This window comes from Clostridium sp. Cult3 (assembly GCF_021655115.1).
Lineage (GTDB): Bacteria > Bacillota > Clostridia > Tissierellales > Tepidimicrobiaceae > PPXY01.
This window is the reverse complement of the sequence record NZ_PPXY01000003.1, coordinates 1-57,671: the sequence shown is the minus strand read 5'-3', so window position 1 is coordinate 57,671 and position 57,671 is coordinate 1. Positions and strand designations below refer to the sequence as shown.

Annotated in this window: 53 protein-coding genes (1 of these 53 running past the window's edge); 40 read left to right on the top strand and 13 right to left on the bottom strand. The window is 34.6% G+C overall.

The genetic code is table 11. The features are described 5' to 3' along the window. The 5 genes from C3E88_RS00910 to C3E88_RS00890 all read left to right on the top strand — a co-directional run. Window positions 1-500: the 3' end of a M18 family aminopeptidase gene (locus C3E88_RS00910; protein WP_236908172.1), read on the top strand. The gene continues 802 nt to the left of window position 1, outside the view; 500 of the gene's 1,302 nt are visible here — the last part of the coding sequence; its start codon lies beyond the left edge, outside the window; its stop codon occupies window positions 498-500. 51 nt (window positions 501-551) lie between these two features. Beyond that, entirely contained in the window at window positions 552-1,385 is an 834-nt protein-coding gene (locus C3E88_RS00905; protein ID WP_236908171.1) for a Cof-type HAD-IIB family hydrolase, read from the top strand. 123 nt (window positions 1,386-1,508) lie between these two features. Continuing rightward, complete coding sequence (locus C3E88_RS00900; RefSeq protein WP_236908170.1) at window positions 1,509-3,608, top strand: M1 family metallopeptidase; 2,100 nt, start codon at window positions 1,509-1,511, stop codon at window positions 3,606-3,608. A gap of 14 nt (window positions 3,609-3,622) precedes the next feature. Further along, window positions 3,623-4,579: a TIGR01212 family radical SAM protein gene (locus C3E88_RS00895; protein WP_236908169.1), complete on the top strand. Its 957-nt coding sequence runs from the start codon at window positions 3,623-3,625 to the stop codon at window positions 4,577-4,579. 88 nt (window positions 4,580-4,667) lie between these two features. Next, window positions 4,668-5,093: a hypothetical protein gene (locus C3E88_RS00890; RefSeq protein ID WP_236908168.1), complete on the top strand. Its 426-nt coding sequence runs from the start codon at window positions 4,668-4,670 to the stop codon at window positions 5,091-5,093. A 37-nt stretch (window positions 5,094-5,130) separates the two neighbouring features. Here C3E88_RS00890 and C3E88_RS00885 read toward each other — a convergent pair whose 3' ends face one another. The 3 genes from C3E88_RS00885 to C3E88_RS00875 all read right to left on the bottom strand — a co-directional run bounded on the left by C3E88_RS00885 (window position 5,131) and on the right by C3E88_RS00875 (window position 6,965). Beyond that, window positions 5,131-5,394, bottom strand: a complete 264-nt coding sequence (locus tag C3E88_RS00885; protein WP_236908167.1) for a hypothetical protein — start codon at window positions 5,392-5,394, stop codon at window positions 5,131-5,133. 10 nt (window positions 5,395-5,404) lie between these two features. Then, entirely contained in the window at window positions 5,405-6,649 is a 1,245-nt protein-coding gene (locus C3E88_RS00880; protein ID WP_236908166.1) for a DNA polymerase Y family protein, read from the bottom strand. Window positions 6,650-6,779: 130 nt separating this feature from the next. Beyond that, entirely contained in the window at window positions 6,780-6,965 is a 186-nt protein-coding gene (locus C3E88_RS00875) for a DUF1540 domain-containing protein (RefSeq protein WP_236908165.1), read from the bottom strand. Window positions 6,966-7,107: 142 nt separating this feature from the next. Here C3E88_RS00875 and C3E88_RS00870 point away from each other — a divergent pair, with 142 nt between their 5' ends. Next, window positions 7,108-7,833 carry a pseudouridine synthase gene (locus C3E88_RS00870; protein ID WP_236908164.1) on the top strand — a complete coding sequence of 242 codons (726 nt, stop codon included), beginning with the start codon at window positions 7,108-7,110 and terminating at the stop codon, window positions 7,831-7,833. 55 nt (window positions 7,834-7,888) lie between these two features. Further along, window positions 7,889-8,440, top strand: a complete 552-nt coding sequence (locus tag C3E88_RS00865) for a DUF6648 family protein (protein WP_236908163.1) — start codon at window positions 7,889-7,891, stop codon at window positions 8,438-8,440. Window positions 8,441-8,493: 53 nt separating this feature from the next. Here the strand turns inward: C3E88_RS00865 and C3E88_RS00860 are convergent, their stop codons facing one another. Beyond that, window positions 8,494-8,973 carry a hypothetical protein gene (locus tag C3E88_RS00860; protein ID WP_236908162.1) on the bottom strand — a complete coding sequence of 160 codons (480 nt, stop codon included), beginning with the start codon at window positions 8,971-8,973 and terminating at the stop codon, window positions 8,494-8,496. 104 nt (window positions 8,974-9,077) lie between these two features. On the opposite strand from C3E88_RS00860, the gene C3E88_RS00855 reads away from it, so the two are divergent. The 19 genes from C3E88_RS00855 (at window position 9,078) to C3E88_RS00765 (ending at window position 32,602) form a co-directional block, all read left to right on the top strand. Continuing rightward, entirely contained in the window at window positions 9,078-10,058 is a 981-nt protein-coding gene (locus tag C3E88_RS00855) for an RluA family pseudouridine synthase (protein WP_236908161.1), read from the top strand. A gap of 12 nt (window positions 10,059-10,070) precedes the next feature. Next, window positions 10,071-11,735: a nucleoside kinase gene (locus tag C3E88_RS00850; protein WP_236908160.1), complete on the top strand. Its 1,665-nt coding sequence runs from the start codon at window positions 10,071-10,073 to the stop codon at window positions 11,733-11,735. Between the two features lie 14 nt (window positions 11,736-11,749). After that, window positions 11,750-11,932, top strand: a complete 183-nt coding sequence (locus tag C3E88_RS00845; RefSeq protein WP_236908159.1) for a DUF6199 family natural product biosynthesis protein — start codon at window positions 11,750-11,752, stop codon at window positions 11,930-11,932. A gap of 22 nt (window positions 11,933-11,954) precedes the next feature. Beyond that, entirely contained in the window at window positions 11,955-12,872 is a 918-nt protein-coding gene (gene glsA, locus C3E88_RS00840; RefSeq protein WP_236908158.1) for a glutaminase A, read from the top strand. 41 nt (window positions 12,873-12,913) lie between these two features. Beyond that, window positions 12,914-14,269, top strand: a complete 1,356-nt coding sequence (locus C3E88_RS00835; protein ID WP_236908157.1) for an SH3 domain-containing protein — start codon at window positions 12,914-12,916, stop codon at window positions 14,267-14,269. A 92-nt stretch (window positions 14,270-14,361) separates the two neighbouring features. Beyond that, window positions 14,362-15,450 carry a dipeptide epimerase gene (locus C3E88_RS00830; RefSeq protein WP_236908156.1) on the top strand — a complete coding sequence of 363 codons (1,089 nt, stop codon included), beginning with the start codon at window positions 14,362-14,364 and terminating at the stop codon, window positions 15,448-15,450. An 11-nt stretch (window positions 15,451-15,461) separates the two neighbouring features. After that, a complete protein-coding gene (locus C3E88_RS00825; protein WP_236908155.1) occupies window positions 15,462-17,315 on the top strand; it encodes a sigma-54 interaction domain-containing protein in 1,854 nt (617 codons plus the stop codon). After that, entirely contained in the window at window positions 17,305-17,463 is a 159-nt protein-coding gene (locus C3E88_RS00820) for a hypothetical protein (RefSeq protein WP_236908154.1), read from the top strand. Before C3E88_RS00825 ends, C3E88_RS00820 begins: the two co-directional genes overlap by 11 nt. 124 nt (window positions 17,464-17,587) lie before the next feature. Further along, window positions 17,588-18,088: an ABC transporter permease gene (locus C3E88_RS00815; RefSeq protein ID WP_336513045.1), complete on the top strand. Its 501-nt coding sequence runs from the start codon at window positions 17,588-17,590 to the stop codon at window positions 18,086-18,088. Window positions 18,089-18,099: 11 nt separating this feature from the next. Then, window positions 18,100-19,155 carry an ABC transporter ATP-binding protein gene (locus C3E88_RS00810; protein ID WP_236908153.1) on the top strand — a complete coding sequence of 352 codons (1,056 nt, stop codon included), beginning with the start codon at window positions 18,100-18,102 and terminating at the stop codon, window positions 19,153-19,155. Further along, window positions 19,142-20,128, top strand: coding sequence for an ATP-binding cassette domain-containing protein (locus C3E88_RS00805; protein ID WP_236908152.1), 987 nt, complete (start codon window positions 19,142-19,144; stop codon window positions 20,126-20,128). The genes C3E88_RS00810 and C3E88_RS00805 overlap by 14 nt, the downstream gene beginning before the upstream one ends. 144 nt (window positions 20,129-20,272) lie before the next feature. Next, the gene (nagZ, locus tag C3E88_RS00800; RefSeq protein WP_236908151.1) at window positions 20,273-21,514 is read left to right on the top strand and encodes a beta-N-acetylhexosaminidase; all 1,242 of its coding nucleotides are present in this window, start codon (window positions 20,273-20,275) and stop codon (window positions 21,512-21,514) included. A gap of 42 nt (window positions 21,515-21,556) precedes the next feature. Further along, window positions 21,557-22,456 carry an ROK family protein gene (locus tag C3E88_RS00795; protein ID WP_236908150.1) on the top strand — a complete coding sequence of 300 codons (900 nt, stop codon included), beginning with the start codon at window positions 21,557-21,559 and terminating at the stop codon, window positions 22,454-22,456. 11 nt (window positions 22,457-22,467) lie between these two features. Further along, window positions 22,468-25,545 carry a PD-(D/E)XK nuclease family protein gene (locus C3E88_RS00790; RefSeq protein WP_236908149.1) on the top strand — a complete coding sequence of 1,026 codons (3,078 nt, stop codon included), beginning with the start codon at window positions 22,468-22,470 and terminating at the stop codon, window positions 25,543-25,545. 2 nt (window positions 25,546-25,547) lie between these two features. Continuing rightward, window positions 25,548-28,835, top strand: coding sequence for a UvrD-helicase domain-containing protein (locus tag C3E88_RS12390; RefSeq protein ID WP_236908148.1), 3,288 nt, complete (start codon window positions 25,548-25,550; stop codon window positions 28,833-28,835). A 10-nt stretch (window positions 28,836-28,845) separates the two neighbouring features. Then, window positions 28,846-29,694: an alpha/beta hydrolase gene (locus tag C3E88_RS00780; RefSeq protein WP_236908147.1), complete on the top strand. Its 849-nt coding sequence runs from the start codon at window positions 28,846-28,848 to the stop codon at window positions 29,692-29,694. Between the two features lie 35 nt (window positions 29,695-29,729). Continuing rightward, the gene (locus C3E88_RS00775) at window positions 29,730-30,467 is read left to right on the top strand and encodes a helix-turn-helix domain-containing protein (RefSeq protein ID WP_236908146.1); all 738 of its coding nucleotides are present in this window, start codon (window positions 29,730-29,732) and stop codon (window positions 30,465-30,467) included. Window positions 30,468-30,520: 53 nt separating this feature from the next. Beyond that, a complete protein-coding gene (locus tag C3E88_RS00770; protein WP_236908145.1) occupies window positions 30,521-30,688 on the top strand; it encodes a hypothetical protein in 168 nt (55 codons plus the stop codon). A 12-nt stretch (window positions 30,689-30,700) separates the two neighbouring features. Continuing rightward, the gene (locus C3E88_RS00765) at window positions 30,701-32,602 is read left to right on the top strand and encodes a hypothetical protein (protein WP_236908144.1); all 1,902 of its coding nucleotides are present in this window, start codon (window positions 30,701-30,703) and stop codon (window positions 32,600-32,602) included. Here the strand turns inward: C3E88_RS00765 and C3E88_RS00760 are convergent. Further along, complete coding sequence (locus C3E88_RS00760) at window positions 32,599-33,768, bottom strand: MFS transporter (RefSeq protein WP_236908143.1); 1,170 nt, start codon at window positions 33,766-33,768, stop codon at window positions 32,599-32,601. The genes C3E88_RS00765 and C3E88_RS00760 overlap by 4 nt on opposite strands. 125 nt (window positions 33,769-33,893) lie before the next feature. On the opposite strand from C3E88_RS00760, the gene C3E88_RS00755 reads away from it, so the two are divergent. The 12 genes from C3E88_RS00755 to glpK all read left to right on the top strand — a co-directional run bounded on the left by C3E88_RS00755 (window position 33,894) and on the right by glpK (window position 47,619). Beyond that, window positions 33,894-34,346, top strand: a complete 453-nt coding sequence (locus tag C3E88_RS00755) for a MarR family winged helix-turn-helix transcriptional regulator (protein WP_236908142.1) — start codon at window positions 33,894-33,896, stop codon at window positions 34,344-34,346. Then, window positions 34,340-36,067 carry an ABC transporter ATP-binding protein gene (locus tag C3E88_RS00750; protein ID WP_236908141.1) on the top strand — a complete coding sequence of 576 codons (1,728 nt, stop codon included), beginning with the start codon at window positions 34,340-34,342 and terminating at the stop codon, window positions 36,065-36,067. Before C3E88_RS00755 ends, C3E88_RS00750 begins: the two co-directional genes overlap by 7 nt. A 67-nt stretch (window positions 36,068-36,134) precedes the next feature. Further along, window positions 36,135-36,479: a hypothetical protein gene (locus C3E88_RS00745; protein ID WP_236908140.1), complete on the top strand. Its 345-nt coding sequence runs from the start codon at window positions 36,135-36,137 to the stop codon at window positions 36,477-36,479. 151 nt (window positions 36,480-36,630) lie between these two features. Then, complete coding sequence (locus C3E88_RS00740; RefSeq protein WP_236908139.1) at window positions 36,631-37,521, top strand: polysaccharide deacetylase family protein; 891 nt, start codon at window positions 36,631-36,633, stop codon at window positions 37,519-37,521. A gap of 55 nt (window positions 37,522-37,576) precedes the next feature. After that, the gene (locus C3E88_RS00735; protein ID WP_236908138.1) at window positions 37,577-38,275 is read left to right on the top strand and encodes a response regulator transcription factor; all 699 of its coding nucleotides are present in this window, start codon (window positions 37,577-37,579) and stop codon (window positions 38,273-38,275) included. Between the two features lie 16 nt (window positions 38,276-38,291). After that, entirely contained in the window at window positions 38,292-39,692 is a 1,401-nt protein-coding gene (locus C3E88_RS00730) for a sensor histidine kinase (RefSeq protein WP_236908137.1), read from the top strand. Window position 39,693: 1 nt separating this feature from the next. Next, window positions 39,694-41,220 carry a hypothetical protein gene (locus tag C3E88_RS00725; protein WP_236908136.1) on the top strand — a complete coding sequence of 509 codons (1,527 nt, stop codon included), beginning with the start codon at window positions 39,694-39,696 and terminating at the stop codon, window positions 41,218-41,220. 133 nt (window positions 41,221-41,353) lie between these two features. Continuing rightward, the gene (locus tag C3E88_RS00720; RefSeq protein WP_236908135.1) at window positions 41,354-42,982 is read left to right on the top strand and encodes a sensor histidine kinase; all 1,629 of its coding nucleotides are present in this window, start codon (window positions 41,354-41,356) and stop codon (window positions 42,980-42,982) included. 1 nt (window position 42,983) lies between these two features. Beyond that, window positions 42,984-43,751 carry a LytR/AlgR family response regulator transcription factor gene (locus tag C3E88_RS00715; protein ID WP_236908134.1) on the top strand — a complete coding sequence of 256 codons (768 nt, stop codon included), beginning with the start codon at window positions 42,984-42,986 and terminating at the stop codon, window positions 43,749-43,751. A gap of 121 nt (window positions 43,752-43,872) precedes the next feature. Next, window positions 43,873-44,367, top strand: a complete 495-nt coding sequence (locus tag C3E88_RS00710) for a hypothetical protein (protein ID WP_236908133.1) — start codon at window positions 43,873-43,875, stop codon at window positions 44,365-44,367. A gap of 35 nt (window positions 44,368-44,402) precedes the next feature. Beyond that, complete coding sequence (locus C3E88_RS00705; RefSeq protein WP_236908132.1) at window positions 44,403-46,019, top strand: carbon starvation CstA family protein; 1,617 nt, start codon at window positions 44,403-44,405, stop codon at window positions 46,017-46,019. Between the two features lie 118 nt (window positions 46,020-46,137). Next, a complete protein-coding gene (gene glpK / locus C3E88_RS00700; RefSeq protein ID WP_442870622.1) occupies window positions 46,138-47,619 on the top strand; it encodes a glycerol kinase GlpK in 1,482 nt (493 codons plus the stop codon). A gap of 13 nt (window positions 47,620-47,632) precedes the next feature. Here the strand turns inward: glpK and C3E88_RS00695 are convergent, their stop codons facing one another. After that, entirely contained in the window at window positions 47,633-48,199 is a 567-nt protein-coding gene (locus C3E88_RS00695) for a glycerol-3-phosphate responsive antiterminator (protein WP_236908130.1), read from the bottom strand. A gap of 128 nt (window positions 48,200-48,327) precedes the next feature. On the opposite strand from C3E88_RS00695, the gene C3E88_RS00690 reads away from it, so the two are divergent. Further along, a complete protein-coding gene (locus C3E88_RS00690; protein WP_236908129.1) occupies window positions 48,328-49,257 on the top strand; it encodes a VanW family protein in 930 nt (309 codons plus the stop codon). 51 nt (window positions 49,258-49,308) lie between these two features. On the opposite strand, the gene C3E88_RS00685 is transcribed toward C3E88_RS00690, so the two are convergent. The 7 genes from C3E88_RS00685 to C3E88_RS00655 form a co-directional block, all read right to left on the bottom strand. After that, the gene (locus tag C3E88_RS00685; RefSeq protein ID WP_236908128.1) at window positions 49,309-50,328 is read right to left on the bottom strand and encodes a D-alanine--D-alanine ligase family protein; all 1,020 of its coding nucleotides are present in this window, start codon (window positions 50,326-50,328) and stop codon (window positions 49,309-49,311) included. 68 nt (window positions 50,329-50,396) lie between these two features. Next, the gene (locus C3E88_RS00680) at window positions 50,397-50,648 is read right to left on the bottom strand and encodes a GIY-YIG nuclease family protein (protein ID WP_236908127.1); all 252 of its coding nucleotides are present in this window, start codon (window positions 50,646-50,648) and stop codon (window positions 50,397-50,399) included. Beyond that, the gene (locus tag C3E88_RS00675) at window positions 50,649-51,263 is read right to left on the bottom strand and encodes a RecX family transcriptional regulator (RefSeq protein ID WP_236908126.1); all 615 of its coding nucleotides are present in this window, start codon (window positions 51,261-51,263) and stop codon (window positions 50,649-50,651) included. Window positions 51,264-51,275: 12 nt separating this feature from the next. Beyond that, window positions 51,276-52,259: an alpha/beta hydrolase family protein gene (locus C3E88_RS00670; protein ID WP_236908125.1), complete on the bottom strand. Its 984-nt coding sequence runs from the start codon at window positions 52,257-52,259 to the stop codon at window positions 51,276-51,278. Between the two features lie 19 nt (window positions 52,260-52,278). After that, a complete protein-coding gene (locus C3E88_RS00665) occupies window positions 52,279-53,286 on the bottom strand; it encodes an alpha/beta hydrolase (RefSeq protein ID WP_236908124.1) in 1,008 nt (335 codons plus the stop codon). Window positions 53,287-53,535: 249 nt separating this feature from the next. Continuing rightward, window positions 53,536-54,234, bottom strand: coding sequence for a TraX family protein (locus C3E88_RS00660; protein ID WP_236908123.1), 699 nt, complete (start codon window positions 54,232-54,234; stop codon window positions 53,536-53,538). A gap of 22 nt (window positions 54,235-54,256) precedes the next feature. Continuing rightward, window positions 54,257-56,185 (bottom strand): amidohydrolase family protein, encoded by a 1,929-nt coding sequence (locus tag C3E88_RS00655; protein ID WP_236908122.1) that lies wholly within the window; start codon window positions 56,183-56,185, stop codon window positions 54,257-54,259. Window positions 56,186-56,370: 185 nt separating this feature from the next. Between C3E88_RS00655 and C3E88_RS00650 the strand changes: the two genes are divergently transcribed. Beyond that, window positions 56,371-57,540 carry an iron-containing alcohol dehydrogenase gene (locus C3E88_RS00650; protein ID WP_236908121.1) on the top strand — a complete coding sequence of 390 codons (1,170 nt, stop codon included), beginning with the start codon at window positions 56,371-56,373 and terminating at the stop codon, window positions 57,538-57,540. Window positions 57,541-57,671: the final 131 nt, after the last annotated feature.

The window sequence follows — 57,671 nt, the reverse complement described above, 5'->3', positions numbered from 1 at the left end:
ATGAAGAAGTAGGTAGTACTACTAAACAAGGGGCAGCCAGTCCAATGCTCAGGACAGCTTTAGAAAGAATAGCCCTAGCTTTAGGCAAAGATAGAGAGGATTACTATAGAGCCTTATCCAAATCTTTCTTGATATCTGCAGATATGGCCCATGCACTACATCCCAATTATACAGGTAAACAGGATCCAACTAATAGACCGGTAATCAATGGAGGCCCAACCATAAAGATATCTGCTAGACAATCCTATACTACGGATAGTCTATCATCAGCTATTTATGAGGGTATATGTAAGTCCATTGGAGTACCAGTGCAGAAATTTGTCAACAGATCCGATGAAAGGGGAGGCTCTACCATAGGACCTATTTCCTCAACTCAATTGGACATTCCATCAGTAGATATTGGGAACCCAATACTAGCTATGCACTCCATTAGGGAATTAGGGGGAGTATTAGATCACCATTATGTATATAGATCCTTTAAAGAATTTTATAGCTTATAATTAAGGCTTTGGTATAATTAGATAAAAGTATTATATGAGGTGATAGGTATAATGTACAAACTAATCGCCATAGATCTAGACGGCACCTTATTAGATGACAATAAGGATATTCCTAAGGAAAATTTAATATTAATTCATGAACTAATAGACAAGGGATATGAAGTTGTAATTGCCACAGGAAGAAGATATTGGTCGGCAAAACGTCTTGTAAAAGACATAGACAGGTCTTTAATCATATTAGCCAACAATGGCAATATAGTAAGAGACACTCTAGAGGATAAAATAATAATCAAAAAATATTTAGATGCTGAGGACTTTAGGATTCTGATAAAAGAAGGTAGACGAAGAGGTCTACATCCTATAGTTCATGTAGATAACTATGAAGAAGGATACGATATAATAATTGAAATGGAAAAAGAGAATCAAGGATATAACAACTATATATCTCCTGATGAAACAAGATATAGGCAAATAGAGGACTATTTGGAGCTAGAAGACCATAAGATATTAGCAGTCATATATGCGGGAAATAGAAGGGAATTAGAGAGCTTCCATTTAGATATCAACGAAAGACACCCTAATAGATACAATTCTCATGTGATGGAAAATATCCAAGTAGCTGAAGCTCTTTTGGAAGTTATGAATCCACTGGGTTGCAAGTGGCTAAGCCTATTGGAATATGCCAGGGAGAAGGGAATATCCCCTCGAGAGATTATCACCATAGGCGATGACAACAACGATGCCCAGATGATAAAAAATGCTGGCTGTGGTATAGCCATGAAAAATGCCAGCAAACAGGTAAAAGCCGTGGCAGATATTATAACTGAAAAGGATAACAATCAATCGGGGGTTGCTTTTGAATTAAAAAGGGTATTAAAGTTATAGGAAGGGGAGTTGGTAAAGGAATTTAGAAACATAAGGGCAAAAGGTCATGCAGAGAAGGTATTGGATTTTATCAAAAATGAGCTGCACTAGGGGTGTAGCTCTGAAATAATGAGGAGGGATATTTTGAATAGGAAAAAACACCTGTCTATTTTATTAGTACTGATAATTATTTTAAGCAGTTTTCAAATTGGTTTTGCCGTGGATTTAGATAATCCTACGGAATACCATATGGATGTTAAGCTAAACCCTAAGGAAAGCATAGTAGAAGGGGAGCAGAATGTAAAATTTACCAACTCCTATAATGGGGAGCTGAAGGAATTGGTATTCCATCTATATCCAAATTCCTACTCTTCTCAGGAGACCATGCCCACTATTGGTGGCATGTATCTCCAAGATGGGGAACAGTTAAAGGAAGAGGAAAAGGGATATATTAAAATACAAGAAGTACATATCAACAACAAAAAGGTCAAGTATACAGCTGATGATCAAATCCTTAAACTAAAGATGGAGAAGCCAATAAAAAAAGGTGAAAAGGTAGATATAAGGATCAAGTTTACATTAAAGGTTCCACAAGGAAATCAACGTATTCACCATATTAATGATACCTATTCCCTAACCAATTGGTATCCTATTCTATCCATATACGATGAGAAGACTAAAAAGTGGGATGAAAACCCTTACCATCCCATAGGTGAATCCAATTATAGTGATGTATCTAACTATTATGTTAAATTAACTGTACCTAAGAACATGGTAGTAGCTCCTACAGGAACTATAGTAGAGGAAAAGATAATAGGAGAGAACAAGGTCTTAAGCCTAAAGGCAGAAAAGGTGAGGGATTTTGTAATCCTCATGAGTCCTAATTACAAGGTAAAGACCAAAGAAGTAGATGGTATAAAGATTAGTCATTATTATATGAAGGATCAAGGAAAATCAGGGGATAAAACTGCAGAGATTATACTAGACGAAGTAGCCAAAACCGTAAAATTTATGAACAAAACCGTAGGTAAATATGCCTATGATGAATTGAGAATAGGGGAAACTTTTCTTTCCGGAGGGGCTATGGAATACCCCCAAGTAATTCAGATGGGTAGATATGGGGATCTATCCAAGGTAGATTTAAAGGATCAGGCACCCTTTACTATAGAAGCTGCTGTCCATGAAACCATGCATCAATGGTGGTATGTAGGGGTAGGGAACAATGAGTTTAAAGAACCCTTCTTAGATGAATCCTTAACCGTGTTTATGACCGCCTATTATTTTGAACAGGAATATGGGAAATATCACGAAAATAGCGTTGCCTATGCTGTTAGAAATTATATATATCCCTCCACTACGCTGACGTTAAATAGTAGTGTAGATGAATTTAAGGATTGGGGAAACTATGGACAGGTAATATATAACGGCAAAGGTCCAGCCTTCTTTGAGGATTTAAGGCAAAGATTAGGAGAAGAGAAGTTTCTGGAAATCCTTCAAACCTATTATGAAAGATATCTATTTAAAAATGCTACCATAGATGGATTATTAGGTGTAATAGATGAAGTAGGGGGAAAGGATATAGGTAAAGCCATGGCAGAAGCCATAGAGGACCCTAATTATTATCCTCAAGATATAGAATTGACCCAGGAAGAAAGAATGGATTTATATAGGAATATGGAAAAACGTCAACTGAAGAGAATGGTAGAGGAAAAGGGACTGATAATAGGAAGCATCGTCCTTAGAGGTTTAGAGGGAGAAAAGATAGTGTTAGTAAAGCCTGCCTATGTTAAGAAAGGCGGTCCACAGGATACAGATGGATTTATAAACTTTTTTAAGACTAACTTGGAGATGGAATATGGCATAGACTTAGAAGTCCTAGAGGAAAAGAAGCTTACAGAAGAAGATAAGAAGGAAAATCTAGTAATAATAGGTTATCCTAAAAAACATAGTCTGATGAAAGATCTATCATCTAAATTACCTATAAGGATGGATTTGGATACTATAGATATCAATGGAGTATCTATAAAAAATGAAAATGTTTCAGGCAGTTTTATAGCAGAAAATCCTTACAATCCTAAGAAGTTAGCTTTAATAATATTTATGGATGAACATGAAGCTGCAACAAAGGCAGATGAACCCGATTTAACATATGATACCATGTACATGTACAATCCAATATATCAAAATAGTAACCAATTTATAATAAATACAGGAGACATAGAAATTCAGGGAATGTACCAATAGAAAGGTGAATTTATATGAATATATCAGTATACAATGTTTATTCCCAGTATCTAAAGGATAAATTTGGAGAAAAGGTATATAAGCTTCCCATAAGCCTACCTCTTACTTGTCCCAACAGGGACGGGTGTGTAGGTACTGGTGGCTGTATATACTGTGGTGAGGAAGGAGGTTCCTTTGAGAACCTTCCCAATACCCTCTCCGTAAGAGAACAAGTAGAAAAGAACAAACAATATATAGAAGGGAGGTACAAAGCTAAAAAATTTATATCCTACTTTCAATCCTTTACCAATACTTATATGCCTTTAGAGGATTTTAAAGAACAAATAGAAGAATCCATAGTAGAAGATGTAGTAGGCATATCCGTATCCACTAGACCAGATTGCATACAGGATGAATACCTAGAGTATCTAGCCTATATTGGAGAAAAATATGATTTGGAAATAACTGTAGAACTAGGTCTACAGACGGTAAACTACCATACCTTAATGAAGATAAATCGAGGGCATTCTTTAGCCGAATTCATAGACGCCGTAATCAGAAACAAAAAACATGGCATTAGAACTTGTGCCCATTTGATACTAAATCTTCCTTGGGATAACACCCAGGATGCAATAGAAAATGCCAAAATACTCTCTGCTCTAGGGGTTGAGGAGGTGAAGCTTCACGCCCTATATATAGTAGAAGGGACTGAACTAGGTAGGATGTACAAAGAAGGAGAGATTTCCTTAATATCTAAGGAGGAGTATATGGAAAGGGTAATTACCTTTCTAGAACACTTAGACGAAAACATAGTAATCCAAAGGATTATAGGCCGAGCGCCAGAGGAAAATTCTTTATTCGTCAACTGGAATGAATCCTGGTGGAAGATCAGGGATGAAATAGTAGCTGAGATGGAAAAAAGAAATACTAAACAAGGGATCAAGTGTAACTATCTAAATGGAAAGGCTCTGAAAAAAATTATTAAAAAATAAAAAAATTACTCAAAAAAAAGAGGAAAATGAAAAATAATGTAGAATAATATAATATAGAGTCATATAAATAAAAGTGGAGGTGGTTTATATGGTCAAATTTATATTAGGCCCAAAGGGCAGTGGAAAAACTAAATGGCTAATAGATAAAGCCAACGAGGATATTAAGGAAGGTAATGGAAACATCATCTTTATCGATGTAGACGATAATCATATATTTAGTCTTAATTATGCTGTAAGACTTATTAATGCCATGGAGTTCAATATAAAAAATATTGAATCTTTCTATGGCTTTTTGTGTGGAATAATAGGCAGGGATTACGATGTAAAAAAGATATATGTAGATAGCATATACAAGGTTATACCTTTAGAAATCCAGGACTTAGAAAAGCTTAAAGGGGATCTAGAATTGATATCGGAGAAGTTTGAAACGGAATTTTATATCAATGTGGAATATATGCTAGAAGATATGCCAGAGGGTTTAAAGGACAACTGTATAGAACTAGGAGTAGAATAAGGCAGGGTAATCCTGCCTATCTTCTTGGTCCTATATATTAAATTTTAAAAAGGAACCATTTGCAGGTATCTATTTCATATTTCAATTCATATATTTTTTGAGTATTGTGTATTATACTTTGGCATCTATATAGGATCATCCTATTACCTGCAATCTTCTCTTCCTCGGCAAACAATATACGATCTACTTTTATCACCTTGTATGTATCATTTTCATCCACAAGCCTATACCTAAGGGGGATTGGTTTTTTCTCTGTGGTAAACCAAGCGATCATCTCTATTGGCTTCATCAATATCTTCATGATATCCCTCCTAAAAGATACTAGACATCATAGGATAATCCTTTTCTGCAACTACACCACCGATAATAGGATTTATACCAGAATGTAGAAAACAAGAGCGAATCACAGAATTATATCCATATCGATACCTTATACTATCTATGGTTTGATCCAATATTTCCTCCCTTTCATCATAATCCTCTAGCAAGGATAGCTGGCAGAACTCATTAGAAGAAAGTTCAGATATGCTTATAGAAAAACGCCTTATAGCTTCTCCATTCCACATTGCATCAAATAGTTTTTTTGAAACCCTATATATAATATTGGTAGAATCCGTAGGCGTATCCAATTTTATTTGATGGGAATAGGAATGAAATTGATCATTTTTTAAGGATACAGAAATCACTCTTCCCCTTTGTTCTATATCCCTAAGTCTCATCCCTACCATCTCTGACAAACCTAATAGGAACATATAGCATTCCTCTTTGTTATCTACATCATAGGAAGTAGTAGTTGAATTACCTATGGATTTAACAGGAGGCGGACAATTCCTCACAGGGGAATCCTCTATTCCATTGGCATATTCCCATAGAGTCAAGCCTGGTTTTTTAAGCCAAGAATACATATATTCTCTATCCAGTTTAGCCAACTCTCCTATGGTAAATACTCCCCTTTTATTTAGCTTGGTTTTGGTTCTAGCCCCTACCATAAACAATTCCTCTATTGGCAATGGCCACATTTTATCTTCTATTTCATAATAAAATAAGGTATGGATTCTATCAGGTTTTTTAAAATCAGAAGCCATTTTTGCTAATAGTTTATTGGGACCTATACCTATATTTACTGTAAAACCCAATTCCCTTTTAATTCTATCCTTGATTTCATAAGCAGTATCCAAAAAATCCTCTCCATCAATATAAGAATAGTCCATAAACACTTCATCGATAGAATACCTTTGTATATAAGGAGAGTATTCTTTCAGTAAATCTACCATACTGCTACTGGCCTTGATATATAACTCATAATTCGGGGGTACAATGGTTAGATTAGGACATTTTTGTCTAGCTGAATAGATACTTTCTCCCGTCAAAATTTTATATTCTTTTGCAGGTATGGATTTAGCCAGTACTATACCATGTCGTTTTGATTCATCTCCTCCTACTATTGAAGGTATATCCCTTAAGTCCACCCTTTTTCCTTGCTGTAACCCATATGCTGCCTCCCAAGAGACATAGGCAGAATTAACATCTATATGAAATATAATCCTATGTTTCACAAATATCCCTCCTAGGATCATTATAACAGAACATATGTTTTGTGTAAATAGGATTTTAATATTTTTATTAAAAAAGCAGAGGAACCTTATTTGGATAAGGTTCCTCTGCTTATCTAAACATCTATTTACTTTACCCTTCCATACCTGAGTCATGGGGCCTAAAAGTAGCACAATCGGTTTCTTCAGTAGTTGAGGCATTCCTTGGTTGAATTTCAATCTTATGAGCTCCACATTGGTCCTCTAGTAAATGATAGTGACAAGTATTCACTATGCATTTTACACCATCAAGAGGTTCTTTGTTATTATCCTTATGCATAATTTTTCCCTCCTTATATATTAAGACTATTGCTAATACCTATAACTATTTTGTGTTCTTTTAATAAAATTATACGATGGGTTATTTTAATAATTTTAAAAATAGTATAGAATATAATATATAAAGGGAAAAGGAGAATTATATGAGTAAAAAAGAGAGATTAGACAAGATACTTTCCAACATGGGATACGGTAGCAGGAAAGATGTACAGAAGATTATAAAAGAGGGCAGAGTTGAGGTAAATAGCCACATTATCAATAAAAAGGATTTCAAACTAGATCCGTACGAAGACATAGTTACTCTTGATGGATATAGAGTACTCTATAGGGAATATATTTATCTAATGATGAACAAGCCAAAAGGCTTAGTTTCATCTACAGATGATCCAGTCAATAGAACGGTGCTAGACATAATAGATGAGGAATATATTATATTCAATCCCTTCCCTGCTGGAAGGCTAGATAAGGATACGGAAGGCTTATTGCTACTTACCAATGATGGCAAACTTGCCCATGAACTTTTATCCCCTAAAAAGGAAGTGAAAAAAACCTATTATGCAGAAGTTCACGGTTTTGTAGAGGAAAAGCACAAGGCATACTTTCAACAGGGAATTATATTAGACGATGGATACAAGACTTTACCATCAACATTGGAAATACTTGAATCTAACATGTATTCTAAAGTTAAACTATCCATTAAGGAAGGAAAATATCATCAGGTAAAGAGGATGTTTGAAGCCCTCAATATGAAAGTAGTATATCTAAAGAGAATATCTATGGGGCCACTAAAACTAGATGAGACCCTAAATCCAGGTGAATATAGGGAATTAACAGAAGAGGAAATCAAATTACTGAAAGAAAAAACTTAAAGTTTATGATATAATTTAATTAAATATAAAATTATATTTAGATAGGGTGTTATAATTGGCGTATTATAAAAGTAAGGGTATATTTGATACATTTTTTGAGAATAGAAGCTCCCTTATCATTCAATATAGCAACGGGGATATTTCGAAAAAGGAGTTTTTAGAATCTAACTTTGACTTTGTACAAGAGATGGATATAAAACCTTTTACTAAAATCGATAGTTATGAAAAGGGGATGTACAATTATCAATATTTCAACGTGTTGGCAAAATATTATACTATGTTAGCTAAGGATATTAGAAGATCAGGAAAACATGATAAATATTATACCTACTATAAAAACATGGGCAATCATTATTATCATGAAAAAGATAAGGCTACATTACAATTGCTAAGACATTTAGAATTTCAAAATGTAGAAGCTTATTTCATAAAAGTAGAGTCGAAATTTTTAAGGGACAAATTATATGAAATAGTACTATTGGATTATAAGGAGGCCATATTTCATTCTAAGAGCTATTGGCTATTGAGGATCCTAAGGGAAGAGGGAGTATTCATCGAAGGAAAGAAGAAGTCCTTAATAGATGGTTATATAAACGAAAGATATTGATTATAAAAGAGAAAACTCTTTTCTGGCAACAATACAAACCAGAAAAGAGTTTTTTATTTAGTAAGTATCTCTAGTATTTTCTCCATAGAGCTATCTTTAGGTATCTCAAAGTCTCCATACTTTAACTTGGTTTCTAAATTTAAATCAATAGCTTTTTGAACAAAGGCATTTTTGTCCTCGACTAGGCCACTATCCTCTAGAATGCTTCCGATCTTAGATGGCAATGAGCCAGCAGGTATACTAATCTTAACTATTGTACCTGAATTTTTATCCTTTGGATCTTTCTCATCTTCGTTTTCCCAGGTATCTTCTGGCTTTTCCTGGTTTGTCTTACTATCCTCAACAAGGCTAGAACCCCTATTAGTAGCTTGTCCTTCAGATTTTGAAGAAGATGCACCCATACTATCCTTAGTAAACAGTCCGCCTAATCTCCAATTGATAATCAAAGCAACTATCACAATTACTAGAACCATCATTATGTAATCTATACCATCGTATAGAATATCTTTCAATCCTTCAAAAAAATTTTTCATAAAAATTCACCTCTTTAAATGGCTTTTCACGAAATTAGGGTTTTGAATTTTATTTATTGTATAATATAATTATAACACAAGAATATAGAAAAGGTGATAAAAGTTTGAGAGAGTTAATTATTGGTAAAAATGAAGCAGAGCAAAGGTTAGATAGATTTTTAAAAAAATATTTTTCCCAAGCGCCTCAGAGCTTTATATACAAAATGCTTAGGAAAAAGAATATTAAGCTAAATGGCAAAAAGGCTAATCCAGATACTATGATAACAGAAGGGGATATTATTCAATTGTATCTTGCTGATGAAACCATAGAAAAATTCAAGGGAAAAGACGAGATAATAAATAGTCCATTAATTCCTAATATAATATATGAAGATGATAATACAATATTAATAAACAAGCCAGTAGGTATACTATCCCATTCAGCTAATAAGGACTATGGAAACAATATAGTGGACAGCATGATCCATTACCTCCATGTAAAAGGGGAATACAATCCAAGAATTGAAAAGACCTTTACTCCATCTATTTGTAATCGCCTAGACAGAAACACTAGTGGCATCATCATAGGGGCAAAGAACTACGAGGCCCTAAGAATGATAAACGAAGGAATAAAAAAGGAGGAAATCCATAGATATTACAAGACCATAGTTAAAGGGGTTGTCAATAAAGAAATAATATTAGAAGGATATCTGGTAAAGGATGAAGAATTAAACAAGGTAAAAGTCTTAAAAGACAATATAGAAGGCTCTAAAAAAATCATCACTAGAATAGTACCCATAGCTAATTCTAAGGAATATAGCTTATTGGAAATACAATTGATCACTGGGAGAACCCATCAAATTAGAGCACATTTAAGCTCTATAGGACACCCAGTTATAGGGGATGTAAAATATGGAGATAGAAAGACAAACAGATACTTCAGGGAAAAATATGGGCTAGAAAGCCAATTTCTCCATAGCTATAAGGTAGTATTCCATGGATTAGATGAGTCTTTAAATTATTTGAACAACAGACAGTTCATAGGAAAGTCTGATAAAAAGTTTAATAAAATTGAAAAAGAGCTATTTCAAATGAAACAAGAATAGGGGGAATTCAATATGGGAAAGAAGATAAAAGTCTATGTAGAAGGCATAGGAGAAGTATATGCCCAAAAGGATACCACATTAAAGGAACTATCTAAAGAAGTTTACGGAAAAGATTATAAAAGATACCTGGGAGCAAGGATAAACAACGAAATATATCACATGAGGAAAAAGGTACAAGAGGATATGTATATAAAGTTTTTGGATAGTAGCGATAAGGATGGACATAGAATCTATATAAGGACTATCTCCGCCGTATTCATAATGGCTTGTAAGGAAATATTTCCTGATTGTACAGCTAAAATAGAACATTCTTTAGGCAAGGGATTGTATGCAGAATTGGAAAAGGACAAATCCATAAACTTTAGCGAAATAGAGTTGATAAAATCCAAGATGAAAGAAATAGTCCAAAGGGATCTACCCATTATAAGGGAAAAGGTACCCTATGAAGAAGGTATGACCTTATTTCAGGAACATGGTCATGAGGACAAGATAAGATTGTACAATACTTTAGATAGGGAAAAAATACAAATATATAGAATTGGAGACCATGTAGACGGTTTTTATGGATACTTGGCTCCTTCTACAGGCTATGTAGATGTATTTGACTTAAAGTATTACTATCCAGGTATTATCATACTATTTCCAACTAGAAAGAGCCAAAACAAGCTACCGGAATTCAAAGAGCAGAAAAAACTAGGCAAGGTATTTAAACAAGCTACCGAATGGGCAGATATATTGGATTTGGCCTATGTAGGTTCGCTAAACGAGAAGATATACAATGGAGATATCAATGAAGTAATAAGGGTATCAGAAGCCTTACACGAGAAAAAAATCGGTCAAATAGCCGATATGATTTGCCGAGATGACGATATAAATATGATATTAATAGCTGGGCCTTCTTCTTCAGGGAAGACCACTTTTGCCCAAAGATTAGCTGTTCACCTAAAGGTTAATGGAAAAAGACCAATATCCATATCAGTAGATGATTATTTCGTCGATAGAGAACTAACTCCTCTAGATGAAAAGGGTGAATACGATTTTGAAGCCTTAGAAGCCATAGATCTAGAGCGTTTCAACGAAGACCTAGTCAAATTATTAGAAGGAGCAGAAATAGAACTACCTAAGTTCAACTTTATAGCTGGAAAATCTGAAATGTCAGGTATAAAAATAAAGGTAGATAAAGATCATCCCATAATAGTAGAGGGAATCCATGGATTAAATCCTAGACTAGCTACCTACATTCCAGAAAAGAACAAATTTAAAATATATATATCTGCTCTAACCCAATTAAATATCGATGCCCACAATAGGATTTCCACCACCGATACTAGACTTATAAGAAGAATGGTAAGAGACAATATGTTTAGAGGAAACGATGTATTTAGAACCTTTGAGCTATGGGAAGGGGTTACTAAGGGGGAAGAAAAAAACATATTCCCCTATCAGGAGGAAGCAGATGTCATGTTTGATTCAGCCTTAGTTTATGAATTATCAGTACTGAAAAAGCATGCAGTACCTCTACTAAAGGCGGTAGACAACAGCAGTATATACTATTCAGAATCTAAAAGGCTATTGAGGTTTTTAAACTATTTTATGGATATAGAAGATGAAAAGATAATTCCACCTAATTCTATTTTAAGAGAGTTTGTAGGCGGCACTTATTTTGATATTCACTGATAAGGGACAGGACAATGAAAATACTGTTAATTTTATTATTAATAGTCAATATAATCAATCCTAAAATTGCATGGAAAATAGGCGAAGGTTGGAAGTATAAAAATGTAGAACCATCTGATGCATATTTATATTATACAAGGGCTATCTCTATAATAATATTGTTATTCATGTTAGTAGCCTTGTGTATAGGGGACTAGTAGAAAAAAAGGGGGCTATTATATGGAGAATATATTAGATAGATTAATAGAGGAAAATAGATATTTAGTTCAGTATGGAAAAGTGGCCGATTATATACCAGCCCTATCCAATGCAAATCCCAATGACATTGGGATTTGCATTATGAATATGGAGGGAGATATCTACCATAGTGGAGATTATACTAAAAAGTTTACCATCCAGAGTATATCAAAGGTCATATCCTTGATGTTAGCTATCATGGATCGGGGAAAAGATAGGGTGTTTGAAAAAGTAGGCGTGGAACCTACCGACGAACCCTTTAATTCCTTCTACAAATTGGATTTATATGAAGGAGAAAAACCCTCTAATCCCATGATAAATGCTGGAGCGATAGTCACGACATCTTTGATAAAGGGGCAAGGAGATGAAAAATTTATTAGGTTGTTAAACCTAATTAGATATATTACTGAGGACGAAAGTATATCCTATAACAAGGAGGTATATCTATCGGAAAAAAAGACCGGCAATAAAAACAGGGCTATAGCTTATTTGTTAAAAGATAAAGGGCTAATAGAAGGGGATGTAGAGGAGATATTAGATATCTATTTCAAACAATGTTCCATAGAAGTAGATTGTATCCATTTAGCTAGAATAGGCGCCTTCTTTGCAAACAAATGTAAAATTATCAATAGAGATGAACAACTATGCCCAAAGGAAATAACAGCCATAGTAATGGCTGTAATGACCACCAGTGGCATGTATGATTTTAGTGGACAATACGCCTTAGAGGTAGGCATACCATCTAAATCTGGTGTAGCAGGAGGTATATTGGCATCAGTACCTAATAAATATGGCATAGGGGTATATGGGCCTGCCCTAGACAAATATGGCAATTCCATAGCTGGCTATGGAATACTCAAAAGCTTTTCCCAGGAGCTAGGCTTAAGTATTTTTCTGTAAATAGTTTTTCTCCAAAATACAAGCCGTATGAGGTGATGGGATTGAAAACCAAGTACAAACTAATAGCCATTATAGTGCTTTTAATTATAGCTATATATCTACTAAAAACCCAACCTAAGGAATATCTCAAAGAAAATAATGAAGAGGAGGAGATGAATATTCCCATAGATGAAAGAACTTTAACCCTTGAAGATGGGGAATTTTGGATCAGCAAGATCCAGCCCAAAGACCAGCTACTAATGAATTCCACAGATATAGAAGAATATAACAAAAGGAGCTTTCAAAAAGAGGAATCCCTGATGGATTTAAGAGAACATGAAGCCAGCGCAGATAAGGAGGATATCCTATCACTAATACAAAGCCTGAGCAAAGTACCTAAGGAGGAAAGGTATGATTCCAATGGAAATTTAATGGATAAGGATTTCTACAACCATCTAATATCCAATATGAATTTAGATTCCATTGAGGACAGGGTTCATATTCAATATGGCATTGCTATAAATAGGACCATGATAAGAACCTTTCCTACCTTTGAAACCTCCTATAACAAAAAAGACGATTATCAATTTGATAGATTTATGGAAACAGCCATCTATCCTTGGGAACCCTTGATCCTATACTGGGAAAGTAGAGATGGACTATGGTATTTTGGCAGAACGTACAATTATATAGGTTGGATACCTAAAGAGGATGTGGCTCTAGGAGACAGGGATGAAATATTTCATCTAACCCATAGCCAGGATTTTCTAATGGTTATAGACAGGCAGATATCCATAGACGATACATTGTATGATATGGGAGTTCGAATACCATTAATAGATGAAGGGGATAACAGCTATAGGATATTGATCCCTAAAAAAGGAGATAAAGACAATTTATTTTTTATAGAAAAGGAATTGGCGAAATCTAATAGCCTCCATCAAGGTTATCTACCTTATACTAAAGAGAACATACTACTACAAGCCTTCAAATTTAAAGACGAAGAATACGGGTGGGGTGGTATGAACAACACCAGGGACTGCTCAGCTTTCATCATGGATATTCACAGAAGCTTCGGAATTATGTTACCTAGAAATACCATAGACCAAGGAAAAAATAATATAGGCAAGCTATATGACTTTAGCTCTATGAGAACCCTTGGCGAAGGATTGGAAGCTTTAGAGACATTGCCTCCAGCTAGCATACTATACATGCCAGGCCATACTATGCTATATTTAGGTCAGCATGAAGGCAAACACTATATGATACATCAGTTTGCTGGCTATTACGAGGAAACAGAAGGAGGCTTAGAATATATTTCAGTTATGAAAACCGCTGTAACCCCTGTAGACATTAAAGCCTCATCAGAAAAAACCTATATTGAGATGGTATATTTAGCAAAGGAGTATATCCCCTAGGGGATATACAGCAGTGCTTTAATATTATACTAGGATAAATTGAATCTTAGTGGTATAATCTTATTAATATATTAATAGAGGTGGAGTTTATCATGAAAATTAAAGATGTACAGGTAGGTGAAATCAGCATCCCATTAAAAAAACCCTTCAAAACTGCTTTGAGGGAGGTAGAGGTATTAGAAAATGTAGTGGTAAAGATTACAACGGACACAGGCCATATTGGTTATGGTGAAGCTGCCATTACGCCTGTTATTACAGGAGATATTATGGGTTCTATTAAATGGGCTATAATGGAGCATATAGGCCCCAATATAACGAATAGATCCATAGAAAATTTCGAAGAGCTAATGTATATACTGGACAATTCCCTAGTAAACAATTCAAGCCCTAAAGCAGCAGTAGATATGGCACTATATGATTTGTATGGCCAGTTATATAATATACCGGTTTACAAGTTATTAGGTGGCTTTAGAAATGAAATAACTACGGATATAACCATAAGTGTCAATGAACCGGAAGAGATGGTAGAAGACAGTCTAGAGGCCATTGAGAAAGGCTATGAAACCTTGAAGATAAAAGTAGGCAAGGATTGGAGAAAGGACTTAGAAAGGCTAAAGGCTATACGAAAAGCTGTTGGATATGATAGACAGATTAGAATCGACGCCAATCAAGGTTGGACTCCTAAGGAAGCGGTAATGGTCATAAGACATATGGAGGATTTAGATCTGGATATAGAACTTGTAGAACAACCGGTTAAAGCCAAGGATCTAAAGGGTTTAAAATTTGTAAGGGACAATGTAAATACCCTTATACTTGCTGATGAAAGTTGTTTTTCGCCTTTGGATGCAATAAATATAATACAAAATAGAGCGGCAGACATGGTAAATATAAAGTTGATGAAAACTGGAGGAATACACAATGCTTTAAAAATATGTCACATAGCGGAGATCTTCCAGGTAGAATGTATGATTGGCTGTATGATGGAAAGCAAAATTGGGTTGACGGCAGCTACCCATCTAGCAGGAGGTAAGAAGAATATAACCAAATTCGATCTAGATAGTCCCAATCTATTAGCAGAAGACCCTATTGAGGGAGGTGCTATATACCAGGAATATAAGATAAAGCTGGAGGATAGGCCAGGTTTTGGATTCGACGAACTGGAAGATGTAATATACGACTAAAGGGTGATTAGGTGATTTATAATTCTGAATACTTTACAAAACTATTTACCAATATGATGTCCGAGGGTTTCATTGTCATAGATAAGGATGGAATCATCCAGATATATAATGATAAAGCCAAGGATATTTTTGGTATATCCCACAACCAACAGATAAGTCATGGCAAAGGTCAAATCAAAAAAGGAGATATTGTTATAGTTGGAGACAATTCCTTGGGTCGAGACGATGGAAATTTAGACTCCACATCTCTAAAATGTTTGGGAATAGAAGATGAAAACATACAAAAAGGTGATGCCCTAATAGCTGTAGGATTGCTTCATCAACCTGGAGTTCCTCCTATATATAAATACTTAAAAAAGGAGAATATAGAAGATACTTTTAAACTAAATACCAATTATCTAGGAATTAATGTAGGAGTGAGTATAGATTTTGTCAACAAGATAGTTACCATTGAAGTAGATGGTGAAAAATTTTCCATGAACTATATAAATGCTATAGGCCATATGGTATTAATAGACGGAAGAACTAAGAAGATGAAATTTTACCAAGCCCAAGGCTATACGGCTAGGGGCGAAAGCATAAATGATATATTGAAAGGCGGTCAATATAGAGCCAAGGGGGAAAACACGGAAGTATTAAACGTTATAGGCAAAAATATATTTGAAATCCATCCAGGCAGTACTACTATCAATGAATTCTATAGGGTGGCCAAAGGTGAAAATATCAGCTATATAGACCAATTTAAGGAGATAAATGGATTTCCTACCATGTGCACCTTGATGGCTGTAGATAAGGATGGAAAGAGGATAGGTGCTGCACTAAAAGTAGAAGATATATCGGAAATAAAAAGAATAATCAGCGAAAGGGACGAAGCTCTTTTGGATTTGGAAAGGATGGAAGGGCAACTAAAAGAAGAAGAGGTTTTAGAAAAAGCTTTTCCTAATATATTAGGGGAGAGCAGAGAGATAAACCATGTGAAAAAGCTAGCCCTAAAAGCCTCTAAGACAAATTCTACCGTATTAATACTAGGAGAAAGCGGCACAGGAAAAACCGTATTAGCAAAATCAATTCACCAAAATAGCAGATTTAAAGACAAGCCTTTTATACATGTAAACTGTGGAGCTATACCTGGTACCCTTTTGGAATCAGAACTATTTGGATATGAAAGAGGAGCATTTACTGGTGCTAGGAAGGAAGGAAAAATAGGATACTTTGAAATGGCCAATGGAGGAACCATATTTCTAGATGAAATTGGAGACATCCCACCTAATTTACAGGTGAAATTATTGCAAGTTCTTCAAGATAAGTCTTTCTATAGGGTAGGAGGAATGGAAAAGGTACAAGTAGATATTAGGGTCATTGCCGCAACCAACAAAAATTTAGAGGAGGAAATGTTAGAAGGAAGATTCCGAGAAGACCTATACTATAGGATCAATGTGTTTCCCATATGGATACCTCCCCTAAGGGAGAGAATAGAAGATATTCACCTATTAGTGGATGAAATATTGCCTAGAATATGTAGGGAAGTGGGAGGCGAAGATAAGAGAATATCTGCAGAAGCTATGAACCTACTTACTAAATATGATTGGCCAGGTAATATAAGGGAGTTAGAAAACATATTAGAAAGGGCTATTAATCTATCGGAAGGCAAGGCTATATTATCCAAACATATAGCCATAGATGTGGGTCAGGAAGAAACTAATTTTAAGGGAATAACTCCATTAAAAGAAGCTGTTCAGAACTATGAAAAGAAATTGATTCAAAGAGCCTTAGATCATTATGATGGGGACAAGAAAAAAACCATGAAAGCTTTAGATATTAGCAAGACTACCCTCTATGAAAAAATAAGGAGATATGAAATATAATAGAATGAATACGGATATTGGGAAAGATTCTGAACAGAGGGGCTGGGAGGCCCTAGGCAGCATAAATTATCAGAATATTTTGTCAATGGTTAAAACTACTTCAATGGAAAAGAGATTTTTTGGAAAGGGGTTAGTTGTTTATATCTAGATAATATATTGAGGAGGGATAATGTGAAAAGACTAATAGCTTTGATGATGGCATTGTTAGTACTTATGACTGGATGTTCAGGAGGTAAAAAAACCTCTGGAGAAAATATAGCTGCAATTCAGGAATACACATCGTAATCAACAATATTCCTACTACCATAGTCCTTATACTATTAACCTATATCATGAAACCTAGCGTATCCACTATGATATTTGCCATGTGCATGACAGGATGGTTAGGCATGGCCAGATTTGTTAGGAATCAAATAGTCATCATAAGGGACAGGGAATACAATTTAGCCTCCAGATGTTTAGGAACCCCTACTAGAAGGATCATATTTAGAAATTTACTTCCCTATTTGGTTTCCGTTATAATGTTAAGAATGGCCTTAGCTATTCCAGCTGCCATAGGTTCTGAAGTATTTCTAACTTATATTGGATTAGGTCTTCCTACCAGTATTCCATCCTTAGGAAACCTAATCAATGAAGGTAGACATGTTATGATGGTGCCAGCATTACGCTATCAATTGATATTTCCAGCTATTGTACTTTCTCTTATCACCATATCCTTCTATGTAATAGGTAATGTATTTGCTGATGCAGCGGATCCAAGAAATCATGTCTAGGAGGGATATATATGAAAAGAGATAAGGTCATACTATCCGTAAAAAATTTAGTCATTAAATTTAATTTACGAGGGAATATATTAACTGCCATCAGAGAAGCCTCTTTAGACCTATATGAAGGTGAAAGCCTAGCTATTGTAGGGGAATCTGGGGCTGGTAAATCCGTCCTTGTTAAAAGCTTCATGGGATTACTAGATACCAATGGTTGGATTGATTCTGGAAGCATAATATATAAAGGAGAGGATCTTGCTACCTATGAGGTAGAAGATGATTGGATAAACCTTCGAGGTAAAGAATTTGCTATGGTATTTCAAGAGCCTATGACCTCCTTAAACCCATTAAAGACCATAGGGAGTCAAGTGGAAGAAGCGGTAATACTCCATCAAGGTTTAAAGGGAGATAAGGCAAAAGAAGTCACTCTTCAAATGCTAGAAGATGTAGGCATACCAGAGGCTGAAAAACGGTACTACCAATATCCCCATGAATTTTCAGGAGGCATGAGACAAAGGGTAGTAATAGCTATCGCCATTGCCTGTAAGCCTAAGATACTCATCTGTGATGAACCTACTACTGCTTTAGATGTTACTATTCAGGCTCAAATATTAAATCTATTGAAAGAATTACAGAAAAAGTACAATCTAACCACCATATACATCACTCATGATTTGGGGGTGGTAGCCAATATTGCAGATAGAATTGCAGTAATGTATGCAGGAGATATCATAGAAATTGGGACTTCTGAAGAAGTGTTTTACAATCCTCAACATCCCTACACATGGGCATTGCTTTCTTCTTTGCCTCAACTAGGGGTTAAAGGTGAACTATTGTATGCCATAAAGGGTACACCGCCAAATCTGTTTAATGAAATCAAAGGTGATGCCTTTGCTCCACGTAATAAAAAGGCATTGAAAATAGATTTTATTAAAAGACCTCCCTATTTTCAAGTAAGCCCTACCCACAAAGCTAAAACTTGGCTATTAGATCCTAGGGCACCAAAGGTAGATCCCCCTGATTTTATAGCTAATTTACGTCGACAATGGAGGGAGGGTGGAGATGAAGGACTTTAGAAAGGAAATTCTATTAGAAGTAAAAAACTTACGGGTGGAATTTGGCAAGAAAAGAAAGGACAAATTTGTTGCTGTAGACGGTGTATCTTTCCATATATACAAAGGAGAAACCTTTGGATTAGTAGGGGAATCAGGATCAGGCAAAACTACTATTGGTAGAGCTATTGCCCGTATAAACGAAACTGCTAGTGGCGAAATTTTCTATAAAGGACAGAAGATAAATGGAAAGATTAGCAAGGAACTAGACAAACAATTGACTAGAAAAATTCAGATGATATTTCAAGATCCTATGGCCTCATTAAACGAAAGAGCTAAGGTAGACTATATTGTATCTGAAGGATTATACAATATAAAAAACTACAAAAATGAAGAAGAAAGGAAGTCCAAAGTAGAAAAAGCCCTATTGGATGTAGGGTTGTTACCAGAATTTGTTTCCCGCTTCCCCCACGAATTCTCTGGAGGTCAGAGGCAAAGAATAGGCATTGCTAGGGCCTTGGTAATGGAACCGGAGTTTATCATCGCTGATGAGCCTATTTCTGCCTTAGACGTATCCATACGGGCCCAAGTGTTAAACCTGCTATCGGAGCTTCAAAAGGAAAAGAATCTAACCTATTTGTTTATCGCCCATGACCTATCGGTAGTGAGATTTATTACCGATAGACTGGCAGTAATCCATAAGGGCAAAATAGTAGAATTAGCTGAAACGGACAAACTATTTGAAAATCCATTGCACCCCTATACTAGAGCCCTACTATCAGCTATCCCTATACCCGATCCTATTAAAGAAAAGAAAAAAACTCTGGAAGTATATGATCCAAACTGTCATAATTATAGGAAGGATCCAGCAAAGTGGATAGAAATAGAGCCAGGGCACTTTGTATTGGCCAATGAGGAGGAAATGGAAGAATATATGAATAGATTAGCAGGGGGGAGTTGTAATAAATATTTTAAACCAAGAACATCAGGATTATAGGAAGGGTTAAAAGAAATAGCTAATGTATTTAAAATTTAAACAGGGTGATCTTAATTGACCCCTGTTTTTTTATTTGGTATGAATGTTGAAACAAAGGACAAACTATATTAAAATTGGATTAATGATGGAAAGGAAAGAGGGTCTATGAACAATAAATTTTACATATTAATAATACTAGGTTTGATGCTAGTTCTATCTAGTTGTACAAAATCTCAGGAGGAAATCATAGATAACAACTCTAATCAAGTTGACGATGAGCTAGGAGAAGAAACTGAAGATATAGACGAGATAGTAGAGTTAATAAACTCTATGACCTTAGATGAAAAAATTGGTCAATTGTTGATAATTGGGTTTAATGGCACATCAATAGATGAACGGGTAGAGACTATGATAAAAAAATATCATATAGGAGGATTTATACTATTTAGGGAGAATATATCTAGCGTTGAACAGACAACTGAATTATTGAATACCCTAAAGGATACCAACAAAACCAATCCTATACCCTTGTTTTTATCCATAGATGAAGAAGGAGGGAGAGTCCGTAGACTACCCTATCCATTTTTAAAATTACCAACGGCGAAGAAAATAGGGGATATAAATGATAAAAATATTTCTTTCCAATATGGTAAAATATTAGGTAGAAGGATTAAATCCATAGGTTTCAATATGAACTTTGCGCCAGTGATGGATGTAAACTCCAATCCTCAAAATCCAGTAATAGGAGATAGAGCCTTTGGGGCCACCGTTGATATAGTAAGTAATACTGGAATCCAAGTGATGAATGGTATTAACTCCGAAAACATAATACCCATCATAAAGCATTTTCCAGGCCATGGAGATACATCTGCAGATTCCCATATCAATATACCTATAGTAGATAAAGGGTTAACACAGATAGAACATTTGGAATTAATTCCTTTTACCAGGGGAATAGAAGCAGGAGTAGATGGGGTAATGATAGGCCATATAATGTTTCCCCAAATAGATGATACCTACCCTGCAACCTTATCTAAAAAGATAATAACCGATATATTAAGGGAAAAACTATTTTTTGATGGTGTGGTCATCTCAGACGATATGACCATGGGGGCTATAGCCAAGAACTATGAAATAGAAGATGCAGCTGTAAGCTATTTAAAAGCCGGTGGGGATATCCTACTTATATGTCATGGACATGATGAACCAATTAAGGTAATCCAAAGGATCAAAGAGGAAGTAGAAAGGGGAAATATTAGAGAAGAAGCATTAGACGAAAAGCTATATAGGATCTTGAAACTTAAGGATAAATATAATATTTCTGACGAAATCGTAGATTCGGAAGATATACAATCCATAAACCATGATACACAGTTGTTATTAGATAAGATAAAAGAATTTAAATAAAATAGGTCCAATTAATATTATTGATAGAAGGGAGATATTCATATGAAAAAAGCAATAGGCATAGATCTAGGTGGTACTAGCATATATGGTGGTATTATTGATGAAAAGGGTGAGATATTGAAAAGAGCTTCTAGGGATTCCCAGGCTCATCAAGGAAGACAAGTGGTATTAAATAGGATATCGGAAGTCATAGAAGAGCTAATGAAAGGCGAAAAAGTAGATGCCATTGGTTTAGGTTCTCCAGGCTTTATAGATGTAAGGGAAGGCAAGGTTCTATCTATAGGAGGCAATATAGAAGGCTGGGCTTATACCAAGATAAGAGAAGAACTGTCTAAGGAATTTAAAGATATACCTATTTTTGTAGAAAATGATGCCAATGTAGCTGCCATATGTGAAGAATGGCTAGGAGCAGCTAAAGGTTTACATAGCTTCGTGATGTTAACCTTAGGCACAGGTGTAGGAGGTGGCATATACTCCCAAAAAGCAGGCATATGGTATGGTAAAAACTATCAAGGGGCAGAACTGGGCCATGTAATTCTATATCCTAATGGCAGACAGTGTAATTGCGGTCAAAAAGGCTGTGTAGAGCAATACGTCTCCGGCAATGCCATTGAAAAAACCTATTATGATATGACCGGCAAAAGACTAAAGGGTAAGGAAATATTTAAAAATTCTCAAGAGGATGAAAAGGCAAAAGAAGCTGTAGAAAAGTATATCAAGGATTTAGGCATGTATCTAATAAGCATTAAAAATATATTTGATCCAGAAGGAATAATCCTCGGCGGAGGTGTCATAAATTCTAGGGAATACTGGTGGGATGAAATGCTAGAATACTACAATAAAAATTGTAATAATCCAGATGGAACGGTGATTCTACCGGCTAAATATCTCAACGATTCTGGGATGATAGGAGCGGCTAAAGTAGCCTTTGATAATATATAGGAGTGAACACTATGGATAGAATAGTTTATTTAGGACCTTATAACAATTTAAAACAAGATGAATTGTACCATAAAGCTTTAGATTATTTAGAGAAGAATAAGGGACAAAAATTCTATTATATACTACCTAATGGCAATCTATTGACTAAATATAGAAAAGATATGATAGAACAGGTGGGACAAACCTTTGATATCAATTTATTTACCTTTGATGATATAGTGGACAGGCTGCTAAAGAGGGATTTCTATACCCATATAGATGGAGAGACAAAAGAAATTCTTCTATCTAATATATTAAAGGAGTTAAGGGAAGAGGATAGGCTCATATACTACAAAAACATATTCGATAAAAAGGGATTTGTTAAGATCCTCTCCAATATAATAGGAGAAATAAAGAGATCCTTAATCACTCCAGAAACATATCTATCCAGATGTCCTAAATCCCCCTTCTATAGGGAAATAGGTCTGGTCTACAAAGTATATGAACAAAGGCTAAAAGACCATGGATTGATAGATCGGGAAGAGAGTTTTTTTAAAAGCCTAGAATTACTAAAGGAAGATAATAGCTTTTTTGATGGATTGGATTTTATAGTAATCGATCAGTTTTTCGATTTTAGGCCTCAAGAGTTGGAGCTGTTAAAGGAAATAGCTAATACCTCTATTCCCATATACATCAATATGCCCTTCAATAGGGATGAAAACTTTCAAACCCTAGAGAAAACCTTAAATATATTGGATGAGTTAGGATTTAAAATCCAATTGGTTCATGGGGAAGAATTATCTTTGTATGAACAGATGGCAAACCAAGCTTTTAGCAAAAGGAATAGAGGGATTAAATTTGAGGAGGATGTCCATATAATAAGAGCTGCCAATAGCTATTTAGAGATGAAAAGGATAGCTGAGGAGATAAAAAAACACTATGTTGAAGGAGTAGAGTTAAAGGATATAGGTATTATACTGGCGGACTCCCAAGGCTACAAGAATACCATGTTTCAAGTATTCCAAGAGGAAAAAATCCCCTGTACTCTAAACAGGGACATGAATTTGATGGAAATTCCCCTTATAAAGGAACTGCTTTATGTGTTGAAATTAAAGGATAATCCCAAGGATATACAAAATATTATCAACCGAATAAAGAGCAATTATATAAGTATTTGTGATGATGAGGAACGAGAAGCCATCGAATATATATTGAGAAAAACCTCCTTTAATACTTTAGATGATATTAAAGAGAGCCCTCAGTTGATGGCATCCTTCTATGGTTCTACCATAGAGGAGATAGTAGATTGTATAGAAGAAGAAGGAAGACTAGTTCCTGAGAAAGCTAGTTTGGGAGAATATATAGCAGTGGTACAAAACCTAGTAACCAGCAGTAATATAGAAGAGAGCATATTAAATATATATAATCAAACAAGGGATTATGAGCTGCTCCACAGGGACTTTGCTGCCCTTAACAAACTAATACAGCTGTTAAATAGTCTAGAGGGTATAACCCAAATATTACCCTACGAAATTTCCCTCGAACAGTTCATAGAACTTATGGAGAGTTATTTAGAAGAGGAAAGTATAACGGATATTCAGGGCAACAGTGAAGGAGTAAAAATATTAACTCCTGTTACTGCCAGGGGACAGAAATTTCAAGTATTGTTTATAGTAGGTTTATCCCAAGGAAAGTATCCCAATCTTCAGGACGAAAACTTCTTCTTTAAAGAAGAAAACTACAGGGATCTAAAATCCATAGGATTAGATGTAAAAAACTACTATGAAAAATTGGACAAGGAATCACTAGTATTTACCACAGCCCTTGCCAGCTGTAATCATAACTTATATCTATCCTATTCGGAAAACTCTGTAGGAGATGAAAAGGATATCCCCTCCATGTTTTTAGATGAGATGCTAGGCCTAATAGATGATGAAAGGATAATATGGATAGATGTAGATATGGATTATCTATTGAAGACTAATCCTATTCAACTGACTACAAAGGAGGATATACTAAAATACCTACTACATAGTTACTACGAAGGGGAATACGACGAAGATTTGATATACATGTTCAATCAGATAGATGAAAAGTTCCTTAAAGAGATAAATAAAAAGATATTATGTGAACTAGAAAGGGATAAGGAAGAATTTAACCAATATAGTGGAAACATAGGCAGCAAACCTATTTTGAAGGATATAGAAAATATCCATAAGGATAAAGTGTATTCCATCAGTTATTTAGAGAACTATGGTAAATGTCCTTATATGTTTTTATTAAACAATATACTAGTAGTAGAAGAGATGGAAAGGGAACTTTTGGATTTTTCTCCCTTAGATAGAGGGATAGTTACTCATCAGGTATTGAAGGAATACTACTATCATCATAAAGATAAAATAGAAGGTCACATATTTGGGGAGAGAGAGTTTTTTGTAGAAGACACTTATGATTATATATTTGATAAGATAGAGGAAAACATGAAGGCCATAGGAATTGAAACAAAAACTAAGCTTTGGAAAATAAGAATTGAAAACAATGCCCATAGGATAGTGAATTTGATAAAGGCGGATATAGACCGATTGTCTAAATACAAGAAGAAGATCTTACCTATGGATTTTGAAGTGGATTTTGGAAGGAATAAAAGTTTTAGCATATATGCAGAGGATATGGAAATATTTCTTACTGGCAAAATAGATAGAATAGATAAGTATGTAGGCGAAGACAAATACGTAATAATCGATTATAAGAATACGGACTATGGTCTTAAAGATATAGATCATATGATATCAGGCTTGTCCCTACAGCTACCAGTATATATAATGTCCCAAGAAGGAAAAGATGTTGTAGCAGCTATGTATGGCATAATTTCCAAAGGAGAATTCCAATTGAAAATTGGCAATGTAGAAGAAAAGCATCTGGTAAGCAAAAGTAATAAAGGGGCAATAACGAGGGAGGAGCTAGAGGCATTATTGGAGGAGACCAAACAATCCATAGGGCGTTATATAGATGCCATCCATAGCGGGGATTTCTCCGTAAATCCTATGGAATGTTCCCCTTATTGTATATATAGGGACATATGTAGATATAAAGAGTCCTTGGAGGTGTAATCGTGAAAAATACTCGTGCTCAAGATCTAGCTATACAAACTATAGATAAAAATGTATCCGTCAATGCAGGGGCTGGTACAGGCAAAACCAAAGTGTTGACGGAAAGATATATTTATATATTGGAAAATGGAAAACTAGAAAGGGGAAAAGAAATAGAATCCATAGTAGCCATAACCTTCACCAAAAAAGCCACTCAGGAGATGAAGGAGAGAATTAGACAGGAGATAAAGAGTAGAATCCCTCAAGATGAAAAGTGGAGAAGATATTATAATGATATGGAAAAAGCCAATATATCTACTATCCATAGCTTTTGTGGAAGTATTTTAAGGGACAATGCTTTAGAACTAGGCATTGACCCTATGTTTACTGTTTTGGACGATGAAGAGGGTGACCAACTACTAGAGGAGGTCATATTAAGATTATTGCTAAAACATATCGAGGAAGATGAAAATATATATAATCTAGTTAGATTATTTGATAAGGACGATTTGAATAAAATAGTAATAGAAATAAAAAGCCTATATTACAATATACGGACCGTTGGTTATTCCTTCCAACAGGTGAAGGCTATGACCCTTAACACCATTGACAGTCTCAAAATAGATTTAGATAATATATCCTATATCAAAGATAATTTCATATACCTAATGGGGGTCTCTAGAAAGAACTCCAAGATATATAAACTCCAAGAAGATGATATATGGATTAAATTTTATAATGATCAATATAAAGAAGATGAGTTATTGCCTATATTAGAGTATCTATATGACAATATAGGCACCAATACTAAGGAAAAGGATAGGATAGAAGAGTTAAAAGCTACTATAGACCAAATGCTCATGGTAAGGGAAGTAAAATACAGGTGGGCCTACGAAGGGTTGATGGATCTATCCATACGAATAGATGAGGAATACACTAGTAGAAAAGAGGAATTAGCAGCTCTAGACTATGACGATTTGCAGATATTAACCTTAAAACTTTTAGAGAATGAATCCATAAGGAGAGAATACCAAGACAAGTTTAGATACATAATGGTAGATGAATTTCAAGATACTAACGAGCTACAAAAGAATATATTTTATAGACTCTGCTCTAAAGATAGCTTGTTGGATCGTTCTAATCTATTTATAGTAGGGGATCCTAAACAATCCATCTATGGTTTCAGAGGAGCAGACCTAGAGGTGTTCTACGATGTAATGGAGGACATAGAAAAAGTATCCAATCAAAAACCTATTACCTTGGATAAAAACTTCAGAACCTTAGATACCATTTTGAATATGGTAAACTCCTTATTTGAAAAAATAATGGGAAATAGATATGATGCCTTAACCCATCATCATGTGTCGGGAAACAAAATCGATGTGGAAATATTAGAAAAAGAGAACTTGGAAACTCCACCTAATATCACCGATAGCCAATACAACACCTATTATGAAAGTAGATTGATAGCTGGTAGAATAAAGGAATTGGTGGAAGAAAAAAAGTTCAAATATGGAGATTTTGCCTTATTATTTAGGGCTTCAACAGTAGATCATATATATGAAGAAGCATTAAGGGAATATGGAATACCCTATTATAATATTGGAGGCAAGGGCTTCTATCAAAGCCAAGAGATAATAGATATATTAAATGGATTAAAAGCCATATCTAATCGATATGATACCATAGCTATTTTAGGTTTTTTGAGAAGTCCTATGGTTGGCCTTTCCGATAGTACTTTGTATTGGCTATTGAGATATAGGGAACATAGTTTGTTAGACACTTTCACTAAGGATATCCCCTATATAGAAGATGATGAAAAGGCAAAGATAATAGTTGTAAAAGGGCTATTGGATAGACTTATGATGAAAAAAGATCTATATGGAGTCCAGCCTCTACTAAAGGAATTGTTAGATCATACCCACTTTATGGAAACATTGCTATTGCAACAAGGGGGCAAACAAGCTATATCTAATGTATATAAATTTATAGAAATTGCTCGAGAATTTGATAGGGAATATATAGGTTCCTTAGAGGATTTTATAGACTATATAGAGAAATTAAAACATAAGGACGAATCTCAAGCAAGAATAGAGTCGGAAGATGCAGATGTAGTAAAGATGATGACCATACATAAATCCAAGGGATTGGAATTTCCTGTAGTGATACTACCCCAAATGGCCAGAGGCTTTAATTACCAACAACCATCTATTTTGTTCCACAAGGGTCAGGGTATTGGAATAAAATATGGAGTTAAGTCTCCTCTATACGATAGTATAAAGGGAAAGATTAGAGAAAAAGAAGATGAGGAAAACAAACGTATATTATATGTCGCTATGACCAGAGCAGAAAAAAGACTGATAATAGGTAATCAAGGGAAGAATAGAGGTTTTAAAAAGCTCATAAAAGATTTAATAGATGAGGACAAGGTAGAATTCATTGGTGAAACTAACAGCAATAAGGATGCAAATACAACAGTAAAAGCTATAGACAAAAGTTTATTTAATAAAAAACCTTTGGATAACACAAGATTTCCCCTATGGGTAGAGTTACCAGGATATGATCACAAAAACTTTAACAGCTTTAGCATATCCCAGTATTTAGAGTTTAAGCAATGTAGTAGACTGTTTTATATGAAGTATTACAAAAAATTTCCTATAGAGACTCTATATCCGGCAATCTATCACAAAGGGGCTGAAAGGACAAAGGTGGATCCTTCTACTAGAGGGAATATAGTTCATGAGTTTTGCGAACATTATCGTGGTAATATGGACCCTAGTAAACTATTGAAGGATATAGTAGGTTCCTATGGTATACAATATGATATGGAATTGGAAGGACAGTTGATGCCCTATATAGAAAATTATTTAAAACACTATAAAGAGGATTATGATGAAATTTATATAGAAAAAAATTTCTATATAAAAATTGAAGATACCTATATTCATGGTATAATAGATAGAATAAATATAAAAAACCGTAAAGCTGAAATAATAGATTTTAAGACCAATAGAGTAGAAGACAAAGAACAAAAAGAACAATTAATAAAACATTATGAATCACAGATACAGCTATATACTTATGCCTTTCAAAGCATAAGTCGTATGGAGGTGGAAAGAGCCAGTATACTATTTTTAGAAACTGGAGAGCTAGTTGATATAGATATTAGTCAATCTGTACTAGACAATAACTACCAAAACATTGCTAACTTTGTACGCTTTGTAAAGGATAATAATAGGGTGGAGCAATACGATAAGAAATATAATTGTAGTGGAAATTGCATATACAATATATTATGTAATATGGATTAGGGGGAGTAAAATGGGAAACTATTTAGAATGTAGGGATGGAACTAAATTATTTTATTTAAAGGATATACCAAAAAAGCCAGTAGCCAATATACTCATTAATCATGGCTTTGCAGAGCATTGCAGTAGATATGATTATGTAGCTAAAAGATTAAAGGAAGAAAACATAGGGGTATATAGATATGATCTAAGAGGCCACGGAAGAAGCCAATCGAAAAAAGGTCATATAAGAGATTTCATGGATTTTGCTAAGGATGCAGATGAAATGGTTGATCTAATCAAAAAGGAAAACCCGGATACACCCCTATTCATGTTAGGCCATAGTATGGGTGGATTTGTCACCTGCTTATATGGCATTCAATATCCTAATAGACTGGAAGGTCAGATATTTTCTGGAGCAGCCGTTAGAAGAGTACCTCAGGTTGAGGGATTTAAGGGGGATCTATATAGATTTATAAACCTATTTCTTCCAAATATGAAAGTGAAAAACCAGCTATCCAAGGATATATGTAGCGTATCAAAAGTTGTAGAGGAATATGAAAGGGATCCAATGGTATTGACTGAAGCAACCCTAAATTTTTATGTACAATTTTTAGTCAAGGGCACCGATTGGATAGAAAAAAATATTGAAAAATATAGATGTACTTGTTTAATAACCCATGGAGAAAAGGATAAGATAGTACCTAAAGAGACGGCAATCTATCTATATAATAGTATTTCATCTAAAGATAAGGAAATTAAGATATATGATGATCTATATCACGAAATATTAAATGAAAAGGAAAGGGATAAAATCCTATTCGATATGATAAATTGGCTATACAAAAAAGCTGATATTAGTTTCAATAGCTTTTCTATATAGATACTAAAAAGGGATAAGGTTTGGAGGAGATCCAAATGGAAGAATTTACAATACTAGAGCCAGGACAAAGGCTTAGAAATATTAGGAAAAAATTAGGATTAACTCAAGAGGATTTAGTAGGGAAAAATATGTCAAAAAACTACATATCTATGTTTGAAAATGGCAAAAGGCGCATAAGTATTATCAATGCTACCTATCTTGCAGAAGTTCTAAACAATAGAGCCAAGGAAGTGGGAATAGACCTAAATCTGACAGCTTCCTATTTTGTAAAAAACGAGAAGGATATAGCCCGAGAAAAATGCTTAGAATGGTTAAACAATATAAGTAAGCAAAGGGAAAACAATAAAATACAAAACTATAGGGAACTTTATAAGATAATATACTTATCTAACAAATACCAATTAAGAGATATATTAGCCAGGGCATTGGATCAAAAAGGAAAGGTTCTCTATAGGAATGGACTATATAGTTGTGCTATAACCCATTTTTCTTATAGTCTATTGTATTATGGAAAGGAAGAAGATGAGAATAAGATTAAAGAATCCTATATATCTATAGGCAAAGCCTATTTCATGGATGAAAATTATCCAATGTCCATAGTTTATTATAATTTGGCTGGACTAATTGAAAGGGAAGATAGCTTACTTTATTATAAGGCACTATCCCATTATAAATTAGGTCAATTTAATATAGCTAGAAGTATTAGCAATAATATCATGTTTAAAGATGAAAGGGTACTAGAACTAGAAAATCATATAGATAATATTATTTAAATGAGGTGCTAAACTTGTTGGTATTAGGGCTTTTGTTTTTACTATTAGGTTTTATGTTAATATTGGGTCAGAAGTATACAATAAAAAGAGTAGGCAATGAAAGAAATATCGAAAAAATAGAAATAGATAAGACTAGTTACATGAGCAAATACAGGGCGCTATTAGGGGTATTCTCAATCGTATTAGGAACTCTCTGTATAATCAACTATATCATTTATTAAAAGGGTGTCTATATGAAAAGAAATAGCATAATTTTACTATTAGCACTAATATTAATATTTTCATCCTCTAATATTTCTTATGCTAGCCAAGACAAGACCATATTGATCCTGTTAGATGAATTAAGCTTCGAAGATATCGAAAAGCTTTTTGCTGATGATGGTTTTGGCATTGGGTTTATGAATATAAAGACAAGAAAACCCTATGGAGATGAAAGCTTTTATTTCTCCATAGCTACAGGTAGAAAAGTAGGTATAAAGTCCGAGGACTATAGAGGGCTTTATAAGACTACAGATGGGACCATCCATGTGGCAGGTTTTCAGGAAATGTTAAAGAATCTAATGGGTAAGAACAAGAGGATCAAACTAGATATATTAGGAGAAAAACTGAAAGGCAAGGATATTTCATATATAGGGGACAATTCTTCAGCTATAATAGCTGCTGATAAAGATGGAAATATTGAATCTGGGGAAATTGAAATAAACTATGATATTAAATGGTTAGAAGAAAAAACTGACTATCATCTAGCTAAATCTAATGTACTGGTTCTTTCCTATGATGTGGAAGAATCCGATCATAGAATTGAATTATTAAAGAAGTATATAAGACAATACAGAGAACACAATATATTGTTAATCCCAAAAAATGTATCATCGGATATGAAGTATATACTCAATAAAAATTTAGCCCCTGTAATATATGTTGATGGCAACGATAAAGGTCTGATAACCTCATCTTCCACCAAAAGAGAAGGATTCATAACGGTAGAAGACCTGTTTGTTCAATTGCTTCATACAAATGATATGGAAAGCCCTAAATCCATAGGAAACTTCATCCATATAGAGCCAGAGGAAGGTCAGTTTAAATTAGCTCAACAACTATTTAAAAAGACCATAAACTTAATCTGGATTGCCTCTATATTTCACGGGCTGGTATACTTTATGCAAGTCTATTCTGCCTATTATATATATAAAAATAGAAAGGATAAATTCGAAGACTTAAATCTATACAATAGTTTTATTATAGTAAATATATTTATATCCCTATTGATGGGTCTATCCAGTCTTCATATAAATATAGTTCTATACCTATTTATAAACCTATTGGTTACCTATATCATAACGGTATATATGGCAGATAAGGAGATAAACACCATAGGATTATTTGCTACCTTTACCTATGGAATAATACTTTTGGGAATATTTTTCTATCCAGAGCTTATATATAATTCCTATATAGGTTTTAACAATCTATTCTATGGTGCCAGGTATTATGGTTTTAACAATGGGATCATGGGAGTATTATTAGTTAGCTCCATTATTAGCTATTATTTTATTAAAGAATTGATGCCTAATAAGTTTGTAGATTACATGGTTTGCATATTGTTCTTTTTAGTCAATATGGTAGCATTGTCAGCGAATTATGGTGCAAATACTGGAGGTTTTATTACCTCAGTAGCATTGTTTTTGATCATGATATATACAAATCTATTGGAAGAAAATTTGAGTATCTATAATATAATCCTACTAGTTTTTGTAGGAATATTGATATTTGGAATCAATATGTACTTCGACTACCATAGCAATGAAAAAAGTCATGCCATAAACTTTTTGGTAAGGATTAAAACCTTTGGATTTGGTGAATTTCTAGACATGTTTAAGGTCAAGGCTAGGGAACTGTTAAAGTTGACACTATTACCACCCTTTAGTATAGTAATTATCTCCCAGATTATTTCCTTAAAAAGTCTGCTAAAGGGAGATAAATCTAATCTAAATAGGATAGGATATACTATATTGTTAGTTAGTATCATTGGCTTTATAATCAATGATACTGGAATGATAACTTTTATATACATGATCCACTACCTAATATCTCTACTAATATATAATAGAACAACTAAACCCTCCAATTCCTAGAGGGTTTGATTTTTATTAGCTATTATATCTTCTAAGGACATACTGTATAACATTATTAGTCCAATAAAATTAGTCATTATGGCTACTCCAATCAACAATTTATATCCTCCTAAATTATATAGTAGAGGCCCCAGAAGAGAGTATATGGTTACAGCTACAGCGTTTGTAGTGTACAACAAACTCATAAATATACCTCTTTTTTTAGGCTCTAGTTCTGACAGCAGAGTTTGATAAGCAGTCCATCCTGCATCCAATCCCATGGACATAAATATCATAGATCCAATGATTAGATATGGATTATTTAAGAATATTAAAAGGATTAGAGCACAAAAGACAAGGCTATAAGACAATCTAGTCAATCTTTCCTTGCCGATTCTATCGGTAAACATAAAAGCTATAACCACTCCCAACATGGTTCCAATGGCGATTATTGTATAAGCATATCCAATAGTTAGTTGATTAAAACCATAGTTATTGGATAGATATATCCCCAAAAAGGACATCAATAGTAGGGGAGTAGATAAAAATAAAAATGCAATCAATAGACTTTTAAAATTAACAGGTTTTCTTAACATAGATATTAATTCCTTAATTTCCACTTGGACCTTCTTGTTCTTCTTGGTTTCAGGTAATCTTAGCATCAATACTAAAGTCACCATACCTACAATTGCAAGGGGTAGATATACGCTGATTAGACTATCAAACTTAGCAATCAAATTGGTAGCATATAGGGGGCTAAATAGAATAGCAGCACCAAAAGCTACCCTTAATAGTCCTGAAGCTTTTCCCCTGGACTCATAAGGTACAAATTCACTTAAATAGGAAAGACAGCTGCCACTAAGGGAAAAGTATCCTATCCCTATAAACACTCGGCCTATAGCAAATAAAATAGGGTATTTCGAAAATCCACTAATAATAGCCCCACTGACAAAGAATACTAAGGATATAATTATGCTCCTCTTTTTACCATATTTATCTGCAAAAGCCCCCAAAAAAGGTACCAGTAAACCTACAAGGGAAAAACCTATATTAAACAGTAATACCGAACTATCCCTTATATTAAAATATTTAGCTAGATAAGGAGCTAAAGGGGCAATAATATTCATCTCCACAGCTATAATCAGTTGAATAAAAAAAGTAGTAAAAAACATCAAAATCAAATTCATATCTTCCTCCTTAAAATATGTATTAAATACATTATATATTATAATTGCAAAAAAGAAATAAAGATGATATAATATCGTAGGGCGATATATTAGATGGACGAAATTAAAAAATGGAGGCTATACTTATGAATATACAACAAAGATCCGAATCTATTTCCTATTATATTAGGGAGTGCAACAGTATAATTCACCTAAAAGGACATCAAATAGCCCAAGAATACGGTCTGACCTATGATCAATACCACCTATTGGTCCATTTAGACCTTTCAGAACAATCCCCTACTATCAACGACTTATCTGATAAATTCAATAGAGCTCAAAACACCATATCAGAAAAAGTTTCTCGTTTAGAAGAGAAGGGATTAGTGGAGAGAATTGGAGACACAGAGGATAGAAGGATCACTAGGGTTGTGATTACTGTAAAAGGTGAGGATTTAATCCATGCTATTAGGGAGGAACGGAGCAATAGGGCTACTTTCAAAGCTCTAGAGAAGATGGAAGAAGAGGAAATAGATGCTCTATTAAACAATTTAATCATATTATATAATAATCTAAAGGAGGGTGAGCAGATTTGCTAAAAAAATTTATATCCTATTATAAGCCCCACAAAAAGCTATTTTTCATAGATATGTTCTTTGCTTTTTTAATATCCATATTTGACCTGGTGTTCCCTATGGTTTCAAGGAATATAGTCAATGTTATAATTCCTGGAGGAAGAATGGACCTGCTGATTAGATGGACCATTATCATGGCATTTTTGTTTATATTAAGATACATTAGTTACTATATCGTATCCTATTGGGGACATGTTCTAGGAGTTTATATAGAACACGATATGAGAAGAGATTTATTTTCTCATCTACAGACTCTACCCTTCAGTTACTATGACAACACCCAGACAGGCCATATAATGTCTAGATTGGTAAATGATTTGAGGGATATTACGGAGTTAGCCCATCATGGACCGGAGGATTTGTTTATTTCCCTGGTAATGCTAATAGGTTCCTTTATCCTTCTTATGAGGATAGAATGGAGACTTACATTAGTTATATTCTCCTTCATCCCCCTAATGATTTGGTTTGCCATATCCAAAAGAAAAAAGATGGAAGAATCATTTAGACAGGTTAGAAGAAAAATAGCCGATGTAAACGCCCAATTGGAAAATAGTATATCTGGTGTTCGAGTAGCAAAATCTTTTACCAATGAGGACTATGAAATTGAAAAGTTTGATGAAGGAAATAGTCTATTTAAAGATGCAAGGAAACAATCCTACAAAGCCATGGCAGAATTTGTGGCGGGAATAGGCCTTATGACAAACATCTTAAACTTAGTAGTAATCAGCCTAGGTGGATACTTTGTATATAGAGATTTTATAGATCTAGGGGATTTATTGGCCTATACATTATATGTAAACTTCTTCATGCAACCGATTAGAAGGCTAGCAGATTTTATCCAACAATATCAGGATGGAATGACTGGATTTGAAAGGTTTATGGAAGTGATGAACATTGAACCGGATATAGTGGATAAAGAAGATGCTATAGATCTTGTAGATATAGAAGGGCAGATTCAATTCAAAGACGTATCCTTTAGCTATACCAATGGGGAAGATAGGGTTTTATCCAATTTAAATCTAAATATCCAAGCAGGAAAAACCGTAGCCATAGTAGGACCTTCAGGAGCAGGCAAAACAACCCTCTGTCATCTAATCCCTAGATTTTACGATACAAATGAAGGGGAGATATTGATAGATGGGCACGATATCAAGGATATTAAACTAAAATCCCTTAGAGGAAATATAGGACTAGTTCAACAGGATGTATTTTTATTCACTGGAACCATAGCAGACAATATTTCCTATGGAGACCCTACTAAACCAGAAGAAGATGTAGTTGAAGCAGCTAAGAAAGCTCGAATCCATGACTTCATAATGAGTTTACCTAATGGATACGATACCTATATTGGAGAAAAAGGTGTGAAGCTTTCTGGTGGACAAAAGCAGCGAATATCCATAGCAAGATTGTTCCTAAAGGATCCACCAATATTGATATTAGATGAAGCTACCTCAGCTCTAGACAATGCAACAGAAATATTAATACAACAATCTCTAGAAGAACTAGCAAAAGGACGAACCACATTGATAATAGCCCATAGATTATCAACCATTAAAAATGCAGATGAAATACTAGTATTAACCAATGAAGGCATTGAGGAAAGAGGAAGCCATGAGGAATTATTAGAACAAGACAATATATATGCTAAACTATACAAATCCCAGTTCAAAGAACTGGTATCATAAAAAAAGTAGTGTCAAAAACGCCTCCCCATGCATATTATATAGAGAGTATATATGGGGAGGTTTTATTATGAATTTAAACTATCCAGAACTGTACTATAGAATTTATCCAAAAGTAATAGATACGGTAAATAGACATTTAGAAGACAAGGAATCCATGGAAGATATAACAGATAAGGACATGGAAAAAATGGTAGATGAGGTATACCAAAAGATGGCAATGGAGTGCCAAGAAATAGACGATGACCCTGCAGAAAGAAGGAGTAGAAGTTCCCGATATAGGGCTATGCAAAGACCTTTTTACGGTAGGCGAAGATTGGTACGGGATATAATTTCCATAATATTGTTATCAGAATTATTACGAAGAACTAACCCCTATAGCTATGGACCAGGTTATCATGCACCGTGGTACTAGTCATTACTTCTACAACATACTTTGTAACGGATTTGTAACAATTTATTCATAACTTTGTAGTGAATAATTTTTTGTTCTATAGTATCCTATATATAGGGTATAAAGACAATATAATAGCTATAAAGATGATTTTGGACAAGGGGTGACATAAATGACTAGGGCACAAGTTTTAAAAATTAAGAAAAGAAGACAAAGAAAAAGATTTTTTATCGCATTTTTAGTAGTATTTGGATTGTTTTTTGTTGGAACTTCCATCAAATTCAGTCAAAAAACTGCCTCAGATGTAGTAGAAGCTGGAGATCTATCGGAAAGTATACTTTTAATGTCCGAAAAGTCTGCCATAAACATGGCATTTGAACATGAAAAGGTATTAATGGAAGAGGAAAGATTAGAAAAAGCTCGTATTGAATATCAACAGAAAAAACAAATTGAAGAAGAACAAAAACAACAAGAGATGAATAAGAAAATAGCCTATTTGACTTTTGATGATGGGCCTTCTAAAATCACCCCAGAGATATTAGATGTATTAAAGAATTACGATGTTAAGGCGACCTTTTTTGTCATAGGCAACTTAGCAGAACAAAACTCGGATACCATAAGGAGAATGTACGAAGAAGGTCATGCCATAGGGAATCATAGTTATTCCCATAGGTACAAAACTATATATAAAAACACTACCAACTTTCTGAACGAACTAAAGACTACAGAAAAGGTACTGAAGAATATATTAGGTGAAGAATTTGAAACGAAGATAATCAGATTTCCAGGAGGTTCCTTTGGAAATAAAAAAGCAGCTTTTAGAAAGGCAGTAGTAAACAATGGATATAGCTACTATGACTGGAATGCATTAAATGGTGATGCAGAAGGGCATAATATTCCAAAGAACAAGTTAGTTCAAAGGCTAAAAAACACCTCTAATGGGCAAAAGAAACTTATTGTTCTCATGCATGATATGGGAGCAAAAAAGACTACAGTAGCTGCATTACCAGAAATTATAGAATACTTACAACAAAGTGGCTATGAATTTGATGTTCTAAAATAATTGCTGTTATCCCTAACAGCAATTATTTTTAATAATTTTATTGGAGGTACATTGTATGACGATAAACAATAAAATCCTCATAGTAGAGGATGAAGAACATATAAGAAAATTTGTTAGAATAAATTTAGAAAGGAATGGATTTGTAGTTCTAGAGGCAGATACTGGAGAAAAAGGGATCGATATTGCGAGAACTGAATCCATAGATGTAGTAGTACTGGATATTATGTTACCAGGAATTGATGGATTTGAGGTATGTAAAATATTACGGCAAGAGTTACCAAGGATAGGAATAATAATGCTAACAGCCAAATCCCAAGATATAGACAAGATTATGGGCCTTGAATACGGTACCGATGATTATATGGTAAAACCATTCAATCCAATGGAATTAGTTCTAAGGGTTAAATCATTAATTAGAAGGATGGAGTTAACAACAGAAGGTGATTTAGACACAATAACAGACCCTCCTTTTAGAATCGATACATATTCCCGAAGATTTTTTAAAGACCAGAAAGAGGTAGAATTAACCCCTACAGAATACTCAATAATAAAACTCTTTATAGAGAATCCAGGCAAGGCCTTTAATAGGGATGAGATATTAAATCTAGTATGGGGATATGACTTTGTAGGAGATTCAAAAATAGTAGATGTAAACATTCGAAGGCTAAGGTCTAAAGTAGAGAAAGACCCTAGCAATCCCTACTACATTGAAACCGTCTGGGGAGTAGGATATAGATGGAGGGATAAAGAATGAACTTTAGGAGGAAGCTATGAGAACTAGTATAAAACAAAGGTTAGTAGGGAATTTTATGTTAGTTATTGTAATTACCGTATTGATATTGGAGACCTTTTTAGTAAATGCCGTAAAGCAGTACTATTATAAAAGCGTAGAAGAGATACTTTCCAATCAGATAATGTTTTCAGCGGATTTTTATTCTAGATATTTTTCCTCAACGGATTTAGAAGATATCATAATAGATGATGTAGATGTATTTTGGCATCAAACAACAGCCCAGGTGCAAATACTGGACTTAAAAGGTAAAGTCCTAATGGATTCCATAGGAGCATCCTCCTTAGACTCTATGATAAACACTAGCGATGTATTAAAAGCCATGGAAGGTGAAAAAGGAACTTGGATAGGCAATGTAGATTACTCCTCATTCCAAGTAATGGCAGTATCCAATCCTTTGATAGTAGAGGGAGAAACCGTAGGAGTATTAAGGTTCATATCCTCCTTAAAGGAGACCAATAGGATAATTAGAAATATTGCTATGATATTGTTGCTGGTAGGAGCTATAGTAGTAGCAATCTCTGGAATGGTAAGCCTTTTCCTTGCCGATACCATAGTTAAGCCATTAAAAGAAGTAACAGATGTAGCAGAAAAAATGGCAGATGGACAACTGAAAATTAGATCTGAAAAGAAATTTGATGATGAAATAGGAAGGCTTTCTGACACCCTAAACTATATGGCAGAGGAATTGATCAAAAAAGAACAGTTAAAAAATGATTTCATATCTTCCATATCTCACGAACTAAGAACCCCCCTAACCTCCATTAAGGGTTGGGCTATTACTCTAAAAGCAGAAGAACTAAATGACAAACAATTATTAGCAGATGGATTAGATATTATAGAAAAGGAAAGCGATAGATTATCCAATATGGTAGAAGAACTACTAGACTTTTCCAGATTTGTCTCTGGCAGAATTACCCTGGAGAAAAGTGAAGTACAAGTATGTGATTCCATAAAGCAGGTAGCAAAACAATTTTCGCCTAGGGCCAAAGATAGAAACATGGTATTTAGTGTTTACTGCCAAGAGGATCTGCCAATTATAATTGCTGATGAAAATAGGATTAAACAGGTTTTGATAAATCTAATGGATAATGCTTTTAAGTTTACTCCCGATGGTGGACAGGTAGAGTTGAAGGCTACTAAATGTGAAAACAATATATTAATCCAGGTAGTAGACACTGGCTGTGGAATTTCAGAAGAGGATCTGCCCTATATTACTGAAAAGTTTTATAAGGGCAAAAATAGCAAATCCCATAGTGGTCTAGGTCTTTCCATATGCGATGAGATCGTAAAACTACACGGTGGGTCCATTAAAATTGATAGCAAGTTAGAGGAAGGCACCAGTATTTCTGTATTCCTTCCAATAGAAGGGAGGAGCTAATATGAGAAAAATCTTATTGATATCTATACTTACAATCTCTTTACTATTACTCACATCCTGTAATATAGGTGAAATTGAAATAAGCGATACTATAGTTGCACCGAAAAATGAATCCTTACCTATCTACGGTAAATGGATAATAGAGGATTATAAAGCCCCTAGCAACGATGAAGAAGATGAAGAAATAATCAAATCCTATTTAGGTAAGGAGGCTATATTTCATGGAGATTTCGTTGCATTAGGAGATGATTACTGTGAAGAGCCTATCTTCAAAACCAAAAATGTCGTTGCATCAGACTATATTTTATATCAATATAAGACAAACCCAGATTTTTTAAACATAGATAAAGACGAGATCCAAATAGTATCCATTATGAGCAAGGATCAATTTTTCTATGAGTTCATAAAGGAATCGGAGGATAGGATCATCGTAAACATTGAGGGCATATTCTTTTATTTAAAACTAGTATCTGAGGAATTGAAAGATGAGGATATAGCTGAATTTTTTTATGAGGAAAAGACCATGTTTAGGATGGATAGTTTAACTGACAGCCAAAGTACTAATTCCTCACTTCTCATAGGGCTTAAATCCCTTGATCTAGATGAGAGATATGAAAAAAAGGAAAAATGGAACTATAGAACCATATTAATAAGAAGTTACGACAAGGAAGTGGTAGGTTTATACGAAATGGAAGATATCTTTTTACCAAGAAAGACTGGTTTCTGGAAGGTAAATGTTCATAGGGAAGAGAATGATGATAAGGTCAATGACAAAATTCTTGCCTATCCATTGAAAAAGAACAAGGATTTAGATAGGCAGGATACAGATAAGACTGATAAAGGGGAAGAAAAAGAAGTAGAAGAAAACACCCTTAAGAATATACTATATGTTGGTAATGATTATATATCTATAGAAAAGGTAAACTATTTGAACAAAGGAGAAAGATTATTGGAGCTATATCTAATAGATAATATAGGCAAAGGCAATCCTATTAAGATATCCGATGTAGCTGGAGAAGCTGGCCAAACTTCATTCTTAGATGAAGGCAACAAGGTGATATTGACTGAGGACAATAAATATAGATATAGTTCCATAGATTTAAGGCCTAATGAGGAGAGCTTTGGTCTATTTAGAAGAAACGGTCATTGGATATACAAGGGTCGAGTGAATTTTATTCAAGATGGAAACTATAGTTACAAAAACTTTAATATACGGGCAATCCCCTCAAAGGAAGTAGTCCACTATGATGAGCTTTCCATACCTTGGAATGCTATTAAATCTAGGGTTCCAGAAGCCATAGATGCTTTCACTTCGCCAGCAGAGGATATAGCGGTTGTTGTAACTCATAATAGCATGATGATCTATCCTATAGATGGAGGGGATATAGGATATGAACCTATAGCAAAGATAAAATTAGAAGCAGCAGAAAAGATAATCATGGCAGAGTGGGCCGTAGGCAGGTACCCAGTCATGTGGGAAGAGGAGTTTCTAAGAAATGAAGCAATCCCCATTGAAGATTTGAAGTAATTATATCAACTTCTTAATGAAATTCATGCTATAATATAATAAAAGTAAGGATAAAGGGGTGTTACCACTGCTACTAATACTTTTCCAAAACTTAATTAGCCGTGTAGGATTGATTATGCTACTAGCGTTCATTATGACTCGAGTAAAATTCTTTAGAAAGTTGGTAGTAAAACAGAATATCAATGTAAAGGATAAGATAATATTGTCCATTATATTTGGCATCTATGGCATCATAGGTACCTATACAGGCATCCCTATAAGGGGTGCCATTGCTAATGCACGGGTAATTGGTGTATTCGTTGGCGGTCTATTAGGAGGTCCTGTAGTTGGAACCTTATCAGGGCTCATAGCTGGAGGCCATAGATTTTTAATTGATATAGGTGGTTTCACTGCAATTTCCTGTGGCCTTTCAACCTTTGTTGAAGGAATTATGTCCGGTTTTTTAAAGAAAAAAATAGATAGATCCGACAATAAATTTACTTTTGCTTTTATAGCTGGAATCATAGCAGAAGTATTGCAGATGATAATCATACTAATCTTTTCTAAACCCTTTTCAGAAGCTTGGGAATTGGTCAAAATAATAGGGATACCAATGATAAATGCTAATGGATTAGGTATAGCCGTATGCATATCCATAATCTATGGTATTTTTAAAGATATAGAAACGGCAGAAGCCTATCAAGCTCAATTAGCCTTAAAGATTGCTAACAGGACTTTGATATATTTTAGAAAGGGTTTAAACGAAACAACTGCCAATGAAGTAGCTAATATTATAAAGGATATGACTGATTTTAAGGCTATAGCCCTTACGGATTCGGAAAGAATATTGGCCCATGTAGGTATAGGAGAAGATCATCACCTATCAGGTAATCCTATTAGGACTAACTTGACTAAAAAGGTATTAAAAGAAGGTAAATATATTGCTGCCAACAGTAAGGAGGAAATTGGCTGTGATAAAAGGGATTGCAAACTCAAGTCAGCTATAATCATCCCTTTAAAGGAAGGGGATAAAGTAGTAGGTACATTAAAAATGTACAAAGATAAAGAAAATGCCATTAACAAAGTGGAATTTGAATTAGCCTTAGGATTAGGTCATCTATTTTCAACTCAAATCGAACTGAGCAGAATAGACTACCAGTCGGAATTGCTAGCAAAAGCTGAACTAAAAGCACTACAATCTCAAATAAATCCGCATTTTTTATTTAATGCAATAAATACTATAATCTCCCTAACGAGAACTAAACCCGATGAAGCTAGAAGACTATTAATTCACCTTAGTAATTATTTTAGGAATAATCTTCAGGAAAGCGAAAGGGAAGTGACTCTAAATAGGGAAATTGAAACTATCAAATCCTATCTGGAAATTGAAAAAGCAAGATTTGGAGATAAATTGAATATTATATATAATATACCAGAAGGTATAGATTGTTCATTACCACCGCTACTACTTCAACCTATAGTAGAAAATGCAGTTAAGCATGGGATCTTTGAAAAGGTGGAAGGGGGTACTGTAGAGATAATAGCTCTAGATAATGGAAGAGAAACGGAGCTTATAGTAAAAGATAATGGAGTGGGAATGGAGGAGGAACTTTTGAGATCCTTATTTGACGGTAAAGATGATTCCACTAGTATTGGTTTAAAAAATGTCAATCATAGGCTTAAAAACAAATATGGCGAGGATCATGGATTGATAATAGAAAGTAAATTAGGTTGTGGTACAACTGTGAAGATGAAAGTTCCTAAAGAAGTAAGGAGGTTGTAGGATGATTAGAACCATAGTTGTAGATGATGAAACTCCAGCTCGACAGGAGTTAATATATACCCTAGAAAAATTTAATGACATAGAAATTATAGGAGAAGCATCCCATGGAGTGGAAGCTTTAGAATTAAATGAAAAATTAATGCCTGATTTAATTTTCTTAGATATACAGATGCCCATACTAAATGGAATGGATGTAGCAAGAAAGATCCTAGTTAGTCAGCATAAGCCTTATATAGTATTTGTGACAGCTTATGAAAAATATGCCCTAGAAGCCTTTGAGGTAAATGCTATGGATTACATATTAAAGCCAGTTTCAGAAGAACGATTGGAAAAGGCAATGAAAAGGATCATATTTAATATAGGAAAAGGCAATGAGGAATATTTAGTTAAACTAGATAATTTGCTATATGATTTGAGTTCTAAAGATCAACAAACTATTGCTAAAATTTGCGTATACCATGTTGGAAAATTGATTCCGCTAGATCCAAAGGATATAATATATGCTACCATAGAGGGTAAAAATACAATAATTGTAAGTACAAAGGGAAAGTTTCAAGTTAAATATACTTTAAGCGAGCTTTGTGAAAAGTTGGACAAGTATAGCTTTTTTAGAAGTCATAAATCCTTCCTTATCAATTTAGATTATGTAGAGGTCATAGAACCCTGGTTTAATTCTACCTTCAATGTAGTACTAAAAAATTCTGATAAGAAGATACCTGTCAGTAGAAGCCAATCCAAAGCCTTCAAAAAATTGATGAATATAGACTAATCCACATGCATTTCATCCCTATATAATGCATTTCATCCTTAACTTTATGCATCTTATTCCTAAATTCCATTTTATTTTTTATATTAGTATATAATTCTATTAATAGTATAAGGGGGAAAATATGAAATTTACTAAGTATTTGGACATCATAGAAAAAAGGCTAGAGAAAAACTTTGACTTAATGAGGAATTGCAGCATCAATGATTACAAATTTGATCTATTTGCCAAATATAATTCCAGGACCGAAAGATATATACTAACTAAGAAAACCGTCATATATGCTATGGAAAACAATGAATACTGTTTAATAAAGTTTTTCAAAAATCTAGGAGAAGATGATCTCAATACATATATTAACAATCTAATTAAGTCCATAGATACACTGGTAAATCCTACGGATGAACATATGTCTAGTATAATAACAGGGGTAATAGTGCTACAGAAAAAGCCTAGCACATATATTCTAGATGCTATAAAGAAGTTTAAATATCACAAGGGATTTGCCTTTGGATTCAAAGGATGGGCAGATATTCGTTTGATTTTGGTTGCTATGGATGATGAATATATAGTGACAAATAAAAAAGGAAGGGAGGTTAGCAAGGTATATCGCATATAATCTTGCTTTAATAATTTAATGGGAGGGATTAAATAATGAATTCATTATGGCTAATGATAGGTAGCATTATAATATTCATTATTGCCTATGCTACTTATGGTTCATGGCTAGCCAAAAAGTGGGGAGTAGACCCAACAAGAAAAACCCCCGCTCATGAAATAAACGATGGTGTAGACTATGTACCAACCAGTTCTGCAGTATTACTAGGTCATCATTTTTCTTCCATAGCTGGAGCAGGACCAATTAATGGGCCTATCCAAGCAGCCATATTTGGTTGGGTACCGGTACTATTGTGGATAGTAATAGGTAGTATTTTCTTCGGGGGAGTTCATGATTATGGTTCCTTATTTGTTTCTATTCGTCATAAGGGAAAATCTATAGGAGAAGTAATCAACGATACTATGGGTAAAAAGGGCAAGCAGTTATTTTCAATATTTGCATGGCTTACCCTTTTATTGATAGTAGCAGCTTTTACAAATATAGTTGCTTCTACCTTTGCAGCCACACCACAAGCAGCAACGTCATCATTGCTATTTATAGTATTAGCTATTGGATTTGGATTTGCAGTGTATAGAAAAGGGGTATCTTTGAAGGTAGGTACAGTATTTGGTGTAATTCTATTATTCATATGTGTCTGGCTGGGAACTGTATTTCCTATTCAATTAAGTGTAAACACATGGATATTCATATTAGCTATTTATATTTTTATAGCGTCTACAGCTCCAGTATGGATATTGTTACAACCTAGGGATTATCTGAACTCTTTCCTATTATATGCTATGATGGCTGGAGCTATATTGGGGCTTGTAATCTATCAACCAGAGATTAAACTGGAAGCCGTAACATCCTTTAAGGTAAATGGACAATATCTATTCCCTATGTTATTTGTTACCGTAGCCTGTGGAGCTATATCTGGATTTCATTCCTTAGTAGGCTCAGGTACTACATCCAAACAGTTAGACAATGAAGCAGATGCAAAAAAAATAGGCTATGGTGGTATGCTTATAGAAGGGGCTTTAGCAGTTGTAGCTTTAATTACTGCCGCTTACTTAACCCAAGGTGAATTATCAGAGCTATTAGAAGGTGGACCTGTAAATGTATTTGCTAATGGGGTAGGCATATTCATGTCCAAGTTTGGAATACCCTTTGAGGCTGGGAAAACCTTTGTGGCCTTGGCTGTATCAGCCTTTGCATTGACTAGTCTTGATACAGCTACTAGGCTTGGTAGATTTATATTCCAGGAATATTTTGAAGATCCTGAAAAAGAGACTAAATCTCCATTGACCAATATGTATGTATCAACGGCCATTACAGTAATCATAGGTTCTATACTTGCAGCTGGTGGATATGCAGCAATTTGGCCAATATTTGGCTCTGCAAATCAATTGTTGTCAGCTTTGGCATTGATGGCTATAGCCTTATGGTTGAAGAAAGCCGACAAGAGTTTCAATATGATAACTATACCTATGATATTCATGTTAATAGTAACTTTGACTGCATTGGTATTTTTGATTGTAAACAATGTTAAATCTTCAAACTATATACTAGTAGTATTTCCAATATTGTTATTCGTATTTGCCATAGTATTAGCTGTTGAAGGATATAGGATTCTTTTCAAAGGGGACACTAAAAAGATAAGTCAGGTAAAATAAGTTATATTTGATAAAAATGAGTTGGACTATCCAACTCATTTTTTTTACCTTTCTTAACACAAAAAAAACAGCTATAATATATCTAAGGGAGGAGAAAACTTTGAAAAAGAATTACATAATGGCCTTTGATCAGGGAACTACCAGTTCAAGGGCAATAATATTCGATCACGATGGTAAAATAGTAAAGATTGCTCAAAACGAATTCACTCAGTATTATCCAAAACCCGGCTGGGTAGAACAGGATCCTATGGAAATATGGGGGACTCAATCGGGAGTTGCTAGAGAAGTCTTAGAGACGGCAGGTATCAGGCCAGGAGAAATTGCAGCCATAGGTATCACAAATCAAAGGGAGACTACTGTTGTATGGGATAAAAAGACTGGTAGACCAATATACAATGCTATAGTATGGCAATGTAGACGTACAGCAGCTATATGCGATGAACTAAAAGCTAAGGGTTTGGAGGAATATATAAGGGAGAATACTGGTTTAGTAATAGACGCCTACTTTTCAGGCACTAAAATCAAATGGATATTGGATAATGTCGAAGGGGCTAGGGATAAAGCAGAAAGAGGGGAATTGCTGTTTGGCAATATAGACACCTGGCTAATATGGAATCTAACCAGAGGCAAGGTCCATGTGACGGATTATAGCAATGCCTCTAGAACCATGATATACAATATAAAGGATCTAAAATGGGACGAAAGATTATTAGAAGAATTAGACATACCTATTTCCATGTTGCCAGAAGTTAGGCCCTCCAGCGAAATATATGGAGTGACAGACCCCCATACCTTTGGTGGAGCTAAAATACCCATAGCAGGCATAGCAGGAGATCAGCAAGCAGCTTTATTTGGACAAGCTTGTTTTCAACCAGGCATGGCAAAGAACACCTATGGTACTGGTTGCTTTATGTTGATGAATACAGGAGAGGAAAGGGTCAGGTCTAAAAGGGGTTTACTAACTACCATAGCTTGGGGAGTAGATGATAAAGTAGAATATGCCCTGGAAGGTAGTATATTTGTAGGAGGAGCAGTAGTCCAATGGTTGAGGGATGAGATGAAATTAATCCACGATGCCAAGGACAGTGAATACTTTGCTACCAAAGTAGATGACAACAATGGAGTATATCTGGTGCCAGCTTTTGTAGGCCTTGGGGCACCTTACTGGGACATGTATGCTAGGGGCACCATAGTAGGTCTAACAAGAGGAGCCAACAAGAACCATATCATAAGGGCAGCACTGGAATCCATTGCCTATCAGACAAGGGATGTACTAGAGGCTATGGAAGAAGACTCAAGCATAGATCTTAAAACTCTAAGGGTAGATGGTGGTGCAGTAGAAAACAACTTTTTGATGCAGTTTCAGTCTAATATATTAGGAGTACCAGTTCATAGACCAGAAATCATAGAGACGACAGCTTTAGGAGCAGCCTACCTAGCTGGATTAGCAGTAGGTTTTTGGTCAGATAAAGAGGACATAACTAAAAGGTGGCAAGTAGATAGAATATTTGAAACAAATATGGAAAAGGAAGAACAAAACCAGCTATACAATGGTTGGAAAAAGGCAGTGACTAGAGCCCTTAAATGGGAAGAAGAGTAATCTGTAAGGCTCTTTATTCTCTATACCATAAACTTTTATTATTGGTAGACACGGCTACAGCACCAGCCTTTAGACTTTCCGCCACATCTTCCATTTCCATGATCAAACCACTGGTGATAATGGGAATGTTTGTCTCCGCATAGATTTTATTTGTAATCTTTGGCATAATACCAGGGAATATTTCTACAGCATGGGGTCTAGTGCTATTTATAGATTGGATGCCTTTTTCTAGAGAAATAGAGTCTAGAATAAATAATCTTAAAATGGTAAAGGCCCCTAAATCTTTACTAAGCCACACTAAGTTTTCCTTGGTAGTTATAATCCCATGGGGATAGATGTTTTTAACAATATATTCTAGTCCCCAAGTATCTTTGGAAAAGCCATCTATTAAATCAATGTCTATATATAGGCCCTTATCTTTAGCTTTGACCCTGTGGGCTATCTCCTTTAGATTAAAAATATTTCCAGTAAGCAAAAACATGCTCTCACAAGGAGAAGCTAAAGCCTCATCTAAAAGGTTTAACTCATTAATAGCTGCAATAATAGGATTTTCATTAACTCTTTCAAAAAAGTTGGACAAAAAATCACCTCAAAACACATGTCAAATTATTACTATAATCTTATCATATTAATTTAATAGGGTAAAGAAGGAATATTTCACGCAAATATAATTAAACTATACTGTAATAGTTTTTTGGAGGTGTGAAATTGAATAAGGATAAATTTTCAATATTTATGGCTCATTTGGCCACCTTGTTGGCATTAGAATCCTATAATCCAGACCTAGCAGAACAAAGTATAAAAGCAGAAGAGGATTGCATAGAAGCAGAAGTCCATAAAACTCAAGTAGATGAAGAGGATAATATGGATATACCTGAAAAGTCTAGCTCAGTAGCTAATCTTCCTTGGGAAAAGGATGAAAAGTTTTTAAAAGCTCAAGAAGAGAACAATGCCCATACATTGATGGCTGCCTTTTGTTCAGTACTCATAGATCCTTTACCTGGCGAAGAATATAATGTTCAATTAGCAGCTAAATCCTTATCAGGGATAGTAGTTCAACCGGGAGAAGTATTTTCCCAAAACCAAAATATAGGCCCTTACACAGAGGCTAGAGGGTATAAAAAAGGCGCATCTTATGCAGGAGCTAATATAGTTCAAACGGAAGGCGGAGGAGTATGTAAAATCGCTTCTACCTTATATAATGTAGCCATACTAAGCGACCTAGATATAGTTGAAAGACATAATCATACCATGCCTGTGAATTATGTACCCTATGGCCAAGATGCAACCGTCGCCTATGGATCTAAGGATTTTAAATTCAAAAACGATAGGGAATATCCCATTCTAATATGGGGAGAAATCGTTGAGAATAGGTTATATATAGGATTTTACGGAAGAGAGGAACCCCCTGAAGTAAAATGGCACCACAATGTGACAAATATAGTAGAGGCACCTAAATATTATAAGGATAATCCAAACCTAAATATAGGAGAGGAGAAGATTATCATCCAGGGAATTGATGGAGCAACTGCAGAGTCTTGGTTAACAATCAAATACCAAGATGGTACCATTAAAACTAAAAAATTAGGAGTTAGTAGATATTTGCCCTTGCCTCATATAATTGAAATAAATAGATAAAGACATCTCCTTTCTACTCCCTGGACTCTAGAAAGGAGATATCTTTATGTTTTAAATATTGACTATAGTCGAGCTATGGAAGGAATCATCAAATAGATCATATCTTTTTATTGCAGTATCCACAATCTTCAGTATTAAACCTTCATAGCCTAAATCAGTGACTTGGGCCATTCTATATAATGCAGATTTACCTTTCAGGAGGCCTGGCAAGGAATTGATCTCCAGCACATAGGGTATACCGTCTTTTAATATAATATCCACTCTACCGTAATCCCTTAAGGATAGGGCTTTATAAGCTTTAATAGCAGTAGACTCTATCAATTCTTTTTCCTCCTGAGTCAGTGGGGCAGGTATATGATAGAGGGTCTTATCCTTGTAGTAAGCTTTTACTTCGAAGCTATAGAATTTAGCTAAATCCTCAGGTAATTGGGAAAGATCTACTTCTTGTATAGGTAGTAGGCTTATATTTTCACCATTGCCTATTACCCCTACAGAAAACTCCCTACCTTCTACATACTGGTTTAGCATAATAGGAGGATTATATATATCTAACTCCTCTTCTACCTTATTTGTTAAGGTTTCCATGTCGAAAACAAGGCTATCCTGGTGAATACCCCTACTTGAACCTTCGTCATTTGGTTTTATTAATACAGGAAAATCGATATCTAAGCTATTTAAATCATCTACATTATAGATTGAAATGAAATCTGGCGTTGGTATGCCGCGAGCTCTAAAAATTTTAGAAGAGTAAATCTTATTTATGGCAAGGGTGTGACCTAAAATAGAAGAACCAGTATAAGGAATATTAGCAAATTCTAATAGTGCAGGAAGTTGGGCTAATTTGCTATCACCCCTTATGCCATTACATAGATTGAACACCAAATCTACGTTTTCAGCTTTTAGCTGATTGATAATGCTATCGTCTGCCACTAAGGCAATACAGTTGTACTTTTTTGACAGTATTTTTTGTACTTCTTCTACTGTCTTTTTCTTTTGTTCATCTTCCTTAAAGCCTTCTTCCGATGGCAAAAAATCCATCCTGGACTTATCTGTTACAATAGCTATTTTCAATAAACATTCCCCCTTTGACATACTTTGACCTTTATCTACCTAAGGAATACCCTAATTTAGCCCTTTGGTCAAGCTTTATTTTGGGTTTCAATTAGTTTCAATTTTTTATCACGACTCATCTGTTTTATGTTCCATTCCCGTCTCTGGGCGGAAATTTTGTCATCATAAATTTCTGTATATACTAGCCTAACTGGTAGTCTAGCTCTAGTGTATTTAGAGGCTTTGCCTTCATTATGTACTTTTATCCTTTTGTCTAAATCTATAGTCCACCCAGTATATAGGGTTTTGTCAGCACATTCTAAAATGTATACATAGCACATCTATTTCACCAACTCCCTTAGTATTTTAGAAATACAATCATAAGAATAGCCTTTCCTCTGAAGAAAACCTCCTAATTTCCTATATATAGCATTTTTATCATCATTCTTATAGGAAGGCAATTTTTTCTTTGCAAGGGTTAATGCTCTACTATATTCATCATCATCTTCTTCTAAAACTTCCTCAACTATATTTTCATCAATACCCTTTTTATATAGCTCGTACTTGATTCTGGTAGGACCAAATTTGTTTAAGTTTATCTTGTCTCTCATAAAGGATTTAGCAAACTCCACGTCGTTTACCAATCCATATTCCTCTAAATAGATTAAAGTGTCTTCAATAATATCTTGTTCAAAACCCATTTTCTTTAGCTTGTCTACAATCTCTTTTTTAGATCTCTGTCTGTAGCCCAGATATTTTAAAGCTTGGTCTTTGGCTTTAGATAGCTCTTCTTCTTTCAGTACCCTATCAATATAATACTCGTCTATTTCCATACCTTCTCTTAAATCATATTTATACTGGATTTCCATCATCAACCCAAAGGCAAACTCATGGTCTATATATATATTTACTCTTTCTTTATTGTTTTTTTGTGTTTCAATCCTTGTTATTATCATATTATCACCTATTTACAATTTCATTGATCTTCTAATATAACTTGCAGTTCTTTCTAAAACATTCACTGTAGCCACATCTTCCAATTTAGTATCAAAGGAATGGCCACCTTTTCTATGGACTAAGAAAGTATATTTTATATTATATTTCTTTAAACTTTTAGCAAAATTTACCGATGACCTAAAAGGAACGGTAGTATCCAATTTTCCATGGGCCAACAATGTAGGTATCATATTTTGGCTAACCCAATTAATAGGAGAATAATAATCATATATCTCCTCCTTAGGGACTGGACTTCCCTTTAAAGTCTGTTTGGTTGCAAACTTAGCAAATAAGGATTTATTTTCCGAAACAAATATATCATTTAAATCCGATGGTGAATAGTAGGCAACCACGGCTTTTATACCTTCCATCCTATCTTTATTATCATTATGGGTATAATAAGTGGAGTATAGTAAGGATAGATGACCTCCTGCAGACAATCCCATCAGCACTATATTATCCCTATCTAAGGATAGCTTTTCACTATTATCTCTTACATAATCTAGGGCATCGGTATAATCCGACAGGATATCCTCCATTGTATTTCTATATCCATATCTGTAGTCTATACTTACAACGGCTAAACCTTTAGAGGCTAAGTATTTACACCAGGATACATTGTTCGGCTGATTTCGAAATCCAGAAATCCATCCTCCACCATGACAGAAGAACACCAATGGATGTTTATGATTGTTCTTAGAGGGATACCAGATGTCCAATTTAAGATCTTTATTATCTGCCTGTTTATATACATAGGTTTTACTTTCAAATTCCCTATCCACATCTATTGGCACTTTAGACCTTAAGGTTTTCCAAGTATATATGATAACAGATATTAGAAAATAATAGAAACCTAAGGTAAAGTCTTCAATAGCAAGAAATATGAATATCAAAAATAAGTATATTTTATTTGCGATAAAGTAGGACATCTTTAACTTTTCTTTTAATTTATCCATAAATATACCGCCCTAAATATTATTTTTCCAACGGATTTTCTATAGTTTCTCTAGTTAGCAAAGCTTTTTTCGCTACCTTAGCATTGATATTCAACTTATGAAGTACATATTTGGCCAAGAAATACCCAAAGGGTAACCAGTTTACATGGCTTATAGGTAGCACTTTCCTATTAGCACCATACATCTCCTTATATAGCACCTTCCTGGACTGTATAGGTAATGTAGAATCGAAATAAGCATCGATAAAGGTAACCTTTTTCATATCTAACAGATGGGCATAGGATATTGGGTCTATCTTAAATAGGGGATGAATCTCTTCGTTAGATAAAATTTCATCAAAAGCCATAGTCTTCACCTTTGGGAACTGCTCATCATAAATTTTATATAGTTTATCCCTATCCTTTAGGTGAAAGCTCGTTTCAAACCCCTTATCAAACATTCGCCTAGCAAATACAGTAGCAGGGGATTGGTGCAATATCCTAGGAATATGCCCTCCAGTAGTCATAAACAATAGATGATTTATCCTATCGTCTATAGCACCGATTATGGTAGATATCATTCCCCCTAAGCAATAGCCTACAATAATATTGTTTTCCTTCCAGAAATGCTGTTGCTCCAGTAGATCTATGGTAGTCAATGTATCTATCACCCCATGCTCCCAGAATTGAAACATGATATCCATATCTGGATATAGATAAGATCTACCACTCATAGAGTTATCTTCTACTCTAGTATAGTTACCAGGAAGTATGAGAATACTAGTACTCACCCCTGCATTAGCTAAGTGAGGGCCAAGCCATAGCAAAAACTTAATATTTCTACTACCTAATCCGTGGAGTATTAAGGTGGAAGCACGGACTTCCCCTTTAGGTTGGAAGAAATAAAACTCAACATTATCCGTACCAGGAGCGCAATTCCTATATAAAGATTTATACCTGACATAGCTACATCTATAGTTTTTACCTTTAAATATATACCCAGAAACATAATCTATATATTTTTTTTCATAAGAAAAATTAATAATCATCTGTCTATCCTTTCCAAAAATAATAGTAAACTTATTATATCATAATAGCAGGTATTTAATTTATAAACAATATTATATTGTTGAATAAGGCTTAGCTTTACGATACTATGTAATAGAAAAATAAATATAACAAATATTAAGTTCTATTTTCTGCCCAAAACCTGTCTTTAAAAGGTAAGAATTAGAATAACTATCAATTTCGGTGCCAGGCACCAAAATTGATAGTTATTTGTAACATGTTTGTAATATTTATTTTTCTAGGAAATACCCAATTATATAAAGCATCCATATATGTAGGGGATAGAATACATAGAAGAAATATTTGATATTCTTGCCTCTTTCCCCGTTATACAATAAAATAATAGGCAATGCGAAAACCATCATCCATTGGGGATTTAGTATAAACAAATTTTCATAAGTAAATCCCCCTTGAAGGAAAGTACAGGAGAGGGCTAGATAGGCTGCAGACATCTTAAGCCTGTCTTCTTTTAAATAGTGAAATATCAATACCATAGCAGTACTCATCAATGAGCCCTCTGCAAAGGTAGCAAAAAATAATATCAAAACAATCAGTAAATTGTTCTTAAGCTTATCTTTTCCTTCTTTAAATTTACCCTTGTCAAGGAGGATAAGCAGAGCAATCCCCAAAGCCATAGAAAACAATATATTATTATACAAGGGCAATTCTCTTTTAAACACAAGAAATACCACACTATTACCTATAAACATAATACCCGCCCAAGTAAATAGTCTCCTCATATAATTTAGTCTACTACTAGTATGCTTATATCCTTCCGTCAATAGATAGAAGAAAATCGGTGCTACCAGTCGTCCAGGCCAATGAAGCCAATAGGGGCTATTGGGTATGAACTGGGCAATATGGTCTAAAACCATGAGTACAACCATGCTTATCTTTAAGGTAAAAGCATCAAATATTCTATATTTCATATCCTATCTCCTTTTAAGGGTTTCATTCATTCTTTTTAAATAATATTAAAGTCAAAGCTATAACTATAATAGCAAATCCATAAGCACCTACATAGTTCTTTTTACTGATATTTTTATTTCCATTGGCATCTTCCTTATAGACAAAACTTTCCTTAGGCTTGGACCTTTTACCAATATACTCTAAAGCTAATCTATTTTCAGATAGCTCTACACTATACTCTTCTTCTAATAGCTTATCTAGATCCTTAGAGTTGATATATATTCCAGATTTATATATAATAGGCTCTTTATCTAAGACTATATCCTTCTCCCCTAATTTGGCTTTCCTTTCCCCTATTTTCATATTCAATACTTGGCCTATATGAATACTTCCATCACCTTTATCCTCAATAGGCATTTGTAAATAAGTAAATAGATCCTTTATAGGTAAATAGGTGTTTCCATCTATTTCATAAACGGAAGCTAGAGCCTTTTCATCCTTTTTATCTACTTGTATATAAAATTTAATAGGTTCATCTTCAGATGTTTTGTCAACAAAATAGGATTTAATAGGCTTGCCAGGGCTTACACCGCCTACAATACCATCTTTATCCTTGACAACAACCCCATTTACAATAACATACTCTACACCTACTGAGGGGATAGTAGGATCCTTTACCGTACTTTTATCTATTATTGTATCGGGATTAAATATGGTAATATCTGCATCAGCACCTATTTCAATCCTTCCCTTATTATTCATCTGGGGTGCAGAGGACTCCATTCTTTTAGCAGGTAAATAGGATACTTTCTTTATGGCATCCATAGTAGACAGAACCTTTTTTTCCCTTACATATTTTCCAAACATCCTACTATAGGTTCCTGCGCCACGGGGATGATTGTTTCCAGAAGGCTCGATGATAGTATCACTACCTATCATAATATTTGGGTCCTTCAATGTCATGATCAATTCCTCTTCAGGCATAGATCCATGGGCTGCTACCAATAGATGTTGTGTCCTATACTTATCAAAGGTATCCTCTGTAATTCTAATATCCGTTCCACCAATTTGCAAATCTTCATAGCTGATTCTAAATCTATCTTGCCAGCCAGGTCTAAATCTAGCAGAGTCAATATAAGTAGCCCAAAAATCATAAGGATAAACACAAGCTGTAATATCCAAGCCTTCCTTTCTAGCCTGGTTAACCATCTCAAGAGCTTCTTCCATATGGAAGGTACCCCCAGTACTGTTAATATGCATAATATGGATTGTAGCTCCCGTTTCCATACCATAATCTATTACTTCTTGAATTCCTTCTAAACCTCTTTCTGCATCGGAATATCTTAGATGGTAGAAGGTAGGAACATTGTATTCTTTGGCTAGACTCAATAAGGGTACTACTTCGTTTTTAACTCCAGGTATATATTCAAAACTAAAGGAGATACCTAAAGCACCAGCTTCGATATTCTTGCGAACAGATTCTACCAACTGTTCTATATCCTCTTCTTCTGTCATCTCCACATCAACCCCATAGCCAATAATTGGCCAACGAAGCCTAGTAACAAAGGAAGAAGCTCCAAAGTTAGTCAATACTCCAGCTTTCTCCCAACCCCTATACCATTGTTCTGCATCCTCTGTCCCACCATGCATAGCTAAATTACTAGTAACTCCATCCAATACCTTCAGTTCAATACCAACTGAATTTGGGTCATAGGAAATAAGGTCAATAAAGCCAGGAGAAACTACCAATCCTTTAGCATCTATTTCCTCTTTACCAGATATACCCTCTTGAGTGATCCGAACTATTTTTTCCCCTTGAATCCCTAAGTTGTAACCCGACAGCTCATGATCTGTAGAAGGATTATAAATAGTGCCCCCCTTTATTACCAGATCATAAGGCTCCTCATCAGCCTTTATCTGTAAAGGGGAAAATAGGATTACTACAATCATTAAAATTGCAATTCTATTCACAATATCACATCCCCATCGTCCCTTTTATCACATAATATCACAATTTTATCAATTGTTCTACAAACCTGTGGATACTGAATAAATATGTACTAAGAAAATAAGACTAGTGAAGTTAAAATTGATTAATTATAATTCTATTTGGTATATAATAGAGGAGATAGTCTATCTATAAAGGAGATGATTTTTTGTTAAACTTTAACTATTCTATTCCAACTAAAATCTTTTTTGGAAAGGGCCAGATCGAAGTATTAGGTGAACAGATAAAGGAATACGGCTCCAGAGTTTTAATGACCTATGGTGGTGGAAGTATTAAAAAAAATGGAATATATGATACAGTAGTAGAAATATTGAAGAAAAATGATATAGAGTATTGGGAATTGGGAGGCGTAGACCCTAATCCAAGAATTGATACCGTAAGGGAAGGTATAGATATATGTAAAAAGAACAATGTGGACTTTATACTAGCTGTAGGAGGAGGTAGTACTATAGATTGTTCCAAAGCTATAGCAGCAGGATATTATTATGATGGGGATCCATGGGATTTGGTAATAAAGAAAGCCCCTATTACTAAAGCCTTACCCATAGGCACCATACTCACATTAGCTGCAACCGGGTCTGAGATGGATTCAGGGGCAGTAATTTCAAATTTGGAAACGAAACAAAAATTAGGTTTTGGCCATCCTTCCATGGCACCAAAGTTTTCCATACTAGATCCTAGCTATACCTTTACAGTACCAAAAAATCAAACAGCAGCAGGGGTAGCGGATATAATGAGTCATACCTTTGAAAACTATTTTACTTTAGATGAAGGGGCCTATCTACAGAACAGATTAGCAGAAGCTATACTTAAAACCTGTATTGAATATGGAAGAAAAGCCATGGATGAGCCAGATAATTATGAGGCTAGGGCTAATTTAATGTGGGCATCTTCTCTTGCCATAAATGGACTTTTATCCTATGGGAAGGATACATTTTGGAGTGTCCACGCTATGGAACATGAACTATCAGCCTACTATGATATAACCCATGGTATTGGATTAGCAATCCTAACCCCTCCTTGGATGGATTATGTACTAGATGATGAAAGAGTAGATAAATTTGTAGAATATGGGGTAAATATATGGGGGATAGATAAGAATAAGGATAAATATGATATAGCTAAAGAATCCATAGAAAAAACCTATGAATTTTTCTTATCCTTAGGAATTCCTATGACATTAAGGGAAGTAGGCATAGGAGATGAAAATTTGGAAAAAATGGCCAAGGCAGCAATTAAGCATAAAGGTGGAGTAGTAGGCAATTTTAAACCCCTTTATTATGAAGATATATTAGCTATATATAGAAAAGCGTTGTAGCCTTTAGGTCTGAAATGTTTGCTGAGAAATATTTCAGACCTAATATTATCACAAAAATAAAGTGGATGTGATATACTATAGAATGGATTAAACGCTAATATAGATATATAGACAGTAGGGGGATTGAAATA

Excerpts from the sequence above, each read along its gene's own strand:
- C3E88_RS00755 (WP_236908142.1), top strand. The coding sequence starts at position 33,894 with ATGAATATACAACAAAGATCCGAATCTATTTCCTATTATATTAGGGAG.
- C3E88_RS00720 (WP_236908135.1), top strand. The coding sequence starts at position 41,354 with ATGACTCGAGTAAAATTCTTTAGAAAGTTGGTAGTAAAACAGAATATC.
- glpK (WP_442870622.1), top strand. The coding sequence starts at position 46,138 with ATGGCCTTTGATCAGGGAACTACCAGTTCAAGGGCAATAATATTCGAT.
- C3E88_RS00845 (WP_236908159.1), top strand. The coding sequence starts at position 11,750 with ATGAAAATACTGTTAATTTTATTATTAATAGTCAATATAATCAATCCT.
- C3E88_RS00665 (WP_236908124.1), bottom strand. The coding sequence starts at position 53,286 with ATGATTATTAATTTTTCTTATGAAAAAAAATATATAGATTATGTTTCT.
- C3E88_RS00770 (WP_236908145.1), top strand. The coding sequence starts at position 30,521 with ATGTTAATATTGGGTCAGAAGTATACAATAAAAAGAGTAGGCAATGAA.
- C3E88_RS00710 (WP_236908133.1), top strand. The coding sequence starts at position 43,873 with ATGAAATTTACTAAGTATTTGGACATCATAGAAAAAAGGCTAGAGAAA.
- C3E88_RS00805 (WP_236908152.1), top strand. The coding sequence starts at position 19,142 with ATGAAGGACTTTAGAAAGGAAATTCTATTAGAAGTAAAAAACTTACGG.
- C3E88_RS00725 (WP_236908136.1), top strand. The coding sequence starts at position 39,694 with ATGAGAAAAATCTTATTGATATCTATACTTACAATCTCTTTACTATTA.
- C3E88_RS00705 (WP_236908132.1), top strand. The coding sequence starts at position 44,403 with ATGAATTCATTATGGCTAATGATAGGTAGCATTATAATATTCATTATT.
- C3E88_RS00870 (WP_236908164.1), top strand. The coding sequence starts at position 7,108 with ATGAGTAAAAAAGAGAGATTAGACAAGATACTTTCCAACATGGGATAC.
- nagZ (WP_236908151.1), top strand. The coding sequence starts at position 20,273 with ATGAACAATAAATTTTACATATTAATAATACTAGGTTTGATGCTAGTT.
- C3E88_RS00790 (WP_236908149.1), top strand. The coding sequence starts at position 22,468 with ATGGATAGAATAGTTTATTTAGGACCTTATAACAATTTAAAACAAGAT.
- C3E88_RS00830 (WP_236908156.1), top strand. The coding sequence starts at position 14,362 with ATGAAAATTAAAGATGTACAGGTAGGTGAAATCAGCATCCCATTAAAA.
- C3E88_RS00890 (WP_236908168.1), top strand. The coding sequence starts at position 4,668 with ATGGTCAAATTTATATTAGGCCCAAAGGGCAGTGGAAAAACTAAATGG.
- C3E88_RS00875 (WP_236908165.1), bottom strand. The coding sequence starts at position 6,965 with ATGCATAAGGATAATAACAAAGAACCTCTTGATGGTGTAAAATGCATA.
- C3E88_RS00680 (WP_236908127.1), bottom strand. The coding sequence starts at position 50,648 with ATGTGCTATGTATACATTTTAGAATGTGCTGACAAAACCCTATATACT.
- C3E88_RS00715 (WP_236908134.1), top strand. The coding sequence starts at position 42,984 with ATGATTAGAACCATAGTTGTAGATGATGAAACTCCAGCTCGACAGGAG.
- C3E88_RS00660 (WP_236908123.1), bottom strand. The coding sequence starts at position 54,234 with ATGAAATATAGAATATTTGATGCTTTTACCTTAAAGATAAGCATGGTT.
- glsA (WP_236908158.1), top strand. The coding sequence starts at position 11,955 with ATGGAGAATATATTAGATAGATTAATAGAGGAAAATAGATATTTAGTT.
- C3E88_RS00765 (WP_236908144.1), top strand. The coding sequence starts at position 30,701 with ATGAAAAGAAATAGCATAATTTTACTATTAGCACTAATATTAATATTT.
- C3E88_RS00740 (WP_236908139.1), top strand. The coding sequence starts at position 36,631 with ATGACTAGGGCACAAGTTTTAAAAATTAAGAAAAGAAGACAAAGAAAA.
- C3E88_RS00780 (WP_236908147.1), top strand. The coding sequence starts at position 28,846 with ATGGGAAACTATTTAGAATGTAGGGATGGAACTAAATTATTTTATTTA.
- C3E88_RS00735 (WP_236908138.1), top strand. The coding sequence starts at position 37,577 with ATGACGATAAACAATAAAATCCTCATAGTAGAGGATGAAGAACATATA.
- C3E88_RS00760 (WP_236908143.1), bottom strand. The coding sequence starts at position 33,768 with ATGAATTTGATTTTGATGTTTTTTACTACTTTTTTTATTCAACTGATT.
- C3E88_RS00820 (WP_236908154.1), top strand. The coding sequence starts at position 17,305 with ATGAAATATAATAGAATGAATACGGATATTGGGAAAGATTCTGAACAG.
- C3E88_RS00860 (WP_236908162.1), bottom strand. The coding sequence starts at position 8,973 with ATGAAAAATTTTTTTGAAGGATTGAAAGATATTCTATACGATGGTATA.
- C3E88_RS00795 (WP_236908150.1), top strand. The coding sequence starts at position 21,557 with ATGAAAAAAGCAATAGGCATAGATCTAGGTGGTACTAGCATATATGGT.
- C3E88_RS00675 (WP_236908126.1), bottom strand. The coding sequence starts at position 51,263 with ATGATAATAACAAGGATTGAAACACAAAAAAACAATAAAGAAAGAGTA.
- C3E88_RS00730 (WP_236908137.1), top strand. The coding sequence starts at position 38,292 with ATGAGAACTAGTATAAAACAAAGGTTAGTAGGGAATTTTATGTTAGTT.
- C3E88_RS00745 (WP_236908140.1), top strand. The coding sequence starts at position 36,135 with ATGAATTTAAACTATCCAGAACTGTACTATAGAATTTATCCAAAAGTA.
- C3E88_RS00850 (WP_236908160.1), top strand. The coding sequence starts at position 10,071 with ATGGGAAAGAAGATAAAAGTCTATGTAGAAGGCATAGGAGAAGTATAT.
- C3E88_RS00670 (WP_236908125.1), bottom strand. The coding sequence starts at position 52,259 with ATGGATAAATTAAAAGAAAAGTTAAAGATGTCCTACTTTATCGCAAAT.
- C3E88_RS00810 (WP_236908153.1), top strand. The coding sequence starts at position 18,100 with ATGAAAAGAGATAAGGTCATACTATCCGTAAAAAATTTAGTCATTAAA.
- C3E88_RS00905 (WP_236908171.1), top strand. The coding sequence starts at position 552 with ATGTACAAACTAATCGCCATAGATCTAGACGGCACCTTATTAGATGAC.
- C3E88_RS00885 (WP_236908167.1), bottom strand. The coding sequence starts at position 5,394 with ATGAAGATATTGATGAAGCCAATAGAGATGATCGCTTGGTTTACCACA.
- C3E88_RS00775 (WP_236908146.1), top strand. The coding sequence starts at position 29,730 with ATGGAAGAATTTACAATACTAGAGCCAGGACAAAGGCTTAGAAATATT.
- C3E88_RS00895 (WP_236908169.1), top strand. The coding sequence starts at position 3,623 with ATGAATATATCAGTATACAATGTTTATTCCCAGTATCTAAAGGATAAA.